This is a genomic window from Sphingomonas naphthae, from assembly GCF_028607085.1.
In the GTDB taxonomy this organism is placed as follows: Bacteria; Pseudomonadota; Alphaproteobacteria; order Sphingomonadales; family Sphingomonadaceae; genus Sphingomonas_Q; species Sphingomonas_Q naphthae.
In genome coordinates, this window is sequence record NZ_CP117411.1 from 1,481,038 (window position 1) to 1,536,331 (window position 55,294).

At 68.5% G+C, this 55,294-nt stretch carries 56 protein-coding genes and 1 tRNA gene (1 of these 57 cut by a window edge); 39 read left to right on the forward strand and 18 right to left on the reverse strand.

Features of this window, described 5'->3' with window-relative positions:
- Together PQ455_RS06900 and PQ455_RS06905 are read left to right on the forward strand one after the other, a co-directional pair.
- Positions 1–46: the end of a glycosyltransferase family A protein gene (locus PQ455_RS06900; protein ID WP_273690387.1), read on the forward strand. 650 nt of this gene lie to the left of the window's left edge; only the last 46 of its 696 coding nucleotides appear in the window; the start codon falls outside the window, past its left edge; the stop codon is at positions 44–46.
- A complete protein-coding gene (locus PQ455_RS06905) occupies positions 43–1,845 on the forward strand; it encodes a glycosyltransferase (RefSeq protein ID WP_273690389.1) in 1,803 nt (600 codons plus the stop codon). The genes PQ455_RS06900 and PQ455_RS06905 overlap by 4 nt, the downstream gene beginning before the upstream one ends.
- Here PQ455_RS06905 and PQ455_RS06910 read toward each other — a convergent pair.
- Positions 1,842–3,014 (reverse strand): glycosyltransferase, encoded by a 1,173-nt coding sequence (locus PQ455_RS06910; protein WP_273690391.1) that lies wholly within the window; start codon positions 3,012–3,014, stop codon positions 1,842–1,844. The genes PQ455_RS06905 and PQ455_RS06910 overlap by 4 nt on opposite strands.
- A gap of 104 nt (positions 3,015–3,118) precedes the next feature.
- On the opposite strand from PQ455_RS06910, the gene PQ455_RS06915 reads away from it, so the two are divergent.
- On the forward strand, positions 3,119–3,250 hold the full coding sequence (locus tag PQ455_RS06915) for a hypothetical protein (protein WP_273690393.1): 132 nt from the start codon (positions 3,119–3,121) through the stop codon (positions 3,248–3,250).
- 74 nt (positions 3,251–3,324) lie between these two features.
- A complete protein-coding gene (locus tag PQ455_RS06920) occupies positions 3,325–3,762 on the forward strand; it encodes a hypothetical protein (RefSeq protein WP_273690395.1) in 438 nt (145 codons plus the stop codon).
- Between the two features lie 172 nt (positions 3,763–3,934).
- Here the strand turns inward: PQ455_RS06920 and rsmD are convergent, their stop codons facing one another.
- Entirely contained in the window at positions 3,935–4,453 is a 519-nt protein-coding gene (gene rsmD / locus PQ455_RS06925; protein ID WP_273690397.1) for a 16S rRNA (guanine(966)-N(2))-methyltransferase RsmD, read from the reverse strand.
- 1 nt (position 4,454) lies between these two features.
- Positions 4,455–5,372 (reverse strand): pseudouridine synthase, encoded by a 918-nt coding sequence (locus tag PQ455_RS06930; RefSeq protein WP_273690399.1) that lies wholly within the window; start codon positions 5,370–5,372, stop codon positions 4,455–4,457.
- A gap of 129 nt (positions 5,373–5,501) precedes the next feature.
- On the opposite strand from PQ455_RS06930, the gene PQ455_RS06935 reads away from it, so the two are divergent.
- The 6 genes from PQ455_RS06935 (at position 5,502) to PQ455_RS06960 (ending at position 12,062) form a co-directional block, all read left to right on the forward strand.
- Positions 5,502–6,656, forward strand: a complete 1,155-nt coding sequence (locus PQ455_RS06935) for a phosphoserine transaminase (protein WP_273690400.1) — start codon at positions 5,502–5,504, stop codon at positions 6,654–6,656.
- Positions 6,657–6,791: 135 nt separating this feature from the next.
- Positions 6,792–8,369 carry a phosphoglycerate dehydrogenase gene (gene serA, locus PQ455_RS06940; RefSeq protein ID WP_273690401.1) on the forward strand — a complete coding sequence of 526 codons (1,578 nt, stop codon included), beginning with the start codon at positions 6,792–6,794 and terminating at the stop codon, positions 8,367–8,369.
- Positions 8,370–8,416: 47 nt separating this feature from the next.
- Entirely contained in the window at positions 8,417–8,809 is a 393-nt protein-coding gene (locus tag PQ455_RS06945) for an endonuclease domain-containing protein (protein ID WP_273690403.1), read from the forward strand.
- The gene (locus PQ455_RS06950) at positions 8,806–9,915 is read left to right on the forward strand and encodes an ATP phosphoribosyltransferase regulatory subunit (protein WP_273690405.1); all 1,110 of its coding nucleotides are present in this window, start codon (positions 8,806–8,808) and stop codon (positions 9,913–9,915) included. Before PQ455_RS06945 ends, PQ455_RS06950 begins: the two co-directional genes overlap by 4 nt.
- 18 nt (positions 9,916–9,933) lie before the next feature.
- Positions 9,934–11,223, forward strand: coding sequence for an adenylosuccinate synthase (locus PQ455_RS06955; protein ID WP_273690406.1), 1,290 nt, complete (start codon positions 9,934–9,936; stop codon positions 11,221–11,223).
- Between the two features lie 14 nt (positions 11,224–11,237).
- Positions 11,238–12,062: an arylamine N-acetyltransferase family protein gene (locus tag PQ455_RS06960; protein ID WP_273690408.1), complete on the forward strand. Its 825-nt coding sequence runs from the start codon at positions 11,238–11,240 to the stop codon at positions 12,060–12,062.
- Positions 12,063–12,085: 23 nt separating this feature from the next.
- Here the strand turns inward: PQ455_RS06960 and PQ455_RS06965 are convergent, their stop codons facing one another.
- A complete protein-coding gene (locus PQ455_RS06965; protein WP_273690409.1) occupies positions 12,086–12,871 on the reverse strand; it encodes a PhzF family phenazine biosynthesis protein in 786 nt (261 codons plus the stop codon).
- Positions 12,868–13,449, reverse strand: coding sequence for a pyridoxamine 5'-phosphate oxidase (gene pdxH / locus PQ455_RS06970; protein WP_273690411.1), 582 nt, complete (start codon positions 13,447–13,449; stop codon positions 12,868–12,870). The genes PQ455_RS06965 and pdxH overlap by 4 nt, the downstream gene beginning before the upstream one ends.
- Positions 13,450–13,555: 106 nt before the next feature.
- Between pdxH and PQ455_RS06975 the strand changes: the two genes are divergently transcribed.
- The 7 genes from PQ455_RS06975 to PQ455_RS07005 all read left to right on the forward strand — a co-directional run bounded on the left by PQ455_RS06975 (position 13,556) and on the right by PQ455_RS07005 (position 21,890).
- Positions 13,556–14,089 carry a J domain-containing protein gene (locus tag PQ455_RS06975; RefSeq protein ID WP_273690413.1) on the forward strand — a complete coding sequence of 178 codons (534 nt, stop codon included), beginning with the start codon at positions 13,556–13,558 and terminating at the stop codon, positions 14,087–14,089.
- An 81-nt stretch (positions 14,090–14,170) separates the two neighbouring features.
- The gene (locus tag PQ455_RS06980) at positions 14,171–15,496 is read left to right on the forward strand and encodes a M20/M25/M40 family metallo-hydrolase (RefSeq protein WP_273690415.1); all 1,326 of its coding nucleotides are present in this window, start codon (positions 14,171–14,173) and stop codon (positions 15,494–15,496) included.
- Positions 15,493–15,786 carry a (2Fe-2S) ferredoxin domain-containing protein gene (locus PQ455_RS06985; protein WP_273690417.1) on the forward strand — a complete coding sequence of 98 codons (294 nt, stop codon included), beginning with the start codon at positions 15,493–15,495 and terminating at the stop codon, positions 15,784–15,786. The genes PQ455_RS06980 and PQ455_RS06985 overlap by 4 nt, the downstream gene beginning before the upstream one ends.
- A complete protein-coding gene (locus PQ455_RS06990; RefSeq protein WP_273690419.1) occupies positions 15,783–19,322 on the forward strand; it encodes a hydantoinase B/oxoprolinase family protein in 3,540 nt (1,179 codons plus the stop codon). The genes PQ455_RS06985 and PQ455_RS06990 overlap by 4 nt, the downstream gene beginning before the upstream one ends.
- On the forward strand, positions 19,319–19,984 hold the full coding sequence (locus tag PQ455_RS06995; RefSeq protein WP_273690420.1) for a DUF969 domain-containing protein: 666 nt from the start codon (positions 19,319–19,321) through the stop codon (positions 19,982–19,984). Before PQ455_RS06990 ends, PQ455_RS06995 begins: the two co-directional genes overlap by 4 nt.
- Positions 19,981–20,919, forward strand: coding sequence for a DUF979 domain-containing protein (locus tag PQ455_RS07000; protein ID WP_273690421.1), 939 nt, complete (start codon positions 19,981–19,983; stop codon positions 20,917–20,919). The genes PQ455_RS06995 and PQ455_RS07000 overlap by 4 nt, the downstream gene beginning before the upstream one ends.
- Positions 20,916–21,890, forward strand: coding sequence for a DUF2891 domain-containing protein (locus PQ455_RS07005; RefSeq protein WP_273690422.1), 975 nt, complete (start codon positions 20,916–20,918; stop codon positions 21,888–21,890). Before PQ455_RS07000 ends, PQ455_RS07005 begins: the two co-directional genes overlap by 4 nt.
- Positions 21,891–21,973: 83 nt before the next feature.
- On the opposite strand, the gene groL is transcribed toward PQ455_RS07005, so the two are convergent.
- Positions 21,974–23,623 (reverse strand): chaperonin GroEL, encoded by a 1,650-nt coding sequence (gene groL, locus PQ455_RS07010; protein WP_273690423.1) that lies wholly within the window; start codon positions 23,621–23,623, stop codon positions 21,974–21,976.
- 98 nt (positions 23,624–23,721) lie between these two features.
- Positions 23,722–24,009 (reverse strand): co-chaperone GroES, encoded by a 288-nt coding sequence (gene groES / locus PQ455_RS07015; RefSeq protein WP_273690425.1) that lies wholly within the window; start codon positions 24,007–24,009, stop codon positions 23,722–23,724.
- Between the two features lie 334 nt (positions 24,010–24,343).
- Between groES and sppA the strand changes: the two genes are divergently transcribed.
- A complete protein-coding gene (gene sppA / locus PQ455_RS07020) occupies positions 24,344–26,218 on the forward strand; it encodes a signal peptide peptidase SppA (protein WP_273690427.1) in 1,875 nt (624 codons plus the stop codon).
- A gap of 45 nt (positions 26,219–26,263) precedes the next feature.
- On the opposite strand, the gene PQ455_RS07025 is transcribed toward sppA, so the two are convergent.
- Positions 26,264–27,418, reverse strand: a complete 1,155-nt coding sequence (locus tag PQ455_RS07025) for a glycosyltransferase family 4 protein (protein WP_273690428.1) — start codon at positions 27,416–27,418, stop codon at positions 26,264–26,266.
- A 63-nt stretch (positions 27,419–27,481) separates the two neighbouring features.
- Between PQ455_RS07025 and PQ455_RS07030 the strand changes: the two genes are divergently transcribed.
- Positions 27,482–28,372, forward strand: a complete 891-nt coding sequence (locus tag PQ455_RS07030) for an ROK family protein (RefSeq protein ID WP_273690430.1) — start codon at positions 27,482–27,484, stop codon at positions 28,370–28,372.
- A gap of 155 nt (positions 28,373–28,527) precedes the next feature.
- On the opposite strand, the gene PQ455_RS07035 is transcribed toward PQ455_RS07030, so the two are convergent.
- Together PQ455_RS07035 and PQ455_RS07040 are read right to left on the reverse strand one after the other, a co-directional pair.
- Entirely contained in the window at positions 28,528–28,800 is a 273-nt protein-coding gene (locus PQ455_RS07035) for a DUF1467 family protein (protein ID WP_273690432.1), read from the reverse strand.
- A gap of 6 nt (positions 28,801–28,806) precedes the next feature.
- Positions 28,807–30,387, reverse strand: a complete 1,581-nt coding sequence (locus PQ455_RS07040; protein ID WP_273691289.1) for a ribonuclease J — start codon at positions 30,385–30,387, stop codon at positions 28,807–28,809.
- 440 nt (positions 30,388–30,827) lie between these two features.
- On the opposite strand from PQ455_RS07040, the gene PQ455_RS07045 reads away from it, so the two are divergent.
- The 11 genes from PQ455_RS07045 (at position 30,828) to PQ455_RS07095 (ending at position 36,259) form a co-directional block, all read left to right on the forward strand.
- Positions 30,828–31,388, forward strand: coding sequence for a DedA family protein (locus PQ455_RS07045; protein WP_273690434.1), 561 nt, complete (start codon positions 30,828–30,830; stop codon positions 31,386–31,388).
- Between the two features lie 73 nt (positions 31,389–31,461).
- Entirely contained in the window at positions 31,462–31,872 is a 411-nt protein-coding gene (locus PQ455_RS07050) for a response regulator (RefSeq protein ID WP_273690436.1), read from the forward strand.
- Between the two features lie 54 nt (positions 31,873–31,926).
- Complete coding sequence (pgsA, locus tag PQ455_RS07055) at positions 31,927–32,496, forward strand: CDP-diacylglycerol--glycerol-3-phosphate 3-phosphatidyltransferase (protein ID WP_273690438.1); 570 nt, start codon at positions 31,927–31,929, stop codon at positions 32,494–32,496.
- Between the two features lie 7 nt (positions 32,497–32,503).
- Positions 32,504–32,761, forward strand: coding sequence for a MoaD/ThiS family protein (locus tag PQ455_RS07060; protein ID WP_273690440.1), 258 nt, complete (start codon positions 32,504–32,506; stop codon positions 32,759–32,761).
- Positions 32,758–33,201, forward strand: a complete 444-nt coding sequence (locus PQ455_RS07065; RefSeq protein WP_273690442.1) for a molybdenum cofactor biosynthesis protein MoaE — start codon at positions 32,758–32,760, stop codon at positions 33,199–33,201. Before PQ455_RS07060 ends, PQ455_RS07065 begins: the two co-directional genes overlap by 4 nt.
- Positions 33,202–33,285: 84 nt before the next feature.
- The gene (locus tag PQ455_RS07070; RefSeq protein ID WP_273690444.1) at positions 33,286–33,480 is read left to right on the forward strand and encodes a hypothetical protein; all 195 of its coding nucleotides are present in this window, start codon (positions 33,286–33,288) and stop codon (positions 33,478–33,480) included.
- A 91-nt stretch (positions 33,481–33,571) separates the two neighbouring features.
- Positions 33,572–33,730: a hypothetical protein gene (locus tag PQ455_RS07075; protein ID WP_273690446.1), complete on the forward strand. Its 159-nt coding sequence runs from the start codon at positions 33,572–33,574 to the stop codon at positions 33,728–33,730.
- On the forward strand, positions 33,727–34,680 hold the full coding sequence (locus tag PQ455_RS07080; protein WP_273690447.1) for a HEAT repeat domain-containing protein: 954 nt from the start codon (positions 33,727–33,729) through the stop codon (positions 34,678–34,680). The genes PQ455_RS07075 and PQ455_RS07080 overlap by 4 nt, the downstream gene beginning before the upstream one ends.
- Complete coding sequence (locus tag PQ455_RS07085) at positions 34,668–35,597, forward strand: transposase (RefSeq protein ID WP_273690448.1); 930 nt, start codon at positions 34,668–34,670, stop codon at positions 35,595–35,597. Before PQ455_RS07080 ends, PQ455_RS07085 begins: the two co-directional genes overlap by 13 nt.
- Before the next feature lie 51 nt (positions 35,598–35,648).
- Positions 35,649–36,080, forward strand: a complete 432-nt coding sequence (locus PQ455_RS07090; RefSeq protein ID WP_273690450.1) for a winged helix-turn-helix domain-containing protein — start codon at positions 35,649–35,651, stop codon at positions 36,078–36,080.
- A 26-nt stretch (positions 36,081–36,106) separates the two neighbouring features.
- Positions 36,107–36,259: a hypothetical protein gene (locus tag PQ455_RS07095; RefSeq protein ID WP_273690452.1), complete on the forward strand. Its 153-nt coding sequence runs from the start codon at positions 36,107–36,109 to the stop codon at positions 36,257–36,259.
- A gap of 124 nt (positions 36,260–36,383) precedes the next feature.
- Here PQ455_RS07095 and PQ455_RS07100 read toward each other — a convergent pair whose 3' ends face one another.
- On the reverse strand, positions 36,384–37,664 hold the full coding sequence (locus PQ455_RS07100; RefSeq protein ID WP_273690453.1) for an MFS transporter: 1,281 nt from the start codon (positions 37,662–37,664) through the stop codon (positions 36,384–36,386).
- A gap of 108 nt (positions 37,665–37,772) precedes the next feature.
- Positions 37,773–37,849: transfer RNA gene (locus PQ455_RS07105), tRNA-Pro, on the reverse strand.
- A gap of 245 nt (positions 37,850–38,094) precedes the next feature.
- Here PQ455_RS07105 and yajC point away from each other — a divergent pair.
- The 8 genes from yajC (at position 38,095) to PQ455_RS07145 (ending at position 45,641) form a co-directional block, all read left to right on the forward strand.
- The gene (gene yajC, locus PQ455_RS07110; protein WP_273690455.1) at positions 38,095–38,436 is read left to right on the forward strand and encodes a preprotein translocase subunit YajC; all 342 of its coding nucleotides are present in this window, start codon (positions 38,095–38,097) and stop codon (positions 38,434–38,436) included.
- 21 nt (positions 38,437–38,457) lie between these two features.
- The gene (gene secD, locus PQ455_RS07115; RefSeq protein WP_273690457.1) at positions 38,458–40,053 is read left to right on the forward strand and encodes a protein translocase subunit SecD; all 1,596 of its coding nucleotides are present in this window, start codon (positions 38,458–38,460) and stop codon (positions 40,051–40,053) included.
- 14 nt (positions 40,054–40,067) lie between these two features.
- Positions 40,068–41,042 (forward strand): protein translocase subunit SecF, encoded by a 975-nt coding sequence (gene secF / locus PQ455_RS07120; RefSeq protein WP_273690459.1) that lies wholly within the window; start codon positions 40,068–40,070, stop codon positions 41,040–41,042.
- Positions 41,042–41,425, forward strand: a complete 384-nt coding sequence (locus PQ455_RS07125) for an MTH938/NDUFAF3 family protein (RefSeq protein ID WP_273690461.1) — start codon at positions 41,042–41,044, stop codon at positions 41,423–41,425. Before secF ends, PQ455_RS07125 begins: the two co-directional genes overlap by 1 nt.
- Positions 41,426–41,555: 130 nt before the next feature.
- Positions 41,556–43,133, forward strand: a complete 1,578-nt coding sequence (locus PQ455_RS07130) for a tetratricopeptide repeat protein (RefSeq protein WP_273690462.1) — start codon at positions 41,556–41,558, stop codon at positions 43,131–43,133.
- A gap of 86 nt (positions 43,134–43,219) precedes the next feature.
- Positions 43,220–44,020 carry an outer membrane protein assembly factor BamD gene (locus PQ455_RS07135; protein ID WP_273690463.1) on the forward strand — a complete coding sequence of 267 codons (801 nt, stop codon included), beginning with the start codon at positions 43,220–43,222 and terminating at the stop codon, positions 44,018–44,020.
- A gap of 73 nt (positions 44,021–44,093) precedes the next feature.
- Entirely contained in the window at positions 44,094–44,423 is a 330-nt protein-coding gene (locus PQ455_RS07140) for a YnfA family protein (RefSeq protein WP_273690465.1), read from the forward strand.
- 36 nt (positions 44,424–44,459) lie between these two features.
- The gene (locus tag PQ455_RS07145; protein ID WP_273690467.1) at positions 44,460–45,641 is read left to right on the forward strand and encodes a BaiN/RdsA family NAD(P)/FAD-dependent oxidoreductase; all 1,182 of its coding nucleotides are present in this window, start codon (positions 44,460–44,462) and stop codon (positions 45,639–45,641) included.
- Positions 45,642–45,645: 4 nt separating this feature from the next.
- Here PQ455_RS07145 and PQ455_RS07150 read toward each other — a convergent pair whose 3' ends face one another.
- From PQ455_RS07150 to PQ455_RS07165, 4 genes are all read right to left on the reverse strand, one after another.
- The gene (locus tag PQ455_RS07150) at positions 45,646–46,116 is read right to left on the reverse strand and encodes a GNAT family N-acetyltransferase (RefSeq protein WP_273690468.1); all 471 of its coding nucleotides are present in this window, start codon (positions 46,114–46,116) and stop codon (positions 45,646–45,648) included.
- Positions 46,117–46,136: 20 nt separating this feature from the next.
- Positions 46,137–46,982 (reverse strand): N-carbamoylputrescine amidase, encoded by an 846-nt coding sequence (aguB, locus tag PQ455_RS07155; RefSeq protein ID WP_273690470.1) that lies wholly within the window; start codon positions 46,980–46,982, stop codon positions 46,137–46,139.
- Between the two features lie 185 nt (positions 46,983–47,167).
- Positions 47,168–48,157: an agmatine deiminase family protein gene (locus PQ455_RS07160; protein WP_273690471.1), complete on the reverse strand. Its 990-nt coding sequence runs from the start codon at positions 48,155–48,157 to the stop codon at positions 47,168–47,170.
- Positions 48,154–49,782 (reverse strand): M28 family metallopeptidase, encoded by a 1,629-nt coding sequence (locus PQ455_RS07165; protein ID WP_273690473.1) that lies wholly within the window; start codon positions 49,780–49,782, stop codon positions 48,154–48,156. The genes PQ455_RS07160 and PQ455_RS07165 overlap by 4 nt, the downstream gene beginning before the upstream one ends.
- A gap of 306 nt (positions 49,783–50,088) precedes the next feature.
- On the opposite strand from PQ455_RS07165, the gene PQ455_RS07170 reads away from it, so the two are divergent.
- Entirely contained in the window at positions 50,089–51,951 is a 1,863-nt protein-coding gene (locus PQ455_RS07170; protein ID WP_273690474.1) for an alpha/beta hydrolase family protein, read from the forward strand.
- A gap of 62 nt (positions 51,952–52,013) precedes the next feature.
- Here the strand turns inward: PQ455_RS07170 and PQ455_RS07175 are convergent, their stop codons facing one another.
- Both PQ455_RS07175 and rpsD read right to left on the reverse strand, forming a co-directional pair.
- Positions 52,014–54,485 (reverse strand): PhoX family protein, encoded by a 2,472-nt coding sequence (locus PQ455_RS07175; protein WP_273690475.1) that lies wholly within the window; start codon positions 54,483–54,485, stop codon positions 52,014–52,016.
- A gap of 185 nt (positions 54,486–54,670) precedes the next feature.
- Positions 54,671–55,285 carry a 30S ribosomal protein S4 gene (gene rpsD / locus PQ455_RS07180; RefSeq protein WP_273690477.1) on the reverse strand — a complete coding sequence of 205 codons (615 nt, stop codon included), beginning with the start codon at positions 55,283–55,285 and terminating at the stop codon, positions 54,671–54,673.
- Positions 55,286–55,294: the final 9 nt, after the last annotated feature.

Consider the following 55,294-nt stretch of genomic DNA (forward strand, 5'->3'; position numbering starts at 1 on the left):
CCTCCGTGCCCTCAAGGCCGCCGTCCGGCGCCGGGCACAGGCGTGACCGAGAAGGTCGGCATCCAGAGCGTCGATCTGCCCGCGCGGAGCGAGGCCGAGCAAGCCGACTTCCATGCCGCCGCCATGGCGGCCGGGCAGGCGGCGCTGGAACGCGCCGGGGCGATCGACCACGATATCGCGATCGCCGGCGTCCGTATCCGCCTGCGCTTCGCGGGCGCGCGGATGGTGCGTGAATATCTGCCGGCGCTTGCGCATCTCCTCGTCGCGGATGCGGGCGAGCCCGATGCGACCTTCCTCGTCTGGGATGGCGAATCGACCGGTATCGCCATGCCGCCGCCGCCCGTCACCCGCGCCGCCTTCACCGATCGCGGCGACATCTGGGGCATGGAGAGCCGCCACTTCCGCAGCGCCTTTCACTGGAGCGATTATTCGGTCTGCGTGCTCGATATGGAAACCGGCATCGGTGCGAGCTGGATCGCGAAGCCGGAGGCTCTGCCCTATTGGGCGCGCTCCTCGCCGATGCGGACGATGTTTCACTGGTTGCTGGAACCGCGGGGGCTGCATCTGCTCCATGCCGCCGTGGTGGGCGATGCGAACGGCGGCGTCCTCATCACCGGCCGCGGCGGGGTCGGCAAATCGACCACGTCGCTGGTCGCGCTCGCCGAGGGCATGGCCTTTGCCGGCGACGATTATGTCGTGGTCGGGTTCGATCCCGAACCGGTGGCCTATACGCTCTACTCCACCGCGAAGCTGGTGCCGAAGCAACTCGATCTCCTGCCTGAGCTGGTCCCGCTGGTCGATCGCAGCCAGCCCGATACCGACGAGAAAGCGGTGATCCGCTTATATCCCGCAAGCAGTTGTCAGATCGCCCAAGGCCTGCCGCTGCGCTGGCTGCTGACGCCGCGCTTCGGCGAAACGGCGGAGACCCTTTTCGAGCCGATCGCCCCGGCCGAACTCCATCAGGCCGCCGCCTTCACCACCATGTCGCAACTGCCTCATGCCGGCCGAGCCACCCACGATTTCGTCGGGGCGCTGGCCGCGCGGCTGGAGACGGCGCGGATCGTGTTGGGGCATGACGTTCGCGCCGTGCCGGGCGCTCTCGGCCGGTTGCTCGCGGGTGAAGTGATTGTGCCGGCCGCCGCGTCGCACGATGTACGGCCGCCGCTCTCCGTCATCATCCCCGTGTTCAACGGCGCGCATTTCCTGCCGCAAGCCGTGCAATCGATCCTCGCGCAGCAATATCCGACGGCCGAGATCATCGTCGTCGACGATGGATCGACCGACGATATCGAGAGGGTGGTGGCGGCATTGCCGGTCGAGGTGCGCTTCCTCCGCCAGACCAACGCCGGCCCGGCCTCCGCGCGCAATCGTGGTATCCGCAACGCCAGCGGCGATCTGATCGCCTTCCTCGACGTGGACGATCTCTGGCCCGTCGACCGTCTCGCCTCGCTCATTGCGGCGCTGGGCGAGGATCGCGATGTGGCGATCGGTCGGGGGCAACTCGCACGGATCGACCCGGACGATCCGGCCGCCTACAGTTTCGTCGGCAATCCGGGTGAGGCCTTTCCTTATTATATCGGCGCCGCGCTCTACCGTCGCGAAGCCTTCACCCGCGTGGGACTCTTCGACGAGGACATGATCTTCGGCGAGGATCAGGATTGGTATCGCCGTGCCGAGGAAGTCGGTCTGGGGGTGACGCGGGTCGAGCAGATCAGTCTGATCGTCCGCCGCCATGGTGCCAACATGACGCATGGCAAGTCTGCGGTCGAGATGAACGAGCTACGGGCGATCAAGAAGGCGCTGGAACGCCGCCGGGCGGCGGGCCTGTTGGCGAAGGCGCGCTAGGCCAGAACCTCGCCGCAGATGCGCTCGATCCGGCGCAGCACCGGGCCGAGATCATAATCCAGTACGCGATCATGCGGCAGCAACCGATCCGGCCCGATCTGCGCCAGCATCGCCGCCGCAATCTCGTCGGCCGAACGGGGATCGACGAGCCGACCGTGGCGCCCGTTCTCCAACACCGCGCCCGCATTGCCGGCGCTGCTGGACGCGACTACCGGCTTGCCGCACGCCATCGCCTCCAGCAGCACATTGGGCGCGCCCTCCCATAGCGAAGGCAGCACGAACAGGTCGGCGGCGGCGAGCAGCGGGAACGGGTTGGCGGTGCTGGCGCGAATCTCGACCCGATCGGCGACACCGCATCGCGCCGCCCAGTTCATCAGCCTGGCACGGCGTCCCGCCTTGTCGCCCAGGATCAGCAGGTCGATCGGCCGGGTGCGATTGGCGATGGCGAGTGCCTCGATCAGCGTGGTGTAATTCTTCTGTGCCGAGAGCCGGCCGATCGCGATGGCGAGCGGTACGTCGCGAGGGCGCCAGTCGTCCGGCAGCGGGATGGCGGCGGCGGCACGGACTGCAGAGATGTTCACGCCGTTGTCGATCGCTATGCCCTTGCGACGTAGCGGCGCCGGCAGTCCGCGCCCGCGTGCCAGCATCGACGAGACGAACAGCACCCGCGTCGCCGAAAGCCCGATCAGCGACAGGCTCAACCGGCGGCTTGCCCATATGAAAGGCCGCAGCAGCAATGGCCCGCCGCGGTCGGGATCGAGTTCATTGCTGATGCGGTAGATGCGATGCAGTCCACCGATCCCGGCACTCGCCAGCAGTGCGAACAGGTGAAGGTGGTTGCCTGGCGACAGCAGAACGTCTGGACGAGAGCGCCGCAGGTGAGTCGCCAGATCGGGAATAGCGCGCAACAGCAATAGCCACCGGGACGCGATACCCTGTGCGGATCCCAAATCCACCAGACGCACGGCGGGAGACACGAAACCACGCAAGGGCCCGCGCATCGCGCAAACCACCAGGTCGATCTTGTACCCCCGCTCGGCGAGATGGTTGGCAATGGCGATGGCATTGCGAACCACGCCCGTCGCGGACAGATCGAAAAGGATAATGGCGATGCGCCCGCCCTGCGGGGCATCGGAAATGGCGAAGGCCGATTCGGGCTGATTGAGCATCGCCCGAGTGGCTTAAGCGATTTTCGTTACATTCGCGTGCCAGTTTGCGAAATGCTTCGCCGTGCGGGCAGGGAGCGTTTGCAGCATTGCGGCGTTCATGCGGGATGAACTTCGATATCGTCAGCACCGTGCCCGAGCCGCTCAAATATCTGATCGGCGCGACCATCTTCGTGTTCGCCTTCGGGTTTCTCTATGCGTGGGCACGGGGGCGGAATTCGGATTCCACCGGCGAATGAGCGCGATCGTTTCGGAACCGTCAGCGCGCTTGGCGGTTGACGCTTCCGACACATGTTTTTCGCAGGAGATGGCCATGGTCGACGAGACCAGCACTGACGCACCCGCCGCCGCGCCGAAGCGCCGCACCCGCGCGGCCAAGGCCACCGGAACGACCAAGACGACCACCGCCGCCAAGGCCGCGAAGCCGGCCGCGCGCACCCGCACCGCCAAGGCCGCGACGGCCAAGCCCGCAGCCCGCCGCAAGGCACCGGCCGACAGCGCGCCCGTCGCCGCCGTGAAGAAGGCCGCCACCAAGACCAAGGCCGCCGCCAAGAGCGCGGTCGCCAAGGCGCCGCCGGTGACCGCCAAGAGTATCGCCGTGGCCGCCGGTGTCGCCGCCGTCGGCGCCATCGCGGGGCTCGCCGCGACCGTCGGCCGCGAGCGAATCGTGAAGGCCAAGGACGATCTGGTCGAGAAAGTGAAATCGCGCACGAAAAAGGCCGAGCCGGAAGTCGAGCCGGCGGTCGCCTGAGCGGACAAGCTACCCGTTGAAGGGGTGGGAGAGGAGAGGGGCGGCCCACGCAGGCCGCCCCTCGTTTCTTATGTGCTTCGTCATCGCGAGCGAAGCGAAGCAATCCAGCCTCTCGATCGAACACTGCCGCCGGAACGGGATTGCCTCGCCGCGCTCGCAATGACGGGTGGGGTCAATCCTTCCGCAGCAGCGTGATCTTCGCCTTGCCGAAAACCCGCTCGGCATCGACGGTCCAGCCCTCTACCGCGACCGTCTCGGCCTTGGCGGTTTCCACGCTCGCCCAGGTGCCGGGCGCGGTCGAGAGGTTGGCGAAGACCTTGGCTGTCAGGTTGGTGCCATAGGGCGCGTCCATCAGGATCAGGTCGAACGGGCCGCCGCGATAATTCTCCGCCGCGCGCGGCTCCAATGTGCTGGCGGCGTCGAGTTTGGCGATGTTCGCCTTGAGCGTCTCCTGCGCCGCGCGGTCGCGCTCGACGAAGGTGCAGTGGGCGGCGCCGCGCGACAGCGCCTCCAGCCCCAGCGCACCGGTGCCCGCGCAGATATCGACGACCTTCAGCCCCTCGAAGCTGCCCAGCCGGCTCGCCAGCATCGAGAACAGGCCCTCGCGGGTGCGATCGGCGGTGGGGCGGGTGGCGTCGCCCGGCGGGGAGACGAGGGTGCGCCCGCGCCATTGTCCGGCAATGATCCGCACCTCAGCTCTCCCGTGGCGCCGGGCGGCGGCGGCGAATCGGGGCGGGCGCCCGTTCGCGCGCGGCATCGGCCGGGCGGCCGCGATTGGAGGGCAGGCCATCCTCGCGTTTCGCCGTGCCCTGCGCCGGGCCGGCGGGTGCCTCCTTCAAGGTCTTGCGGAAGGCGACGAGGTCGTGCTGCTTGATCTCGTCCACCGCGCCCACCGGCAGATCGGCGAGCGGGAAGGGGCCGTAGGCGGTGCGGATCAGGCGGTTCACCTGAAGCCCGAGAAATTCGAGGACGCGGCGCACTTCGCGATTCTTGCCCTCGGTCAGCTTCATCTCGATCCAGGTGTTGGCGCCGGTCCGCCGCTCGAGATTGGCGTCGATCGATCCGTAGCGGACGCCCTCGATCTCGACGCCCTCGATCAGATCCTCCAACTGTTCCTGGCTGACGTTGCCGAAGGCGCGCGCGCGGTAGCTGCGCGGCACGCCGGTCGAGGGCAGTTCCAGCTGGCGCTTGAGCCCGCCGTCGGTGGTGAGCAGCAACAGCCCCTCGGTGTTCATGTCGAGTCGGCCGACCGGCACCAGCCGGGGCAGGCCGGGGGGCAGCTTGTCGTAGATCGTCGGCCGGCCGCGCGGATCGCGCTCGGCGGTGAGCACGCCCGCCGGCTTGTGATAGCGGAACAGGCGGGCAGGGGCGGGGGCGGCGACGGGCTGGCCGTCCACCGTCACCTTGTGGAGCGAGGTCAGCACCGTGGCGGGGGTATCGATGACGACACCGTCGATCGCAACGCGCCCGGCCTCGATCATGCGCTCAATCTCCCGGCGGGAGGCGATGCCGGCGCGGGCGAGCAATTTGGCGATGCGCTGTTCGTCGCCCTTGCCGCTCTTGAGCGGGCGATCGGGTTCGCGTTTCAGCTTCTTGGGAGGTTGGGACATTGTGGTCCCTTAGTCGCAAAGTGCGCGCAGCGTAACCATCCGTGGTTGACAGGCCCCGGCACGTCTCTAAACGCGGCGCCGGGCCACGCCGTCCCAACGCGGCGCGTGCTCTCTGTGAGGAGAGACTATATGACTGAGTACCCCCGCCCGGCGGCAAAGCCGGTGCGTCCGCATTTTTCGTCCGGTCCCTGCGCCAAGCCGCCGGGCTGGCACGCCGAAGGCCTCGCCACCGCGTCGCTCGGCCGCTCCCACCGCTCCAAGCTCGGCAAGAGCCGCATCACTTATGCGATGGACCTCACCCGCCGCATCCTGCGCCTGCCCGAAGGCTATCGCCTGGGCATCGTCCCCGGTTCGGACACCGGCGCGGTCGAGATGGCGCTCTGGTCGATGCTGGGCGCCCGCCCGGCGACGATGGTCGCCTGGGAGAGCTTCGGCGAGGGCTGGGTCACCGATGTCGTCAAGCAGCTGAAGATCGACGCCAAGGTGGTGAAGGCCGGCTACGGCGAACTGCCCGATCTGGCGGCGCTCGACCAGTCGACCGATATCGTCCTCACCTGGAACGGCACGACCTCGGGCGTGCGCGTGCCGAACGGCGACTGGATCAAGGGCGACCGCGAAGGCCTCCTCATCGCCGACGCCACCTCGGCCTGCTTCGCGCAGGACATTCCGTGGGAGAAGCTCGATGTCGTCACCTTCTCCTGGCAGAAGGTGCTGGGCGGAGAGGGCGCGCATGGCGTCCTGATCCTCGGCCCGCGCGCGGTCGAGCGGCTGGAGAGCTACACCCCCGCCTGGCCGCTGCCGAAGATCTTCCGCATGACCAAAGGCGGCAAGCTGATCGAGGGCATCTTCAAGGGCGACACGATCAACACGCCGTCGCTGCTGGCGATCGAGGATTATATCTGGTCGCTGGAATGGGCGCTGGGCCTCGGCGGCCTGACCGGCCTCATCGATCGCGCCGACGCCAATGCCGCAGCACTCGATGCGTGGGTGCAGGCGACGCCGTGGATCGAGCATCTCGCGGTCGATCCGGCCTCGCGCTCGAACACGTCGGTCTGCCTGAAGTTCGCGGCCGATGCGGTGGCGGGTCTCGACGAGGAAGCGCAGCTCGCGCTCGTCAAGAAGATGGCCTCGCTGCTGGAGGCCGAGGATGCGGCCTATGACGTGGCGGGCTATCGCGATGCCCCGCCCGGCCTGCGCATCTGGTGCGGTGCCACCGTCGATACGACGGACATCGAGGCGCTCGGCCCCTGGCTCGACTGGGCCTGGCAGACCGCGCGCGGCTGACCTTCAAAGCCCTCTCCCCGCTGGGGAGAGGGTTGGGAGAGGGGCAGTCCCTCATATCCTGCAACATTCAGGGCCGGCTTCGAGAGACTGCCCCTCTCCCCGGCCCTCTCCCCAAAGGGGAGAGGGAGAATTTTCATGCCCAAAGTACTGATTTCCGACAAGATGGACCCCCAGGCCGCCAAGATCTTCCGCGAGCGCGGGGTCGAGGTGGATGAGATCACCGGCAAGACCAAGGACGAGCTGATCGCGATGATCGGCGAGTATGACGGCCTCGCCATCCGTTCCTCGACCAAGGTGACCAAGGAGGTTCTGGCTGCCGCCACGAACCTGAAGGTCGTCGGCCGCGCCGGCATCGGCGTCGATAACGTCGATATCCCGTCGGCCTCGGCGGCGGGCGTGGTCGTGATGAACACGCCGTTCGGCAATTCGATCACCACCGCCGAACATGCCATCGCGCTGATGTTCGCGCTCGCCCGTGATCTTCCCGAGGCCGATCGCTCGACCCAGGCCGGCAAGTGGGAGAAGAACCGTTTCATGGGCGTGGAGGTCACCTCCAAGACGCTCGGCCTGATCGGCGCCGGCAACATCGGGTCGATCGTCGCCGATCGTGCGCTGGGCCTGAAGATGAAGGTCGTCGCCTACGATCCCTTCCTCACCCCGGAGCGCGCGACCGATCTGGGTATCGAGAAGGTTACGCTGGACGAGCTGCTGGCGCGCGCCGATTTCATCACGCTCCACACGCCGCTGACCGAGCAGACCCGCAACATCCTCTCGGCCGAGGCGCTGGCCAAGACCAAGAAGGGCGTTCGCATCGTCAATTGCGCGCGCGGCGGCCTGATCGACGAGGCGGCGCTGAAGGAGGGGCTCGACAGCGGCCATATCGGCGGCGCCGCGCTCGACGTGTTCGTGGAGGAGCCCGCCAAGGCGAGCCCGCTGTTTGGCACGCCCAACTTCATCTCGACCCCGCACCTCGGTGCCTCGACCAACGAGGCGCAGGTCAACGTGGCGATCCAGGTGGCCGAGCAGATGGCCGATTTCCTGATGTCGGGCGGCGTCACCAACGCGCTCAACATGCCGAGCCTGTCGGCCGAGGAGGCGCCCAAGCTGAAGCCCTATATGGCGCTGGCCGAACGTCTCGGCAGCCTCGTCGGCCAGCTCGAGGGCGATGCGATCAAGGCCGTGTCGATCGAGGTCGAGGGGGCGGCCGCCGAACTCAACCAGAAGCCGATCACCGGCGCGGTGCTGGCCGGCCTGATGCGGGTCCATTCGGATACCGTGAACATGGTCAACGCGCCGTTCCTCGCCAAGGAGCGCGGGCTCGACGTGCGAGAGGTGCGGCACGATCGCGAGGGCGATTACCACACGCTGGTGCGCGTCGCGGTGAAGACCGAGGAGGGCTCCAAGTCGGTCGCCGGCACGCTCTTCGCCAATGCCGAGCCGCGTCTGGTCGAGATCTTCGGGATCAAGGTCGAGGCCGATCTGGGCGGCCAGATGCTCTACATCGTCAACGAGGACGCCCCCGGCTTCATCGGCCGTCTCGGCACCACGCTCGGCGAAGCCGGCGTCAACATCGGCACCTTCCACCTCGGCCGCCGCGCGGCCAAGGGCGAGGCGGTGCTGCTTCTCTCGGTCGACAGCCCGGTCGAGGGCGAGGTCATGGCCCAGCTCAAGACGATGCCGGGCGTGAAGGCGGTGAAGGCACTGCGGTTCTGATGTGAAAGCCCTCTCCCCACCGGGGAGAGGGTTGGGAGAGGGGCAGGATGCCGAAGCTGGATGAAACGCTGAAGGCGCGGGCGCGCCGGATGCGGACCGAGGCGACGCCGGCCGAGGCGAAGCTCTGGTCGATCCTGCGGGCGCATCGCCTCTCCCACATCAAATTCACGCGGCAGGTGGTCGTCGCGCCCTACATCCTCGACTTCGCGGCGCGGCAACATCGTATCGCGATCGAGATCGACGGGGATACACATGCGCTGCAATATCGCTATGACCCCGCGCGAACCGACTTTCTGCAACAGCAAGGCTATCGCGTGCTGCGCTTCTCCAACGCCGAAGTGATGGGAAATGCCGAGGGAATGGCCGACGCCATCCTCGCGGCGTTCGCGGCCACGTCTGCCCCTCTCCCAACCCTCTCCCCGGAGGGGAGAGGGCTTTGACCATCTCCCCCGGCCTCCTCCCCGAAGGGCTTCGCGATCGGCTGCCGCCGCAGGCGGAGGCGGCGTCGCGGCTGTTGCATCGGGTGATCGTCGCGATCGGCCGCAACGGCTATGATCGCGTCTCCCCGCCGCTGGTGGAATATGAGGAGAGCCTCGTTGGCCGGCTGAAATCGGCGCGCGCGCAGGATCTGCTGCGGCTGGTCGATCCGCTGTCGCAGCGCACGCTCGCCTTCCGGCCGGACATGACCGCGCAGGTCGGCCGCATCGCCGCGACCCGCATGGCGCATCTGCCGCGCCCGCTGCGCCTGGCCTATGGCGGCCCCGTGCTGAAACTGCGCGCCACCCAGCTTCGCCCCGAGCGCGAGCTGACGCAGGCGGGGGCCGAGCTGATCGGCCTCGACAGCGTCGCGGGCGTCGTCGAACTGCTCACCGTCGCGATCGAGGCGCTGGAGGCGGCGAGGATCACCGCCATCACGATCGATCTCACGCTTCCCGATCTGGTCGAGACGCTCGCCGCCGGCCCGCTGCCGCTCCCCTCGTGGCGGGTGGATGAGGTGCGCGAGATGCTCGACGGCAAGGACGCCGGCGGCCTCGCCGCGCTGGGCGCCGAAGCCTATCTGCCGTTCGTCGCCGCCGCCGGCCCGCTGGAGGGCGCGCTCGCCCGATTGCGCGCGCTCGATGGGGCCGCCGCGCTCCAGAGCCGGCTTGACGGGATCGAGGCGATCGGCCGCGCGCTGGCGGGGCGGGTGACGCTCACGCTCGACCCGACCGAGCGCCACGGCTTCGAATATCAAAGCTGGATCGGCTTCTCCTTCTTCGCCGAGGGGCTTTCGGGCGAGATCGGGCGCGGCGGCAGCTACACGATCGTCCACCCCTCGGGCGCGGAGGAGCCGGCGGTCGGCTTCTCGCTCTATATCGATCCGCTGGTGGATGCGGGCCTCGGCACCGAACCGCGCCGCCGCCTGTTCCTGCCGCTCGGCCACGACGCCCGCGTCGCGCGCGAGATGCGCCGCGCCGGCTGGATCACCATCGCCGCGCTGTCGCCGGAAGACCGGCCCGACGGCTGCACCCATCGACTCGACGGCCCGGTCGCCGTCGCGCTCTAACATTTCAAGGACTGAACGATGGCCAACGTCACGGTGATCGGCGCGCAATGGGGCGACGAGGGCAAGGGCAAGATCGTCGATTGGCTGTCGGCCCGCGCCGACGTCGTCGTCCGCTTCCAGGGCGGGCATAACGCCGGCCATACGCTCGTCGTCGGCGATCAGGTCTACAAGCTCAGCCTGCTGCCTTCGGGCATCGTGCGCGGCACGCCGAGCATGATCGGCAACGGCGTGGTGCTCGATCCCTGGCACTTCCGCGATGAGGTGGCCAAGCTGAAGGGGCAGGGGGTGACGATCACCCCCGAAATCCTCCAGATCGCCGAGACCTGCCCGCTGATCCTGCCCTTCCACCGCGACCTCGATGGCTTGCGCGAGGATGCGAGCGGCGCGGGCAAGATCGGCACCACCCGGCGCGGCATCGGCCCCGCCTATGAGGACAAGGTCGGCCGCCGCGCGATCCGCGTGTGCGATCTGGCGCATCTCGACGATCTCGGGCCGCAGCTCGATCGGCTGATGGCGCATCACGACGCGCTGCGGGCGGGCTTCGGCGTGGCGCCGATCGATCGCGACGCGCTGATGGCCGAACTGCGCGATATCGCCGGCGATATCCTGCCCTATGCCGGCCCGGTGTGGCGCACGCTCGATGCCGCCCGCCAGCGCGGCCGCCGCATCCTGTTCGAAGGCGCGCAGGGCGTGCTGCTCGATGTCGATCACGGCACCTATCCGTTCGTCACCTCGTCGAACACGATCGCGGGCACGGCGGCGGGCGGATCGGGCCTCGGCCCGTCGGCGGCGGGCTTCGTGCTGGGGATCGTCAAGGCCTATACCACGCGCGTCGGCTCCGGCCCGTTCCCGACCGAGCTGGCCGACGAGACCGGCGAGCGGCTGGGCGTCGCGGGGCATGAGTTCGGCACCGTCACCGGCCGCAAGCGCCGTTGTGGCTGGTTCGATGCGGTGCTGGTGCGCCAGTCGGCCGCCGTGTCCGGCATCACCGGCATCGCGCTGACCAAGGTGGACGTGCTCGACGGGTTCGACGAGATCCGCATCTGCACCGGCTACAAATTGGGCGACAAGACCTACGATTATCTCCCGCCGCACCCGCGCGACCAGGCCGCCGTGGAGCCGATCTACGAGACGATGGAGGGCTGGTCGGGCTCGACCGCCGGCGCGCGCAGCTGGGCCGATCTGCCGGCGCAGGCGGTGAAATATATCCGCCGCGTGGAAGAGCTGATCCGCTGCCCGGTGGCGCTCGTCTCGACCAGCCCGGAGCGCGAGGACACGATCCTCGTGCGCGATCCCTTCCTCGACTGACCGGAGCGGCGCTGATGGCCTTCGATCTCGCCGCCTACCTCGAGCGGATCGCGCTCAAGGATTATGTCGCGATCCCCGATGTCGAGGCATTGCAGGTGATCCAGCGCGCCCACCGGCTGGCGATCCCGTTCGAGAATCTCGACGTGATCCTCGGCCGGCCGATCCGGGTGGACGGCGAGAGCGTGTTCGAGAAGCTCGTGACCGGCCGGCGCGGCGGCTTCTGCTTCGAGCATAACCGCCTGTTCCACGACGCGCTGGTGGCGATCGGCTTCGACGTGCGGCCGGTGCTGGCGCGGGTGCGGCTGGGCCAGCCCGGCGTGACGGCGCGGACGCATGTGCTGAGCCTCGTCACGGTCGACGGGCAGGACTGGATCGCCGACGCGGGCTTCGGCGGCAGTTATTCCCCGCCGATGCCGCTGGTCGATGGCGAGGAAGTGGAAGCCCCCGACGGCGCCCGCTTCCGCCTCGCCCGCGATCCGGTGTTCGAATGGGTGGTCAGCCGCCACGGCCCGGCCGGCTCGACCGACGGGCGCGGCGAGGGCGATGTCTGGCAGGACCAGTTCAGCTTCTCGCTGGCGCCGGTGTTCGATGCCGATCTGGAGATGGGCGCGCATTTCGCCGCGACCCACCCGGCCTCGCGCTTCACCCAGCTCCGCATCGTCAGCCTGCCGCTGCCGACCGGCTTCGCGGCGCTGACGGGGCGGGAGTATAAGCGTTTCACCAAGGGCGAGACGGTGGCGAGCGAGATCACCGATCCGAGGGTCTATCGCATCCGGTTGGGGATGCTGTTCGGCATCCAGCTGAGCGCGGACGAGGTGGCGGCGCTGGGGTTGTTCTAGGGCAAGATAGTCACCTCGCCCGTTCAGAGCCGGAACACGCCCTCGATCACCGTCACGCACGTCCCGCCCAGCACGACGCGATCGCCCTCGATCCGGCAGGTCAGGTGGCCGCCGCGCGCCGAGGCCTGGAACGCCGTGAAGCTGTCCCGCCCGAGCCGCCTGGCCCAATAAGGCGAGATGACGCCATGGGCGGAGCCCGTCACCGGATCCTCGTCGATCCCCGCGCCCGGCGCGAACACGCGGCTCACCACGTCCGCCACTTCGCCGGGGGCGGTGGCGATGTAGAGCGTGTCGCCCAGCGGCTTCATCGCCGCGAAATCGGGCGCCAACGCGCGGATCGCGGCCTCATTCTCATACACCAGCACCGCATAGCCGCCGGGGTGGCGCAGCGTCTCGACCGGCGCGCCGCCCATCAGGCGGGTGGCGTCGGGCAGGGGGGCGGGCTCCGGCCCCCACGCCGGCAGCGACAGGGCATAGCCGTCGCCATCGCGCGCGACCGTCAGGATGCCGGCCTTGCGCGTGCGGAAGCGGACGACATCGCGGTCGCCGATCAGCACATGGCCGCTGGCGAGCGTCGCATGGCCGCACAGCACCACCTCCACGGCCGGCGTGAACCAGCGCAATTCGTAATCCGCCTCGCCATCGGCGCAGGGGATGGTGAAGGCGGTTTCGGCGAGGTTGTTCTCCTCGCCGATCGCCTGGAGCGTGGCATCGTCGAGCCATGCCTCCAGCGGCATCACCGCCGCCGGGTTGCCGGTGAACGGCCGGTCGGCAAAGGCGTCGACCTGGACGAAGCGATAGTCGGTCATGGGAACAGCAGCCCTTCGGTCCATGCGGTATCGGATGTGCGGGTGAACAGGCGTCGTTCGTGCAGTCGATGCGCGCGATCCTGCCAGAATTCGATGCGTTCGGGCGCAACACGATAGCCCGACCAGTGCGGCGGGCGCGGCACCTCGCCCCCCTCGAACCGCGCTTTGGCGGCCTCGAACCTCTCCTCGAACGCCTCCCGGCTGGCGAGCGGGCGCGACTGGTCCGACGCCCACGCGCCCAGCTGCGAATCGCGCGCGCGGCTGGCGAAATAGGCGTCGGCCTCGGCGTCGGTCACCGGCCCGATCGGCCCCTCGACCCGCACCTGCCGCCGCTGCGACTTCCAGTGAAAAAGCAGCGCGACATGGCCATTCGCGGCGATCTCGCCCGCCTTGCGGCTTTCCTGATTGGTATAGAAGACGAACCCGCGCGCATCATGCCCCTTCAGCAGCACCATCCGCACCGAGGGCCGGCCGACGGCATCGGCGGTGGCGAGCGCCATCGCATTGGGGTCGTTGGGCTCACTGGCGACCGCCTCGGCGAGCCAGGCGTCGAACAGAGCGTGCGGATCGTCGGTCATGCGGCGCCTCCTATAAGGTTTTGGCCGGGCGCGAAACGATGACGGGGACAAAGCTTTTCTCCCCACCCCCGTAGCGGGTGCCGCCCCCAGTCGCTATCTGGGGGCGATGGCGCGCTTCACCCGATCCAACGACTGGGGCTTCCCCCGCTGGCGCGGCTACGGCAGCGATCGCGGGGCGACGCAGGTGCGCATGTGCGACCGCCACGGCTGCGACAAGCCGGGTGACCGGCCCGCGCCCAAATCCCCCAACAGCCCCGAACGCTGGTATTTCTGCGAGGACCATGCCGGCGAATACAATCGCAACTGGAATTATTTCGAGGGGCTGACCGCCGAGGAGGCCGCCCAACGCGAGGCGGGCGAGAGGCGCGACGCCTCGGGCTTCGCCAATGCTTCCCACTATGGCTGGTCCGGCCCCGGCGACGGCACCCGATCGCGTGACGAGATGCGCGCGCTGGAGGCGCTGGAGTTGGAGACCGACGCCGATTTCGAGGATATCAAGCTGGCGTGGCGGCGCATGGCCAAGGCCAACCACCCGGACGTGAACCCCAACGATCCGGGCGCCGCCGAACGCTTCCGCAAGGCGCAGGCCGCGTTCGACGTGCTGCGGGTGGCGGAGGAACGGCGGACGTACAAGCCGTAGCCTGTCTATCCTCCCCCTGGCGGGGGAGGATCAGGAAGCAGCCCCTTGCCACCTTGACCCCATCCCCCCACGATACGCGCCATGAAGATCGCCCTCCTCGCCGCCTCCGCCCTCGCGCTCACCGCCGCCGCGCCCGCGCCGAAGCCCGACCCCGCCGAACTCAAGGCCACCGTCGCCGGGCTCGTTGCGTTCGGCACGCGCCACACCTTGTCCACCACCACCGATCCGAAGCGCGGCATCGGCGCCGCGAGGCGGTGGGTGGCGAAAAGGTTCGAGGCTTATGGCAACGCGTGCGGCGGCTGCCTGACGGTCGAGACGATCGGCGAGACGGTCTCCGGCCCGCGCGCGCCCGATGGCGTGCGGGTCGAGGATGTCATCGCCATCCAGAAGGGCGCGGGCGATCCCAATCGGGTGGTGATCGTGCAGGGGCATATCGACAGCCGCGTCAACGACGTGATGGATTTCACCTCCGACGCGGCCGGCGCCAACGACGATGCCTCGGGCGTGGCGCTGGTGGTCGAGGCGGCGCGCATCCTGTCGCGCGAGAAGCTCGCCGGCACGATCGTCTATGCCGCGCTCTCGGGCGAGGAGCAGGGGCTGTGGGGAGGCAGGATCCTCGCCGACACCGCCCGGGCACGCGGCTGGAAGGTGGCCGCCGTGCTCAACAATGATATCGTCGGCAACACCCATGGCATCGGCGGCCAGCATGTCGACAGCCTCGTCCGCGTGTTCAGCGAAGGCATCGGCTCCACCCCGGAGATCGCCGCGACGGCCAAAGCGCAGCGCGCGATCGGCGGCGAGGATGACGGGCCATCGCGCGCGCTGGCCAAGGCGATCGTCGGCATCGCGGGCGCGCAGAAGGGGATGGGGCTGGAGGCGCGCGCGATCCGCCGGCCCGATCGCTTCCAGCGCGGCGGCGATCATCTGCCCTTCCTCGAGGCCGGCTTCCCGGCGGTGCGCTTCACCGAGGCGACCGAGAATTACGATCGCCAGCACCAGAGCATCCGCACCGAGGGCGATCGCCATTATGGCGACACGATCGAGTTCGTCGACTTCCCCTATCTGGCCAGGGTGACCGCGCTCAACATCGCCGCGATCCGCCAGTTCGCCGCCGCGCCGTCCGCACCGACGGGGGTGACGATCGCTGGTGCGCTCAGCGACGATACCAAGGTGGCGTGGGGCGCGGTGCCGGGCGCGGCCGGCTATCGCGTGCGCTGGCGCTGGGCCGACAAGGCCGACTGGACCGACAGCCGCGACCTGCCCGCCGGCGCCACCACGATCGATCTGCCGCACGTCAACATCGACGATCATTTCTTCGGCGTGTCGGCCCTGTCGGCGGACGGCGCGGAAAGCCTCGTCACCTTCGCCGGCGTCGTCCCCCGGCCGGCGCCCGGCGCGGTGAAATGAAGGCGGCCAAGGCGAACTGGAGCCGTGTGCTGCTGGTCTGCGCCAAGTGCGAGAAGAAATTGGGCAACGCCGGCTTCGGCGCGGACGGCGACGAGCGGCTGTCGCGCGTCCTGAAGCGGCAGGCCGGTGGCAAGGGCCGCAAGGCGCGCTTCGGCGTGGTGCCGGTCAAATGCCTGAAGCTGTGCCCCAGGCGGGCGGTGACGGTGGTGGACAGCGCCCAGCCCGGCCGCTGGCTGGTGGTGGCGCCGGGCGAGGCGATCGACGGGCTGATCGGGGAAGCCTCCGCGTGACGTCTTCCGGCTGGTCCTTCTTTATCGATCGTGGCGGCACCTTCACCGATGTGGTCGGGCGGAGCCCTGGGGGCGCGATCGTCACCGCCAAACTGCTGTCCGAAGATCCTGACCGCTACGCCGATGCGGCGGTGGAGGGCATTCGCCGACTGGCGGGCGACGCGCCGGTCGCGGTGGTCAAGATGGGCACCACCGTCGCCACCAACGCCTTGCTGGAGCGCGACGGCGAACCGCTGGCGCTGGCGATCACGCGCGGCCACGGCGATGCGCTGCGGATCGGCTATCAGGCGCGGCCCGACATCTTCGCGCGCGATATCCGCCTGCCCGAGCCCTTGTATGCGCGCGTGATCGAGATCGACGAGCGGATGACCGCCGAGGGCACGGTGCTGCGCCCGCTCGACGAGGCGGCGGCGCGGGCCGGGTTGCAGGCGGCCTATGACGCGGGGCTGCGTGCGCTGGCGATCGTGCTGCTGCACGGCTGGCGCTGGACCGATCATGAGGCGCGGGTGGCGGCGATCGCGCGGGAGATCGGCTTCACGCAGGTCTCGATCAGCCATGAGGTGGCGCCGCTGGTGCGCCTCGTCGGGCGGGGCGACACGACGGTGGTGGACGCTTATCTGTCGCCGGTGCTGCGCCGCTATGTCGATCGCGTGGCGGGGGCGCTGGGCGCGGGGACGCGGCTGTTGTTCATGCAATCTAGCGGCGGGCTGACCGAGGCGTCGGCGTTTCGCGGCAAGGATGCGATCCTGTCCGGCCCGGCGGGCGGCATCGTCGGCATGGCGCGCACCGCCGCCGAGTCCGGCGAGGAGAGGCTGATCGGCTTCGACATGGGCGGCACCTCGACCGACGTGTCGCATCATGCCGGCGCCTATGAGCGGACCGGCGACACGATGGTGGCGGGCGTGCGGGTGCGGGCGCCGATGTTGCAGATCCATACCGTCGCGGCGGGCGGCGGATCGATCTGCCGCTTCGATGGCGCGCGGCTGAGGGTCGGGCCGGAGAGCGCCGGGGCGGTGCCGGGGCCGGCCTGCTACCGGCGCGGCGGGCCGCTGACGGTGACCGACTGCAACGTCGCGCTCGGCCGCATCCTGCCGGATCATTTCCCTACACTGTTCGGGCCGATGGGCGACCAGCCGATCGACGTGGGCGCGGCCCGTGCGCGGCTCGCCGAGATCGTCGAGGCCATGGGCGGCACTATGGCGATCGAGGCGCTGGCCGAGGGCTTCCTCGCCATCGCGGTCGACAATATGGCGCGCGCCATTCGCCGGATCTCGGTCGAGCGCGGGCATGACGTGACCCGCTACACGCTCGTCTGCTTCGGCGGGGCGGGCGGGCAGCATGCCTGCAAGGTGGCCGACGCGCTCGGGATGGGCAGGGTGATGATCCACCCGCTGGCCGGCATCCTCTCGGCCTATGGCATGGGCCTCGCCGACATGACCGCGCTGAGGGAGCGGACGCTGGGCGTGGCGCCGGACGACCGCCAGGTGGCGGAAACGCTCGACCTGCTGGCAGCCGAGGCGTCGGCGGCACTGGCGGCGCAGGGCGTGGCCGCGCCCGAGACGGTACGCCGCGTGGCGCTGCGCTATGCCGGCAGCGACAGCGCGATCGAGGTGGCGGCCGACAGCCCGGCGGCCATGCAGGCGGCCTTCGAGGAGGCCCACCGCCGCCGCTTCGGCTATGTTTCGCCGGATGCGGCGTTGATCGCCGAGACGGCGGTGGTCGAGGCGATCGGCCGGGCGGAAGCGCTCAGCCTGCCGCCGCCGCGCGCTGGTGGCGCGGCGGAACTGTCGCCGGGCGTGTTCGATCGGGCGGGATTGCCGGTCGGCTGGTCGGCCGAGGGGCCGGCGATGATCGTCGATCCCTCCGCCACCACGCTCGTCGATCCGGGCTGGCGGGCGACAGTGGACGCCCATGGCAATCTGATGCTCGATCGCATCGCCCCGCGCGCGGCCGTGGCGGCGGGGGCATCGGTCGATCCGGTGCGGCTGGAGCTGTTCGCCAATCTTTTCATGAGCATCGCCGAGGAGATGGGTACGGCGTTGCAGGCGACCGCCTCGTCGGTGAACATCCGCGAGCGGCTCGATTTCTCTTGCGCGCTGTTCGACCGGACGGGCGCCCTCATCGCCAACGCGCCGCATATCCCGGTGCATCTGGGATCGATGGGAGAGAGTATCCGCACCATCATCGCCGATCGCGGGCCGGGCGAGGACGGTCGGTTGAACGACGGGCGGGGGATGCGGCCGGGCGACGCCTATATGCTCAACGACCCTTATCATGGCGGCACGCATCTGCCCGACATCACCGTCATCATGCCGGTGTTCGCGGAGGGCGATGATGCCGAGCCGGCGTGGTTCGTGGCGGCGCGCGGGCATCATGCCGATGTCGGCGGGATTGCGCCCGGATCGATGCCGCCCGGCAGCAGCCGGATCGAGGAGGAGGGCGTGCTGATCGCCGACCACCTGCTCGTCGACACGGGGCGGCTGTGCGAGGCGGAGACGCGCGCGCTGTTCGCCTCCGGCCCATGGCCGGCGCGCGATCCGGATCGCAACATGGCCGATCTTGCCGCGCAGATCGCCGCCTGCCGGCGCGGCGCCGACGCGCTGGCGGCGGTGGCGAGCGAGCAGGGCCGCGACACGGTCGATGCCTATATGGGCCATGTCCTCGATCATGCCGACCGCGCCGTCCGGCAATTGCTGGCGGGGCTGGAGGATGGGCATTTCCTTTATGGCATGGACGATGGCGCCGCGATCGAGGTGGCGATCAGCGTCGATCGCGCGGCGGGCACGGCCGAGATCGACTTCACCGGCACGTCCGGCCAGCATCCTGGCAATTTCAACGCGCCTTATTCGATCTGCCGCGCCGCGACGCTCTATGTGTTGCGCACCCTGATCGATGACACGATCCCGATGAACGATGGGTGCCTGCGGCCTGTCACCCTGATCGTGCCGGAGGGATCGATGCTCCGCCCTGGCCCCGGCGCGGCGGTGGTGGCGGGCAATGTCGAGACCAGCCAGGTGGTGACCGATGCCTTGTTCGCCGCAACCGGGCGGCTGGCGCCCTCGCAGGGCACGATGAACAATTTCACCTTCGGCGATGCGACCCGCCAATATTATGAGACGATCGCGGGCGGCGCGGGGGCGGGGCCGGGGCATGACGGGGCGAGCGCGGTGCAGACGCACATGACCAACAGCCGCCTGACCGACCCCGAGATATTGGAGACGCGCTTCCCGGTGCTGCTGGAGCGCTTCGCGATCCGCGCCGGTTCGGGCGGGGCGGGGCGCTGGCACGGCGGCGACGGGGTCGAGCGCCACATCCGCTTTCGTGAGCCGATGGAGGCCGGCATCCTCGCCAACCGCCGGATCGTGCCGCCCGCCGGCATCGCGGGTGGCGGCGACGCGGCGCCGGGCGTCAACCGCGTGGTCCGCGCTGACGGGCGGGAGGAGGCGCTGGCCTCCTGCGCGTCCGTCGCGATGGCGCCGGGAGACCTGTTCGTGATCGAGACGCCGGGCGGCGGCGGCTTCGGGGTGGCGGAATGAGCGGCGCACTCGTCCTGATCGGCATCGTCGTGCTCGTCGGCGGGCTGATGCTGCGGCTCAACACGCTGCTGGTGGTGATGGCGGCCGCGCTGGCGACGGGGCTGGCCGGCGGGCTGGGGCTGGAGGGCACGATCCGCGCCTTCGGCAAGGCGTTCAACGACAATCGCTACGTGACGATCATCTGGATCGTGCTGCCGGTGATCGGCCTGCTCGAGCGCTTCGGGCTGCAACAGCGGGCGAAGATGCTGATCGCCGGGCTGCGTGGGGCGACGACGGCACGCATCCTGATCGCCTATCTCGCGCTCCGCCAGATCCTCGCCGCGCTGGGGCTTACTTCGGTCGCGGGCCATCCGCAGACGGTGCGTCCGCTGGTGGCACCGATGGCCGAGGCGGCGGCGGAGCGCGACGGCGGCCCGCTCGACGACGCCAAGCGCGACACGGTGCGGGCCTATGCGGCGGCGACCGACAATGTCGGGCTGTTCTTCGGCGAGGATATCTTCCTCGCCATCGCCTCGATCCTGCTCATCAAGGGCTTCCTCGAGCAGAACGGCATCGTGCTTCAGCCGTTCGAGCTGTCGGTATGGGCGATCCCGACGGCGATCTGCGCCTTCGTCATCCACGCGGGGCGCTTGTGGTGGCTCGGGCGGAGGCTGAAGCGTTGATTACGCTCGCCTGGCTCTATGCGCTGGGGGGCGCGATGTTCGCGGCCTATGCGCTGTTCACGCTGGCCGATGCGCGCCATCCGAAGCGCTGGGGCACGGCCGCCTTCTGGGGGCTGCTGGCGGCGAGCTTCCTGAGCGGCGACCGGTTCGGCGATCTCGGCAACGGCATCCTCGTGCTGGCGCTGGTGGCGCTGGCCGGGCTGGGCCTAACCGGCCGCTCCGATCCGCCGACGACGAGCACCACCGAACGGGAGGCCAGCGCCGCGCGGCGCGGCAACCGCCTGTTCCTGCCCGCGCTGGTGATCCCCGCGACGGCGCTGCTCGGCACCCTGCTGCTCAAGCGCCTGCCCTTGTTCGAGGCCAAGAACATCACCCTGATCTCGCTCGGGCTCGGCGTATTGCTGGCGCTGGGGGCGATCCTGCTGTGGCTGCGCCCGCCCGCCCGCGCACCGCTCGACGAAGGGCGCAGGCTCACCGACGCGGTCGGCTGGGCGGTGGTGATGCCCCAGATGCTGGCGGCGCTGGGCGCGGTGTTCGCGCTGGCGGGCGTCGGCGATGTCGTCGGGCAAGCGGCGGCCTACGCGATCCCCGCCGAGGGGACGTTCGTCGCGACCGCCATATTCGCGCTCGGCATGGCGGGCTTCACGATCGTGATGGGCAATGCCTTCGCCGCCTTCCCGGTGATGATGGCGGCGGTCGGCCTGCCGGTCCTGGTGCGGCTGCATGGCGGCGATCCGGCGGTGGTGGCGGCGGTGGGGATGCTCGCCGGCTTCTGCGGCACGCTCCTGTCGCCGATGGCGGCCAATTTCAACATCGTGCCGGCGGTGCTGCTCGACCTGAAGGACCGCCACGGCGTGATCCGCGCGCAGGCGGGCACCGCGCTGCCGCTGCTGCTGGCCAATATCCTCATCATCTGGTGGTGCGCCTTTCCATGACCCCCGACATCGCCGCCCGCTTCGCGCGCATCGCGCTCGGCCACCTCACCCGCGAATATCCGCACAAGCTGGATCATGTGCTGACCGGCGACGCCGATGCCGAGACGCCGCGCGCGCTCCACCCGATCTTCTTCGGCAGCTTCGACTGGCATAGCTGCGTCCATGGCTATTGGATGATCCTGACGCTGCTGCACCGCTTCCCCGACATGGCGGGCGGAGAGGCGGTGGCGGCGCTGGCCGACACGATGCTGACGCCCGACAAGGTCGCGGCGGAGGTCGCCTATGTCGCCCGGCCCTCCTCGGCCGGGTTCGAGCGGCCCTATGGCTGGGCCTGGGCGCTGGCGCTGCATGGCGCGGCGGCGCGGCATGAGGGGCGCGGCTGGGGAGCGGCGCTGGAACCGCTGGCGCGTGCCTTCGCCGATCGCTTCACCGCCTTCCTGCCGAAACAGACCTATCCGATCCGCACCGGCACCCATTTCAACACCGCCTTCGCCCTGATCCTCGCGCTCGACTGGGCCGAGACGCACGATGCGGCGCTGGCCGCGCTGATCCGGTCGCGGGCGACCGATTACTACGCCACCGACCGCGATTGCCCGGCGTGGGAGCCGGGCGGCGACGAATTCCTGTCGGGCGCCTTGTGCGAGGCGCTACTGATGCGCCGCGTGCTGGGCGCGGCCGAGGGGCGGGCCTGGTTCGCCGCCTTCCTCCCGCGCCTCGGCGAAGGCCAGCCCGCGACCCTGCTGACCCCGGCCTTCGTCAGCGACCGCACCGACGGCAAGATCGCGCATCTCGACGGGCTCAACCTCAGCCGGGCGTGGTGCTGGCGGGGGCTGGCGGACTGGCTGCCGGAGGGGATGGCGGGGGAGGTGGCGGAGCGCCATCTGGCGGCCGCGCTGCCCCATGTCGCGGGCGATTATATGGGCGAACATTGGCTCGCCACCTTCGCGACGCTGGCGCTGTCGTCATACTGACGAGGTCATTTGCGCCGGGGCACAAAAAAGGGCCGGAGGATTGCTCCCCCGGCCCCGTTCCGTCGTTCGGTGGTCGGTCGGACTTAGAAGTCCATGCCGCCCATACCGCCCATGCCACCCGGCATGCCGCCGCCCATGGCGGGGGCCTTGTCGTCCGGGGCCTCTGAAATGGCGGCCTCGGTGGTGATGAGCAGGCTGGCGACCGAGGCCGCGTCCTGCAGCGCGGTGCGGACGACCTTGGTCGGGTCGATCACGCCGGCGGCGACGAGGTTCTCGTACACGTCGGTCGAGGCGTTGAAGCCGAGCGTCGGATCGTTGCCGTCGATCAGCTTGCCCGCGACGACCGCGCCGTCGTGGCCGGCGTTCTGCGCGATCTGCTTCACCGGGGCGGTGATCGCCTTGCGGATGATGTCGATGCCGCGGGTCTGATCGTCGTTGACGCCCTTCAGGCCCTCGAGCGCCTTCGTCGCGTACAGCAGCGCGGTGCCGCCGCCGGGAACGATGCCCTCTTCCACGGCCGCGCGGGTCGCGTGGAGAGCGTCGTCGACGCGATCCTTGCGCTCCTTGACCTCGACCTCGGTGGCACCACCGACCTTGATGACCGCAACGCCGCCGGCGAGCTTGGCGAGACGCTCCTGGAGCTTCTCACGGTCGTAATCGCTGGTGGTGTTCTCGATCTGGCGACGGACCGCCTCGACGCGGCCCTTGATCGACTCGCCGTCACCCGCACCGTCGACGATGGTGGTGTTGTCCTTGTCGATGGTGACGCGCTTGGCGGTGCCGAGCATGCCGATCGTGACGTTCTCGAGCTTGATGCCGAGATCCTCGGAGATCATCTCGCCCTTGGTCAGGATCGCGATATCCTCGAGCATCGCCTTGCGGCGATCGCCGAAGCCCGGCGCCTTGACGGCGGCGACCTTCAGGCCGCCACGCAGCTTGTTGACGACGAGCGTGGCGAGCGCCTCACCCTCGATATCCTCGGCGATGATGAGCAGCGGGCGACCCGACTGCACGACCGCTTCCAGAATCGGCAGGATCGACTGGAGGTTCGACAGCTTCTTCTCGTGGATCAGGATATAGGGGTCGGCGAGCTCGACGACCATCTTCTCCGGATTGGTGATGAAGTAGGGCGACAGATAGCCGCGATCGAACTGCATACCCTCGACGACGTCCAGCTCGAAATCGAGGCCCTTGGCTTCCTCGACGGTGATGACGCCTTCCTTGCCCACCTTCTCCATCGCTTCCGCGATCTTCTGGCCGACTTCGATGTCGCCATTGGCCGAGATGATGCCGACCTGGGCGACTTCGGCGGTGCCGGCGACCGGCTTGGAACGCGCCTTGATGTCCTCGACGACCTTGAGGACGGCGAGATCGATGCCGCGCTTCAGGTCCATCGGGTTCATGCCGGCCGCGACCGACTTCATGCCCTCGCGGACGATCGCCTGCGCCAGAACGGTGGCGGTGGTGGTGCCGTCGCCGGCCGTGTCGTTCGCCTTGCTGGCGACTTCACGGATCATCTGCGCGCCCATGTTCTCGAACCGATCCTTCAGTTCGATCTCCTTGGCGACGGTGACGCCGTCCTTGGTGATGCGCGGCGCGCCGAAGCTCTTCTCGATCACGACGTTGCGGCCCTTGGGGCCGAGCGTCACCTTCACCGCGTCGGCGAGGATGTCGACGCCGCGCAGGATGCGCTCGCGCGCGTCACGGCTGAATTTCACGTCCTTGGCTGCCATGGTGGCTACCCTTTCAGAATTTGTGCGTCACCCCGGCGAACGCCGGGGCCTTGCTGTTACGAGAGACCCCGGCATCGGCCGGGGTGACGATCAGTGGATCAGCCGACGATCCCCAGGATGTCGCTTTCCTTCATGATCAGCAGATCCTCGCCACCGATCTTCACCTCGGTGCCGGACCATTTGCCGAACAGGATCTTGTCGCCGGCCTTCACGTCCAGCGGGGTGACCTTGCCGTCCTCGGCCTTCGTGCCGGAGCCCACGGCGACGACTTCGCCTTCCTGCGGCTTTTCCTTGGCGGAATCGGGGATGATGATCCCACCGGCCGTCTTGGTATCGGCCTCGATGCGCTTGACGAGCACGCGATCGTGCAGCGGTCGGAAACCCATGTGATGTCCCTTCTGCTTGACGAACAAGGGCATCGGCCGGATTTTCCCGCCTCCCCCATCCATCCTGTGATCTGTTGGCACTCCCGGTTTGCGAGTGCCAGCGGTCATATGTGCCCGGTGCGCATGCCTGTCAAGGCGATGCCGGGGCAGGGCGGGCGCGCTTTGCGGTGCGACGATCCCAGCCTGTCGCACGCCCGTGACGCCGCCGTGTCGCCCGCGTGACGCCCCCGTGAAAATCCTGTGACGCCGCGCGGATATGGCCTGTTCTTTCGCGCCGAGAAAGCCGCTAGACGTGCCTCAAGCCGCTTTCCGCGGTGGTTGGGGATCGACGGACATGAAGGTCGTGCGCGGCATCTGGAAGCTGCTGGTGGGCATCAAGGACGCGCTCGTCCTGCTCGCGATGCTGCTGTTCTTCGGGCTGCTCTACGCGCTGCTGTCGGTGCGGCCGACCCCGCAGGTGCCCACCGCCGGCGCGCTGACGATCGCGCTGGATGGCGCGCTGGTCGAGCAGCCGGGCGATGTCGATCCGCTCGAACTGGTCAGCGGCGGCGCGCCGGGCCTGCGCGAGTACAAGCTGCGCGATCTGGTGCGCGGGCTGCGCGCGGCGGCAACCGATACGCGGGTGAAGGCGGTGGTCCTCGATCTCGATCGCTTCTCCGGCGGCGGGCAGGCGACGATCGGCGAGGCAACCGACGCGCTCGATGCGGTGCGCCGCGCTGGCAAGCCGGTACTGGCCTATGCCACCGGCTATGTCGACGACGGCTATCAGCTCGCGTCGCACGCCAGCGAAATCTGGCTCAATCCCTATGGCGCGGTGTTCATCGCCGGGCCGGGCGGGCAGCGCCTTTATTACAAGGGCCTGCTCGACAAGATCGGCGTGACGACCCATGTCTATCGCGTCGGCACCTTCAAGTCGGCGGTCGAGCCCTATATCCGCACCGATCAGTCGCCCGAGGCGCGCGCCGCCAATCAGGCGCTGGCCGATGCCCTGTGGGCGACGTGGCTCGATGGCGTGAAGCAGGCGCGGCCCAAGGCCAATGTCGCGGCCTATGCCGCCGCCCCCGGCGCCGCGATCGACGCGGCGGGCGGGCGCATCGCCGATGCCGCGCTGAAGGCGGGTCTGGTGGACAAGCTGGGCGACCGCACCGCCTTCAACCGCCGCGTCGTGCAACTGGCGGGCGCGGACGAGACCGACAAGACTCCCGGCGCCTATCGCTCGATCAAATACGACAGCTGGCTTTCGGCCAACCCGGAGAAATCGACCGGCGACCAGATCGGCGTGCTCACCATCGCCGGCGAGATCAGCGACGGCCGCGCCCCCGCCGGCAGCGCGGGCGGCGAGACCATCTCGCGCCTGCTGCTGGAGGAACTCGGCAAGAAGCGCATCAAGGCGCTGGTCGTCCGCGTGGACAGCCCCGGCGGCGCCGTGACGGGCGGCGAGAAGATCCGCCAGGCCATCTTGGAGGCCAAGGCGCAGAAGCTGCCTGTGGTGGTCTCGATGGGGTCGGTCGCGGCCTCGGGCGGCTATTGGGTGTCGACGCCCGCCGACCGCATCTTCGCCTCGCCCTCCACCATCACCGGATCGATCGGCGTGTTCGGGCTGCTGCCCACCTTCCAGGGCTCGCTCGAAAAGCTCGGCCTCTCGGCGGACGGCGTGAAGACCACGCCGCTGTCGGGCCAGCCCGACGTCTATCACGGCACCAGCCCCGAATTCGACGCGCTGATGCAGCGCGGCGTGGAGGATATCTACCGCCGCTTCACCGCCCTCGTCGCCGCCTCGCGCAAACTGCCCGTGGAGAAGGTGGACGAAATCGGCCAGGGCCGCGTCTGGGCCGGCGGCACCGCGCGCCAGATCGGTCTGGTCGATCAGTTCGGCACGCTCGACGACGCCATCGGCGACGCCGCCCGCCGCGCGAAGCTCGATCCCGCCAAGGTCCGCCCGCGCTTCATCGAGCGCGAGCCTAACGCCTACAAGAAGCTCGTCCGCGACCTGCTGGCCCCCTCGCGCGACGGCGGATCGTCGGATGCCTTCACCCGCATGGCCGGCCGCCCGGATGCGCTGCTGGCGCAGGCCATCGGCGAGGCCCGCCAGATCGCGGCAGGCCCGGCGATCCAGGCGCGTTGTCTGGAATGCGGCGGGGCACGGGTGGCGGCCTCACCGCGCGACGCGGGCTGGGCGGCGCTGCTGATGGCGAAGCTGGGGCTGTAATGTGCCGTGCTCCTGCTCCTGCTTCCGCAGGAGCACGGCGGCGCCTTACCCCCGCCCGCGCTGCCGCGCGACGCGCAGGTAGCTATCGACCAGCTCCTGATTCACCCGATCCCAGCCGTAGCGCTCGCTCGCCTTGCGCCCGGCCTCGCCCGCCGCGCGGCGCGAATCGGGGTGGCGGCAGTAAAAGGCCAGCGCGTCTGCGAAGGCGGTGATGGCGCCCGGCGTCAGCAGGCGGCCGTTGACGCCCTCGCGCACCAGATTGGAACTGCCCGTCGCCCGTGCGGCCACCACCGGCAGGCCGCACGCCATCGCCTCCAGGGTGACGTTGCCGAACGTCTCGGTGACCGAGGGGTTGAACAGCATGTCGCACGAGGCGACCGCGCGGGCGAGATCCTCGCCCTTCTGGAAGCCGGTGAAGATCGCCTGCGGCAGCCGCTTCTCGAACCATTCGCGCGCCGGCCCGTCGCCGATCACGACCACGCGGTGGCCCACCTTGCGGCGCTGAAGCTGGTCGATCGCGTCCGAAAACACGTCGAGCCCCTTTTCCATCACCAGCCGGCCGATGAAGGCGATCACCGGCTCCTCGTCCTCGATCCCGTGGATGCGCCGCCAGTCGAGGTCGCGCCGCTCGGGCGTGAAGATGTCGTCGCGATCCACCCCGCGTGACCAGATGCCGACATCGAAATTCATCCGCTGATCGCGCAGCAATTGCGCCATCGATTCCGACGGCGCGAAGATCGCGTCGCAGCGGCGATAGAAACGGCGCAGCACCGCCTCGACCAGAGGCTCCATGAAGGCGAAGCCGTAATAGCGCGGATAGGTCTCGAAGCGGGTGTGGACCGACGCCACCACCGGCACGCCGCGCTTGCGCGCGAGCGAGACGGCGCGGTGGCCGAGCAGTTCGGGGCTGGCGACGTGGAAGATCGTCGGGTCGAATTCCGCGATATCGCGAATCACGCGGCGCGGGATGCCGATCGGCGCGCGATATTCGGCGCGGCCCGGCAGCGGGATCGCCGGCACGCCCACCACCTTGCCCGCCGACACGAACGCCGGCGTATCCGTCTTGGGCGAATAGATGCGCACTTTCGCGCCATTGTTCAGCAGGTAGCGCACCAGCCGGTTGAGCGCCTGATTGGCGCCGTCACGCACATAATTATAGTTGCCCGAAAAGAGAGCCAGGCGCAGGTCCGAAACGTCCATGGCGCGCGCCTAATCCAGCGCGCCTGAAAACGCCATGTATGGTTTTGCGGTGCGGAGAGAGCGATGCGGATTGCGGCGATCGAGGCGGGCGGCACCAAATTCGTCTGCGGGCTGGGCTCCGCCGAGGGCGGATCGCTGGAAACCGCGCGGATCGACACGCGCGATCCGGATAAGACGCTGGCCGAAGCGACCGGCTTTTTCCGCGATGCGGCGGCACGGCATGGGGCCATCGACGCGCTCGGCATCGCCAGCTTCGGCCCGGTCGATCTCGATCCGGCCTCGCCCGCCTACGGCCACATCACCACCACGCCCAAGCCCGGCTGGCAGAATGTCGATCTGCTCGGCCGGCTGCGGAGCGCGCTGGGCGTGCCGGCGGCGATCGATACCGATGTGAACGCGGCGGCGCTGGCCGAGGCGCGGATGGGGGCGGGGCAGGGTGCGCGGACGCTGGCCTATGTCACCGTCGGCACCGGCATCGGCGTGGGCGTCGCGCTGGACGGCGCGATCCGTCACGCCGGCGGCCATGCCGAGGCGGGGCACCTCTCGCTCCGTCGCCATCCCGATCATCCCTATGCGGGCGGCTGCCCCTACCATGGCGATTGTCTGGAGGGGCTGGCCAACGGCCCCGCGATCAAGGCGGCGTGGGGCGCATCGCTGGACGAACTGCCCGCCGATCATCCCGCCTGGGCCGTGCAGGCCGACTATCTCGGCCAGCTCTGCGCGGTGCTCGTGCTGACGGTGGCGCCCGACCGGATCGTGCTGGGCGGTGGCGTGATGACCCAGACCCGCCTGTTCCCCGCGATCCGCGAGCGGACGGGCCATTGGCTCGGCGGCTACGTGGCGCGCTACGCCGGGGCGGACGCGCGCGCGGCGCTGATCGTGCCGCCGGGCTGCGCCGAGGCGCCGGGGCTGGTGGGGGCCTATCTGATCGGGGCGGCGGGCATCAGCCGATGACGATCAGGAAGAAAACGAACCCCGCTGCCCAGGCGCTCGCAAACAGACGCAGCCCCTCGCGGAGCGTCAGCCGTTCGGCTGCCTGATCGGGCGTCATATCCATATTGGATGCGACGCTAACCGCTCGTTACCGCGCCGGAAAGACTAATAGAGGGTTAACGCGCCGGCTGGCCGCCGTGCAGGTCGAAAATGGCCGGGTCGATCCAGCCGTTGACGTAATTGGCGTAGTAGAGCGCGAAGAGCACCGCCGCCACGATCGTGGTCCACAGGCACGTCCGCGCGAAGCTGAACGCCGGGGGGGCGCCGTCGGCCTGGCCGGGGACGTGGACGTCGACGACGCCCTTCCGCTTCAGGCGGAACGGCAGCACCACGAAGAAGCTGATCGACCAGAACAACGCGTAGATCGCGATGATCGAGCTGAAGCGCATCGCCCGTCAGACCCGGATGAAGGAGACGTCCACCACCGGCTTCTTGCCGGTCCACTCCACCGCGCGGCGGCGCACGGCGAGGCGGATGGTCTCGCGCAGCTTGTTCTCGTCACGCGCGCCGTCGCGGGTGGCTTCGGCGGCGGCGTCGCGGGCGTCGTCGAGGAAGTCGTCGCGATCCTCTTCCACGGGGATGCCCTGGATCGAGATGGCGGGCTCACCCACCAGCCGCTTGCGTCCGTCGATCGCCACGGTGACCGTGATGACACCGTAATTGGAGATGCGCCGCCGCTCGTTGAGGGTCGAGCCGTCCGCCGGCAGGATCACATCGCCATCCAGCACCAGCCGGCCGACCCGCTCGTTGCCGATCTTCTTGGGGCCGTCGGGCGCGAGGCGCAGCAGGTCGCCGTTCTGCTGGACGATGCCCTTGGGCACGCCACATTCGGCGGCGAAGCGCGCCTGTTCGGCCATGTGGCGCATCTCGCCATGGACGGGCAGGATGATCTCCGGCCGGATCCACTTGTACATCAGTTCCAGCTCCGGGCGGCCGGGGTGGCCCGAGACATGGACATGGGCCTGCCGGTCCGTGACCATGTTGATGCCCTTTTCGGCCAGCTTGTTCTGGATGCGGCCGATGGCGATCTCGTTGCCGGGGATCTGCTTGGATGAGAAGACGACCGTGTCGCCCTTCGACAGCTTGATCTGGTGGCTGTCGAACGCGACGCGGGCGAGCGCGGCGCGGGCCTCGCCCTGGCCGCCGGTGGCGATAATCATCACGTCGCGCGGGGGCAGGCGCATCGCCGCGTCGAAATCGATCGTGGGCGGGAAGTCCTGGAGATAGCCGGCGGCCTTGGCCACCTTGATGATGCGGTCGAGCGAGCGGCCCGCGACGCACAGCTGGCGGTTGGTGTCGCGCGCGACCCCGCCCAGCGTCTGCACCCGCGCCGCGTTGGAGGCGAAGGTGGTGACCAGCACGCGGCCGGTCGCCTCGCGGATCACCGCGTCCAGGCCCTCGCGCACGGCCGCTTCGGAGCCCGAGGCGCTGTCGTTGAACACGTTGGTCGAATCGCACACCAGCGCCAGCACGCCATCGTCGCCGACCGCGCTCAGTTCCTCGGCGGTGGAGGGCGTGCCGAGCAGGGGCTCGTCGTCCAGCTTCCAGTCGCCGGTGTGGAAGATCTTGCCGTAGGGCGTCTCGATCAGCAGGGCGTTGCCCTCGGGGATCGAGTGGGCCAGCGGCATATAGGTGAAGCCGAACGGCCCGAGCTGGAAGCTGCTGTCGTTGGGGATGATGTTGAGCTTCACCTGCTTGGTGATGCCCTCCTCCTCCAGCTTGCCGCGGATGAGGCCGGCGGTGAAGGGCGTGGCGTACAGCGGCACGCCCAGATCTGCGGCGAGATAGGGGATCGCGCCGATATGATCCTCATGCCCGTGGGTCAGCACGATGCCGAGCAGATCCTTCTTGTTCTTCTCGATGAAGGTCAGGTCCGGCAGGATCAGGTCGACGCCGGGATAGGTCGGGTCGGCGAAGGTGAGGCCGAGATCGACCATCACCCATTTGCCCTGGCAGCCGTAGAGATTGACGTTCATCCCGATCTCGCCCGATCCGCCGAGCGCGAGGAAAAGCAGTTCATTGCCGGGTTTGGTCACAGAAATTCCGATTATGTGGGCAGGTGAGGACGGCCACGGGGCCGCGTGCGCCGCTCTGGCGCGTTTGGGGTCTCATGTAGCCCTTTGCGGCGTCGCCGCAAGGGTGTGGGTGGGGCAGGGGGTGCGGGTATCGCGGGGACGGGGGGCTGTCCCTTGCCCATATCCACACCCTCACCCTTACCCTTACTCCGTTCATCCCGAGCGTAGTCGAGGGATCATAGGCATCGAGCGAAGCCGAGATGCCGTGAAGCGGGGGACGGCCCTCGACTGCGCTCGGTCCTGCGATCCCTCGACTACGGTCGGGATGAGCGGACTTCTTTGGATTGCCCCGACCCAATCACCGATTGTCCCCCGCCCCGATATCCGCCATCGCACCCACCATGGCCGTCGAACAATTCCTCTCCCACTACGGCCTCGCCGCCGTCGCTTTGGGGGCCGCGTTCGAGGGGGAGACGGCGGTGATCGCGGGCGGGCTGCTCGCGCATCGCGGGCTTTGGCCGCTGGGCGGGGCAATGCTGGCCGCGTTTCTGGGCTCGTTCGCCGCCGACCAGATGTTCTTCGCGGTCGGCCGCACCTGCCGGGGGATGGCGTGGGTCCAGCGGCTCCAGCGCCGCGCCGCCTTCGCCAAGGCGCTCGACGTGTTCCATCGCCACCCGACCGGCTTCATCCTCGCCTTCCGCTTCCTCTATGGCCTGCGCATCGTCAGCCCCGTGGCGATCGGGACGACACGGATCCCGGCGCGGCGCTTCCTCGCGCTCAATCTGATCGCGGCGGCGATCTGGGCGCCCCTGTTCACCATCCTCGGCTACAGTTTCGGCAAGGGGCTGGAGCGATGGTTCGGCGGGCGGCATGTGCCGCTGTGGGCGGTCGGCGTCGGCGTGCTGGCGCTTGTCGGGGGCGGCTTTGCGATCCATCTTCTGATACAGCGAAGGCGGCGGTAAGGTTTCGTAAGCCTTTGTCGTTAAGGATGTTCGTATCGGAAGGCATGGGGCCTCCAGAGGAGAGCGCGACGGCGTGCGCAAGGTTCGGGTCTGTATCGTCGATGATTCGGTGACCATGCGCGCCATGCTCGGCCACATGCTCGGCGACGAGCGTGGGCTGGAGGTGGTCGGCGTGGTCGATGACACCGCCGAGACCTATGCCTTCATCCGCCGCGTCCGCCCCGATGTCGTCACGATCGACGGCACGCGCGAGGAGGGTTTCGCCCTGCTCGATCGGCTGATGGCCGAATGGCCCGTGCCCGTCATCGCCATCACCCCCTCGGCCGAGCCCGAGGACGAGGCCGTCAGGCAGGCCGCCACGCGCGGCGCCATCGCCTGCTTCGCCAAGCGCGAGGTGGGGCTGAACGCCGCCGGCCTCGTCAAGCTGGTGAAGAAGGCGGCGGCCATGAAGCCACGCCTGCGCAAGGATGCGATTTTCGCCTGATCGCGGCCGGATCGCCCTTGCCGCCGCGCGGCGCGGCTGTATCACGATCCCACCGTGCTGACCCTGCCCAACATCCTGACATTGTCGCGCATTTTCGCGGTGCCGATTCTCGTCTTCCTGCTGTGGCACCCCGGCTGGTTCGATTACGCGCTCGCCTTCGGTCTGTATGTGCTGATGGGCGTGACCGATTATTTCGACGGCTATCTGGCGCGCGCGCAGGGGGCGGTGTCGCGGCTCGGCATCTTCCTCGATCCCATCGCCGACAAGATCATGGTCGCCGCCGTCATCGTGATGCTGGTCGCGTTCGACAGCGCCATAACTCGTGAGCCGCTGATTTCCGGGTGGAACGTGGTCGCGGCGCTCGTGATCCTGCTGCGCGAGATCGCGGTGTCGGGCCTGCGCGAGTTTCTCGCCGGCCTCAGCGTCTCGATCCCGGTCAGCCAGCTCGCCAAGTGGAAGACCACCTTCCAGCTCATCTCGCTGGGCGGCATCATATTGGGTGGCGCGGTGCCGCAATTCCCGTGGGTCGGCTTCATCGGCATCTTCTCGCTGTGGGCGGCGGCGGTGCTGACCTTGCTGACCGGCTGGGATTATCTGCGGGTCGGCCTGAAGCATATGGATTGAGCGGCCGGTGGCGCTCGACCTCCTCTATTTCGCCTGGGTGCGCGAGAGTATCGGCCGCGACGGCGAGCGCGCCGATCCGCCCGCCGACGTGCTGACGGTCGCCGATCTGGTCGGCTGGCTGGCGGCGCGCGGCGGCGGCTATGCCGAGGCGTTCGCCAACCCGGGCCGGTTGCGCGCGGCGGTGGACGGCCTGTTCGCCCCGCTCGACGCGCCGATCGCGGGCGCGCGGGAAGTCGCGATCTTCCCGCCGGTGACGGGCGGATGAGCCTCGACGTCCGCGTCCAGCCCGAGACCTTCGATCCCGGCGCCGAACTGGCCCGGCTCGAGGCGCTGGGCGGCGGCGGCGTGGCGAGCTTTACCGGCATCGTGCGCGGCGATGGTGGCCTCACCGAATTGCTGCTGGAACATCACCCCGGCATGACCGCGCGCACCATGAAGGCCATCGCCGACGACGCGCTGGCCCGCTGGCCGCTGCTGGGGCTGACGGTGATCCACCGTCACGGCCCCTTGGTGCCCGGCGATCGCATCGTCTTCGTCGCCACCACCGCCCGCCACCGCGCCGCCGCGCTCGACGCCTGCGCCTTCCTGATCGACTGGCTCAAGACCCGCGCGCCCTTCTGGAAACGCGAGACCTTCGCCGACGGCACGGTGCGCTGGGTGGAGCCGAGGGCCGAGGATGCGGCGGCGGAAAGCCGCTGGGGCTGAAATTAATCCTCCCCCTGGCGGGGGAGGATTAATTACCGTTCCCCTTTAGCGATTTGCTAACCCCCCGGCGCTACACCGCCGCGCATGGAAACGCCCCCGCACGATCTCCCCATCACCAACCTCCAGGACGCCATTTCGTGCGAATGGCGGCGCGGCGTGATCGTCAGCGTGTTTGGCGATGGCAGCCGCAAGGTGATCCGCCCGGTCGGCGCCCCGCGCCACCGCCGCCGCTCCTTTCTCCGCGCGCTCCTTGGCCTGGAGCGCCGCAAGCGCGGCTGACAGCCAGAACGCCGTCCAGTTACATTAACGTAATTTCCCCCGCCGACCCCCGCTTCCTAAGCCTGCCCTGTCTCAAGCAAGGGGTGGGCACATGGACGCAAATACCAATCGCATCGCACTGGAATCACTGCCCGATCTCGCCACGCCGGTCGGTGTCGCGGGCCAGATGCGGCATGTCGAGGTCGGCGGGGATGCCTGCTTCGGGATCATCATCGCCATCGCCGTCTTCCAGGCCGACAACGGCGAATGATCGCGACCGAGGGGCTTGCGCGGTGGCTGGCCGACGATGCGGCGCAGGCCGCCAGCCGGGATGCCGCGCAAGCCCTTCGGCGGGACTGGGCGACGCATCCGGCGGTAGCGGGGTTGCGCGCGCGCCTCGCCGCCGCCGATGGCCCCGCCGCGCGCATGGCGGCGGTCGAGCCGTTGCTGGCGGACCTGCAATGGGCGCGCGACGCGGTGGCGATGCTGGCGCGGGCGATGGCGGCCGATCCCTTTTTCGAGCCGCCCTTCCGCCCGATCGAAGGGCGTGCGCATAACGGCCTGTTTCTGATCGAGGAACCCGGCGTCGCGCTGGCGCTGACGGCGATCCCGCTGGTCCGCCTCGCCGCGCTCAAGACCGCCGATCTCGGGCGGCGGGCGATCGGCTTTTCGGGCGATACGACGATGCTGCGCGTGATCGAGCCGGGTGGGGCGACGATCTCCTTGTGGTCGGCCGATCCCGCCGGGCCGGATTTCGATCCGGCCACCGCGCAACCCTGTCGCCGCGACGGTGAGGTGGCGCTCAGCGCTGGCCAGCGCCTCACGATCGATGGCACCTGCCGCAGCTATGTGATTGAAAGCGCATCCTCCGATATCCTGCTGTTGCAGGCGACGGTTCGCGGCGCGGGCGGGCCGTTGCTGGTCGAATATGATGCGGTGACCCACCGTTTCCTTTCGATGAACGCGACCGACAACGCGGCCTCGCGGACGTTGCTGATCCAGTCGTTGCTGGTGGCGCAGGGGCGGCGCGACGCGGTGCCGGTGCTGGCGGCGCAGGCGGAGGACGATCGTTTCTTCGTGCGGTGGCAGGCGGTGCGGGCATTGGCCGCGCTCGATCCGGCCGCCGCCGCCCCGCTGATCGATCGGATGGCGGAACGCGATCCGCAGCCCGACGTGCGCCGCGCCGCCGCCGCCACGCGGGAGCATCTATGCCGCGCGTGATCGCCCCGGCCGAGGCGTCGCCGGCGATCGACCTCGATACGTTTCTGGGCGAGGTGGAGCGCGCCGGTTTCGATCCGCGCTGCGAGGACAGTTTCGCGAGCCTCGGGCCGGCGCTCGGCCAGTTGGGCGCCGACCGCGCCTTCCTCGGTGACAGGCTGGTCGATCTTCTGACCCGCGACGGGGCGGGGCAGGGGGCGAGCAATCCTTATGGCGCGCAGGTCGTCATGCTCCATCGCGGCGACGGCTGGTTCGTCCGCGCCAACATCTGGCCCGCCGCGCACGAGGCGGCGATGCGCGCCAGCGGCCCGCGCCCGTTCTTCTACGGCGTGCCGCACGACCACAATTTCTCCTTCCTGACCGTCGGGTATTTCGGGCCGGGTTATTGGAGCGACTATTGGGATTATGACCATGGCGCGGTGGCGGGCTTCACCGGTGAACCGGCGGGGCTGCGCTTCGTCGAGCGGTCGAGGCTCTCGCCGGGGCGCATCCTGCTCTACCGCGCGCATCGGGACGTCCATTCGCAGCATCCGCCGGATAGCGTGTCGGTGTCGCTCAACCTGATGCAGCAGGCGCCGGGGCAGGGCTGGCGCGATCAATATCGCTTCGATGTTGAGACGGGCACGGTGGACGGCATCGTCAGCGCGCAGGCGGCAGAGGGACTGGTGGCGCTGTTGCCGGCGCTGGGCGGCGCGGAGGGAATGGATCTGCTCGACCGCTTCGCGAAGGGGCACCCCAGCCAACGTATCCGTTTTGGATGTATCGAGGCTTTGGCGGGCGCTGCGGCGGATTTCGACGCGACCGTCGATATTTACGCGCGGGCTACGCGGGCCAGTGATCCGTTCGTGTCCGGTATGGCGCGGCATCGGCTGGGGCAGATCGAGCAAGGCGCGGCGTGGCGGCGAAAGGCTGCTCCGTAACGGGCAGGGCTGGGCCGGCCTTGATCGGGATCAAGCGGCATCAGGCGCGCCATGCGCGTGGCGGTGCAGGGTGACGGGCCGCTGGCCGGGCGGATCGCGGATGCGCTTAGGCGTGCCGGGCTCGTCGTCGTGGCGCCCGAGGATGCCGAGGCGCTGGTCGAGGTGCGCGCGATCGGTCGGTTGCGGTTGGGCGACGCCGTCGTCGATCTCTCGACCGGTCTGGCCTTCGTCGGCGGGAAGCGGCTGCGGCTGACGCGGCTGGAATGGGCGTTGCTCGCCGAACTGCACCGGGCGGGGGAGGCCGGGCGCGACCGGATGGAGCTGATCCGCGCCGTGTGGGGGCTGGGGTTCGATCCGGGCACCAATATCGTCGCGGTGCATGTGGCGCGGCTGCGCGCGCGGATCGGGCGGGGCGCGATCGAGTGCGTCGAGGGGCGCTATCGGCTGATGCGGGGGAACGGTGGCGGCGCCGATGCGCTGTAGGCCCTGAACCCCATCAGGAGCCCGACATGGCCAAACCGCCCGAAACCCCGCCCCATTCCGACATCGACGGCGTCAACATGGATGCCCGCACGGGGGAGCCGTCGAAAAATCCGAGGCCCGATCCGGGCGCGGCGTTGAAGCAGGAAAAGGACGAGTCGAAGGGCAAGCCCGCGCGCTGAGCCGCTCCGTAGTCGCCTGTAACTGCCGAGCTCCTGCGAAAGCAGGAGCCTAGGGGCGCAATCGGTGCGCTCCGACACCCTGGGCTCCTGCCTGCGCAGGAGCACGTTGCGTAATTGGCGGGGCTCACCCCGTGATCGGTTTCCGCCGCAGCGTGAACAGCAGCACGACCAGGCTGATCGCGCTCGCGCAGGCGAGGTAGATCCCCACCGGCATCAGGCCGCCGCCCTCGTCGGCCAGCATCTTGGCGATCACCGGGGTCAAGCCACCGCCGAGGATGCCACCGACGTTGAAGGTGAGCGACGCGCCCGTATACCGCACCCGCGCCGGGAACAGGCTCGGCAGATAGGCGCCGAGCGGGCCGTAGCAGAAGCCCATGCACAGCAGCGCCAGCGACAGGAAGACGAAGACGCCCGCGATGCTGCCGCTCTCCATCAGCGGCGCCATGCCGAGCGCCACGATCACGGCGCCAAGGCAGCCGCCGGTCAGCACCTTGGCGGTGCTGGTCTTGTCCGATGCCCAGCCGGCGACGCAGATGCCGACGGCCATGAACAGGATCGCGACCAGCTGGACGCCAAGGAACGTCTCGCGATCGATGCCGAGCGTCGTGGTGCCGTAGCCGAGCGCGAAGGCGGTCGCGACGTAATAGATGGCGAAGCAGGCGATGGCGACGAGCGTGCCGATCAAAGTGGGCACCAGATGCGACGTGAGCAACGTGCCGAGCGGCACCGACGGCGGCGCTTCCTTCTCCATCGCGGCGGCGAAGGCGGGGGTTTCGGTGAGCTTCAGCCGCACCCACAGGCCGAGGCCGACGAGCAGCGCGCTGGCGAGGAAGGGCAGGCGCCAGCCCCAGTCGCGGAACTGATCGGGGGTGAGCGCCAGGCCGAGGATCAGGAACAGGCCGTTGGCGGCGATGAAGCCGACCGGCGCGCCCAATTGCGGCACCATGCCGAAGCGCCCTTCCCAGCCCGGCGGGGCATTCTCCACCGCCAGCAGCGCCGCGCCGCCCCATTCGCCGCCCAGGCCAAAGCCCTGGCCGAAGCGCAGGATGCACAGCAGCAAGGTCGCCACCCAGCCGACCATCGCATAGGTCGGCAGGAAGGCGATCAGGAAGGTGGAGGCGCCCATCAGCATCAGCGAGGCGACCAGCGTGGACTTGCGCCCGATGCGGTCGCCGAAATGGCCGAAGAAGGCCGCGCCCACCGGCCGCGCGACGAAGGCCAGGCCGATCGAGGCGAAGGACGACAGCAACTGCGCCGAGGGGGAAGTCGCCGGGAAGAAGAGCGGGCCGAACACCAGGCTGGCGGCGGTGGCGTAGATATAGAAGTCGTAGAATTCGACCGCCGTACCTACCAGGCTCGCGATCAGCACGCGCGCGGTGTCGCGCCGCGGAGTGGCCGTTGCCACGCTCATATCCTCATCCCCCCATCCCCGGAGCCGGTCTGGCCCCGAATCGACAACGACGCCACCCCTGCCGGGATCGCGGCCGTCTCGTCCGACGATAGGAGGGGAAATTGGTCGGGGCGACAGGATTCGAACCTGCGACCCCCAGACCCCCAGTCTGATGCGCTACCAGGCTGCGCTACGCCCCGACCAAGGCCCGGCCCTCTAGGGGGAAGTTTCGGCGGATGCAAGCGGGGGATTTGATGGCCCGGTTGTGCTCCGGCGACGGCCGGAGCCCGGAGCCCCAAACGCCGCGCTTCGATAACCCTGGGCTCCGGCCTTCGCCGGAGCACGGGGGTGGTGGACCGTTGCCCACCCCTCGCACATCTGATAGGCGCACGCGCCATCCGGCAGCGCCTTTGCGCGCGCCCTCTTTCGGAAGCGTCTGACCCCAATGTTCGCAACCCCTGCATATGCCCAGGCCGCCGGTGGCGCAGCCTCCGGTGGCGGCGCCGCCATGTTCCTCCAGTTCCTGCCGCTCGTCGCGATCTTCGCGATCATGTACCTCCTGCTCTTTCGCCCGCAGCAGCAGCGGATGAAGCAGCATCGCGCCGCGATCGACGCCGTGCGCAAGGGCGATACCGTCGTTACCGGGGGCGGCCTGATCGGCAAGGTCGTGAAGGTCGACGAGACCGAGGCCGAGGTCGAGATCGCCAATGGCGTGAAGGTCCGCGTCGTGAAGGCGACGATCAGCGAGGTGCGTCCGCTCGCCTCGTCCAAGCCCGCCAACGACTGACAGACGGGCGGTTAGGTCACGATGCTCGATTTCCCCCGCTGGAAGATCTGGACGATCTGCCTGTCGCTCGCGCTCGGCGTGCTGCTGGCGATCCCCAGCCTGATGCCCGAATCCACCGCCGCCCGGATCGGGCTGGGCGGGATGCCGCGGATCAACCTCGGCCTCGATCTGTCGGGCGGTAGCCATCTGCTGCTCGAGGCGGACACCGCCGACGTCGCCCGCCAGCGCATCGCGCTGATGGAAGAGCAGGTCCGTACCGAGCTTAACCGGGGCAACCCGCGCATCGCCATCGGCGACATCTCGACCCAGAACGGCCGTCTCAGCTTCTTCGTCCGCCAGCCCGCGCAGGTCGACGGCGCGGTCGAGCGGCTGCGCACGCTCACCCAGCCGGTCGGCGTGACAGGCGATCGCGACTGGAACGTCGCGGTCGTGGACAGCACCCGCATCGTCGTGACCCCGACGGAATCCGGCCTCGCCAACGCGGTCAATTCGGCGATGGAAGTCGCCACCGAAGTCGTTCGCAAGCGCATCGACGAACTCGGCACGCGCGAGCCGACGATCATCCGCCAGGGTGCCGAGCGCATCGTGGTGCAGGTGCCGGGTCTTCAGGATCCCGCCGCGCTCAAGGCCTTGCTCGGCAAGACCGCCAAGCTCGAATTCAAGCTGGTCGACGTCACCGCCGATCCCGCCGAGGTCGCGCAGGGCCGCGCGCCCGCCGGCAGCCAGGTGCTGCCCTATCCGACGGGTACGGGCGGCGTCATCGCCGTTCAGCGGCGCGCGATCATCAACGGCGATCAACTGACCGACGCCAAGCAGGGCTACGACCAGCAGACCAACGAGCCGGTCGTCATCATCACCTTCAATTCCGAAGGCGGCCGCCGCTTCGCGCGCGTGACGCAGGAGAATGCGGGCAAGCCGTTCGCGATCATCCTCGACAACAGCGTGATCTCGGCGCCGAACATCAACGAGCCGATCCTCGGCGGCAGCGCGCGCATCTCGGGCAGCTTCACCGTCGCCAGCGCCAACGAACTGGCCATCGCGCTGCGTTCGGGCAAGCTGCCGGTCGCGCTGAAGGTGATCGAGGAGCGCACCGTCGGGCCGCAGCTGGGCGCCGATTCGATCCGCGCGGGCGCGATCGCCTCGATCATCGCCGCCGTCGCCGTCATGGTGTTCATGCTGCTCACCTACGGCCGCTTCGGCTTCTATTCGGACCTCGCCGTCACCATCAACATCTTCGTGATCCTGGGGGTGATGGCGCTGCTCAACGCGACGCTGACCCTGCCGGGCATCGCCGGCTTCGTGCTGACGATCGGTACGGCGGTCGACGCCAACGTGCTCATCAACGAACGCATCCGCGAGGAGCGGCGGCGGGGCAGGGGCGTCGCGCAGGCGGTGGAGCTGGGCTACAAGGAAGCCAGCCGCACCATCTTCGAGGCAAACGTCACCCACGCCATCGCCGGCCTCATCATGCTGGTGCTGGGCTCCGGCCCGGTGAAGGGCTTCGCGGTCGTGCTGCTGCTCGGCATCGCGACATCGGTGTTCACCGCCGTCGTGTTCACCCGCATGATGGTCGCGATCTGGCTGCGCCGTAACCGGCCCAGCGAAATCCATATCTGATCGGACGCACGCATATGCGCCTCCTGAAACTCGTCCCCGACAACACCAACATCGGCTTCGTGCGGCTGCGCCACTGGGCGTTCGGGCTGACGGCGCTGCTCACCGTCCTCGCCTGCGCGGCGGTGGGGGTGAAGGGCCTCAACATGGGCGTCGATTTCGTCGGCGGCCTGATGATCGAGGCCAAGTTCCCGAAGCCGGCCGAGCTGGACAAGGTGCGCGGAACGGTCGATCGGCTGGGCGTGGGCGAAGGTTCGCTCCAGCAGTTCGGCGACCCCAACACCGTCTCGATCCGCCTGCCGCTGCCCGCCAGCAACGACGAGGGCGCCACCAATGCGGTGGTGAAGAAGGTGCAGACCGCCATCGCCGCCGAAAACCCCGGCGTCACCTTCCCGCGCTACGACACCGTCTCGGGCAAGGTCTCGGGCGAGCTGATCCAGACCGGCGTGCTGGCGGTGATGCTGGCGGTGATCGGCATCGCGATTTTCTCGTGGCTGCGCTACGAATGGCAATTCGGCGTCTCCACCTTCGTCGCGATCATGCACGACGTGCTGATGACGCTCGGTTTCTTCGCGATCACCCAGCTCGAGTTCGACCTCAACATCGTCGCCGCCGTGCTGACGATCGTGGGCTATTCGATCAACGACAAGATGGTGATCGACGATCGCATCCGCGAGAATATGCGCAAATATCGCCAGATGGACATGCGCGGCCTGATCGATCTCTCGGTCAACGAGACGCTGCCGCGCACCGTCATGACGTCGGTCACGGTGATGCTGGCGCTGGCGGCGCTGCTGATCTGGGGCGGTCACGTGCTGCGCGGCTTCACTTCCGCCATGATGTTGGGCATCGTCGTCGGCACCTATTCGTCGATCTACGTCTCGTCCTCGCTCTTGATCTCGCTCGGCCTGAAGCCTCAGGCGATGGACAAGACCGCCAAGAAGGCGCCGGGCAAGATGTCGGGCGCCGAACGGGTCGGCCCCAAGAACTGATGCCGCGCTACGAGCGCGACGAGGCGCCCAACGGCCCGGTCGTCACCGGCTTCACCGCCGGCGGCGGCTTCAAGGTGCGCGATACGGTGTATGAGGCCGGTCTATTGCTGACGCCGGATACGGCGATCGGCTGGGCGCCCGGTGCGCTCGACACGCTGGCGCCGGGCGATCTCGGCCCGCTGCTGGCGCTCGATCCGCTGCCGGAGTTCATCCTGCTCGGCACGGGCAGCGCCCTGCGCCGCCCGTCGCCCGCCTTCACCGCCGCGATCGAGGCGCAGGGCATCGGCCTGGAAATCATGGACAGCCGCGCCGCCGCCCGCGCGTGGGGCCTGCTGCGCGGCGAGGGGCGCTGGATCGGCGCGGCGTTGCTGCCGCTGGTTTGAACTCTGCCGGCGCCTGGACCTGAAGGACGATAGGAGCCACCGGCGAGTCCCTGAACGAACCGAACCGGCATCCGCTTGCAATCCGCCCAACCTTGTCGCAGCATCACGACATCAATCCGGGGGGATTTGCGTGAAAACAAGAGGTTGGCGGCTTGTCGCGATCGCGTCGGCGCTGTTGTGCGCGACTTCTGCGCGAGCCGAATGGTTCGAGGCGAAGTCCGATCATTTTGTGATCTACTCGGAGGGTAAGGAGGAGTCGGTCCGCGCCTTCGCGACCCGGCTGGAGCGGTTTGACAAGGCCATGCGTTACCTGCGCGGCCTGCCGGACGATCCGGTTACGAGGGCCAATCGCGTCACCATTTATGTCGTGGCGGATCGGTTAGCTGTGCAGCGCCTGTGCGCGGGCGGCAGAAAAGGTCCGATAAGCCGCTGCGCCGACGTTGCCGGTTTTTACGGTAACCATGTTGAGGGATCGACCGCATTCACGTCTCGCCAGTCGGCCGATGGCATGTTCGATCTAGACGCCCAGACCGTGCTGTTCCACGAATATACCCATCACTTCATGTTCAGCAATTTTCAGGGCGTGTTTCCCGAATGGCTGGTCGAGGGCTATGCCGAGTTCAATGGCGCGGCCGACTATGACAAGAATGGCGCGATCGGGCTCGGGCGCGTGGCGACCCATCGGCTGTATTCGCTCAAGTCGGGGCAGGCGTCGCTGCCGATCCGCACGTTGCTGTCCCCGGGCAAGAAGCGCCTTAGCCCGGAGCAGCGCGACCTCATCTACGGTCGCGGATGGCTGCTGACCCATTATCTGTCCTTCGAGCCAGGACGATCCGGTCAACTAAACCACTACATTTCCGAGATGCAGAAGGGCAAATCGAGCCTCGATGCCGCGCAGACGGCGTTCGGCGATCTCGACGCGCTCGAACGCGAACTGAACCGCTATATCAGCCGCCGGACGCTCACCTATGTGCGAATCGACGCCAAGGCGTTGCCGATCGGCGACATTCACGTCCGCCCGCTCACGTCCGGCGAGGCGGCGATGATGCCCGTCCGCATGCGATCCGACCGCGGCGTGGACGCTGTGATGGCGCAGGAGGTGGTGGCGCTTGCCCGCAAGGCGGCGGCGCCGTTCCCGGCGGACATAGGAGCGCAGGTGGCGCTGGCCGAGGCGGAATATGACGCGGGCGATGCGGCAGCCACGGAGGCGGCGGCGGATCGAGCGCTGGCCGTCGATCCCGCCAATCGGGATGCCATGCTCTATAAGGGGCGAGCGATGCTCCGCGGCGCGACCATCGATGCCAGTACCGATGAAGCCCGCTGGTCGGCGGCGCGCAAATGGCTGATCAAGGCCAATCGGCTCAACCCGGATGACGCCGTGCCGCTGCTGTTCTTCTACAATAGCTATATTCTTCAGCGGAAAGCGCCGCCGCCGAGCGCGCTCGACGGGCTCGAGCATGTCGTGGCGACTGCACCGCAGATCAGCGAGGCGCGCGCCTTGCTCGCGCGCCATTATCTCACCGCCGGCCGGCTAGCCGATGCGCGGGTTGTGCTGGAGCCGTTGGCGTTCGATCCGCATGCTTCGGCCGAAAGCATCCCGTCCAAACTCATTGCCTTGATCGACGCGGGCGATGAGGCCGGCGTCCGCAAGCTGGTGGAGGGCAGCCCTTATGGTCTGGATCAACCTGCCACGCCGAAGTCGGAATGAGCGGCCGCACCGCGATCGCCAACCCGATGACACGTCCGTTCTTCCCGCTTCTCCCGCGCCATTTCCTCCGCTAAGACCGCTCTCCTATGCGTAGCCTGTTCCGCCCCGCCGCCCTTCTCGTCGCCGTCGCCCTGCTTGCTCCCCTTGCCGGTTGTGCCGGTGGGTCGGGCAAGAAGAAGGGGGACACGCGCTATGTCGCGCGCGATGTGAACACGCTCTACAATGCCGCGCGCGATCGGCTCGATCGGCGGCAGTATCGCGACGCGGGCGCGCTGTTCGAGGAAGTCGAGCGGCAGCATCCCTATTCGGAATGGGCGCGGCGCGCGCAACTGATGGCGGCTTTCTCCTTCTACATGGGCCGGCAGTATCCCGAATCGATCTCGTCGGCGCAGCGCTTCCTGTCGATCCACCCCGGCAACCGTGACGCGCCTTATGCGCTCTATCTGATCGCGGTCGATTATTACGAGCAGATCGTCGACGTCACGCGCGACCAGAAGATCACCCAGCAGGCGATGGACGCCATGGGCGAACTGATCCGCCGCTATCCGCAGAGCCGCTATGCCGCCGACGCGCGGGTGAAGATCGATCTGATTCGCGATCATCTGGCCGGCAAGGAGATGGAGATCGGCCGCTTCTACGAGCGGCGGCGCGACTGGATCGCGGCGGTGATCCGCTTCCGCAAGGTGACCGAGGATTACGACACCACCACGCACGTGCCCGAGGCGCTGATGCGCCTGACCGAAAGCTATCTGGCGCTCGGCATGCCCGAGGAAGCGCAGAAATCGGCGGCGGTGCTGGGCAGCAACTATCCGGGTTCGGACTGGTATCAGAAGGCGTTCGCCCTGATGCAGAAGAAGACGCCGCGCCTGCCCGACGCCAAGGTGTGATGCGGATGGCGACGGGGCCTGATCCTGTCGCCGCCGCGCCGCCCTCTTCCGTTCCGCCGCACGGGGTGCTCGCATGGCGCTGACCCCCATCCTCTATATCGTCGCGGCGCTCGCGGAGATCGGCGGGTGCTTCGCTTTCTGGGCATGGGCGCGGATGGGGCGGTCGATCGGGTGGCTGGCGCCCGGCCTGCTGTCGCTCGCCTGCTTCGCCTATCTCCTCACCTTCGTGGAAAGCGACGCGGCGGGGCGCGCTTATGCGGCTTATGGTGGCCTCTACATCGCCTGCGCGCTGGCGTGGCTGTGGGCGGTGGAGGGGATCGCACCCGATCGATGGGACGTGATCGGCGCGCTCGTCTGCCTGGTGGGCGCAGCGATCATCCTGTGGGGGCCACGCGGCGGATAGGTTGTCGTTTGGCGGGCAGCCGCTAAGGCCGGCGCGATGAGCGAAGCCCCTTCCTATGACGCGATCATCCTCGGCGCGGGGGCGGCCGGGCTGATGTGCGCGGCAGTCGCCGGGCAGGGCGGGCGGCGGGTGCTGCTGGTCGATCATACCGATCAGGCGGGGAAGAAGATCCTCATTTCCGGCGGTGGGCGATGCAACTTCACCAACATCCACACCGCGCCCGACCGCTATCTTTCGGCCAATCCGCATTTCGCCAAGTCGGCGCTGGGGCGATACCGGCCACAGGATTTCCTCGATCTGGTCGAGGCTTATGGCATCGCCTGGCACGAAAAGACGCTGGGGCAATTGTTCTGCGACGGATCGGCGAAGCAGATCGTGGCGATGCTGCTGGAGGAATGCGCGAAGGGCGGGGTGGAGCTGGCGCTGGGCCGCCCGGTCGGCGCGGTGGAGCATGGCGACGGCCTGTATCGGGTGGCGGTCGGCGATCAGGTGGTGCGGGCGGCGGCGCTGGTGATCGCGACGGGCGGGCCTTCAATCCCCAAGATGGGCGCGACGGGCTTCGCCTACGATCTGGCGCGGCGCTTCGGGCTGAAGGTGGTCGAGCCGCGCCCGGCGCTGGTGCCGTTGACGCTGGGCGGCAACGAGATCCTGTTCCGGGAGCTTTCGGGTGTGTCGGCCGAAGTGGTGGCCAAGGCGAGCAAGACCGGCTTTCGCGAGGCGGCGCTGTTCACCCATCGCGGGCTTTCCGGGCCGGCGATCCTCCAAATCAGTTCCTACTGGCGGCACGGCGAGCCGGTCGCGATCGATTTCCTGCCGGATCGTGCGGCGGGGTGGCTGCGCGAGGCCAAGCGAGCCAAGCCCCGCGGGACGGTGCGGCGGGTGCTGGGCGAGGCGCTGCCCGAGCGGCTGGCAGAGACGCTGGCGGAGCGGCTGGGGCTGGAAGGCGAACTGGCCGCGCAGACCGACCGCAAGCTGGAGGAGGCCGAGCGAACGCTGGCCGGCTGGCGCTTCCACCCCAACGGCACCGAGGGTTTCGCCAAGGCGGAGGTGACGATCGGCGGGATTTCGACGGCCGATCTGTCGTCGCAGACGATGGAGGCGCGGCGGGTGCCGGGGCTGTATGCGATCGGCGAGGCGGTGGACGTGACGGGGTGGCTGGGGGGCTATAATTTCCAGTGGGCCTGGGCGAGCGGCTGGGCGGCCGGGCAGGCGCTGTAAGGGTCTACAGCTGACGGACCATGTATCGGGCGTCAGGGCCGTAGCTTCGGAGCTTGGTGGTCAGGTCCGGGCTTTCGACCACCGCGAAGCCGTGGCGCTGCCAGAAGGGCACCGAACCGTTGACCGAGACCAGCGCGATCCGCGCATGGCCGGTCGCGCGGGCCATCAGGGTATCGATCGCCGGCCGGGTCAGGCCGTGGCCGATGGCTTCGGGCGCCAGCGCGAGGTCGTGGAGGTAGAGGGTGTCGCAGCCGGCCGGGAGGGCGCCGATCAGCGTATCGAGCGGCGGGATTTCGCCGAACGGCCAAGGGTAGGCGATCAGATACCCCCGCGCAGGTTTCTCATCATCCGCCAGCGCCAGGCAGGTCGTGGGGCTCAGCGCCAGCCGCTCGGCGAAGCAGGCGCGGCTTTCGGGATGATCGGGGAAGGCGGTGGCGGCGACGGCGACGACCGCGTCGAGGTCGCCGTCCGTCATCGGCCGCCAGTGGCGCCCGCTCAAATGTCCTGCGCCAGCCGCCCGTAGAGATCGGGGCGGCGATCGCGGAAGAAGCCGAAGGCGGCGCGGTGGCGCTTGACCACGTCGATATCGAGCGTGGCGACCAGCACGCCGGTCTCCTCCGCGCCGAATTCCGCCAGCAGGTCGCCGCGCTCGTCGCAGATGAAGCTGTGGCCATAGAAACGCTGGCCATGTTCGGTGCCGATGCGGTTGGCGGCGACGACGGGCACGACGTTGGACACGGCATGGCCGATCATCGCCCGGCGCCACAGCCGCGACGTATCGAGCGTCGGGTCGTGCGGCTCGGTGCCGATGGCGGTGGGGTAGAACAGCACCTCAGCGCCCATCAGCATCATCGCGCGGGCCGTTTCGGGATACCATTGATCCCAGCATACGCCAACGCCGAGCGGCACGGGGCCGTCCCACACCTTGAAGCCGGTGTTGCCGGGGCGGAAGTAGAATTTCTCCTCATAGCCGGGGCCGTCGGGGATGTGGCTCTTGCGATAGACACCGGCGACCTTGCCGTCCGGCCCGATCATGGCGAGGCTGTTGTAATGGTGCGGCCCGTCCGCCTCGAAGAAGCTGGTCGGGATATGCACTTGAAGCTCGGCGGCGAGCTTCCGCATCGCCAGCACCGCCTTGTGGCTGCCGACCGGCCGGGCGGTGGCGAACAGGCCCTCGTCCTCGACCCGGCAGAAATAGGGGCCTTCGAACAGCTCGGGCGGCAGGATCACCTGCGCGCCCTTGCCCGCCGCCTCGCGCACCAGATCGGTGACGGCGGCGATATTGGTGTCGATATCGTCGGTGAAGGCCAGCTGGAGCGCGGCGACGGTGATCTCGGTCATGGTCCTCGGTTCCTTACGTCCGTCCGTTCATTCCACAAGCCGTCCATCCCGAGCGAAGCCGAGGGACGCGCAGGGCCGAGCGAAGCCGAGGTCCGTGTTGCGGGGCACCGCGTCTTGGCTGCACTCGATGCTTCGGGTCCCTCGACTGCGCTCGGGATGGACGGATATCTTGGGTCGGAAGCTAATTATGCAATGATCGGCATCTGCTGGCTGATGCAGTGGAAGCTGCCCCCGCCGGTCAGGATATGGTCGGCGCGCAGGCCCACCGCCTTGCGATCGGGGAAGAGCGCCTGGATCGCCGCGACCGCCGCCTCGTCGTTGGCGGCGCCATAGACGGGCACGACCACGGCGGCGTTGCCGATGTAGAAGTTCATGTAGCTCGCCGGGATCGCCTCCGGCCCTTCGCCCTGATCGTCCTCGATCAGGCCGGGGGAGGGGATGGGGACGACCTCGATCCCCGCCGCCCGCGCGCGTTCGGCGGCTTCGGCATAGATGGCGGAATTGGGATCGTCGTCGCCCGCCGGCACGGGGATGGCGAGGCGGTTGGGGCCGACGAAGCGGGCGAGATTGTCGACATGGCCGTCGGTGTGATCGTTGGCGAGGCCCTCGCCCAGCCACAGCACGCGCGGCAGGCCGAGGTCGTTCGCCAGATGCGCCTCAATGTCGGCATGGCTGAGGTCGGGGTTGCGATTGGGGTTGAGCAGGCATTGCTCGGTCGTGACAACCAGCCCCGTGCCGTCGCCGTCGATCGCGCCGCCTTCCAGCACCCAATCGTGGCGCACCGCATTATAGCCCGCCGAATGGGCGAGGCGGCCGGCCAAGGTCTCGTCGCCCGCCAGCCGATATTTGTCGCCCCACCAGTTGAAGCGGAAGCAGGCGGTGCCGCCGTCGCCGGTGACGATCGGCCCGGTGTCGCGCAGCCAGATGTCGCCGAAGGGCTCGACGATCACCTCGATGCCGCCGTCCGTCAGCCCCAGCGCCGCATCGCGCGAAGCATCGTCGGCGGCGACGAGGATCACCCGCTCGCCGGCGCCATCCTGCCGCACCGCCTTGGCGAAGGCGACGACCTCGGCGCGGGCGGGCGCCAGATCCTCCTCCCACAATTCGGGGTGGCTCGGGAAGCCGATCCAGACCGCGTCGTGCGGCGCCCATTCGGGGGGAGGGGTAAGCGTCACTTGGTCATCCTGCTCTTGTCGCGGATCGCGCGGAATTCGTCCTTAGGGAACCAGTTGGGCCAGGCCTTGCCGTCCGCCAGTTCGTGGCCGACCGCGTAATACAGCTCCAGATCCTGCACCGCGCCGGACCAGTCCCACCTGGGATCATATTCATCCTTGGGGCCATGATAACGCTTGGCGGTGTAATCGGCTGCGAGCGCCTTGCCGCGCTCCGGCCCGCCTTCGACCAGATCGACGCCCGCCTTGGCATCGAGCATCGGCACGCCGAGCTTGGCGAAGCTGAAGTGATCGGAGCGGTAATAGCTGCCCTTCTCGGGCGTGCTCTCGCGGCTGATGGTGCGGCCCTGCGCCTTGGCGGCGCGGGCGACCATGTCGTCCAGCTCGGACTTGCCGAGGCCCACGACGGTCACGTCGCGCGACACGCCGTTGACGTTGAGCCCGTCCATATTCACCCCGCCGACGGTGTTCTTCAGCGGATAGAGCGGGTTCTCGGCATAATAAGCCGATCCCAGCAGCCCGGATTCCTCGGCGGTGACCGCGACGAAGACCTGGCTGCGCGCGGCCGGCCCCTCCTTGGCGGCGGCCTCCGCGATGGCGATCAGACCCGCCACGCCCGAGGCATTGTCGAGCGCGCCGTTGCAGATGCCGTCCCCCTCGACCGGCTCGCAACGGCCGAGATGGTCCCAATGCGCGGTGTAGAGGACATAGTCGCCCGGCGCGGTCTTGCCGGGCAGGATGCCGACCACATTCCTCGACGCTTGGCGCCGCACCTTCACGTCGAAGCCGGTGCTGGCCTTCAGCCCCAGCGGCACGGCCTTGAAGCCTTTCTGTGCGGCAGCGGTGACGAGCTGGTCGTAATCCTTGCCGGCGGCGGCGAACAGGCGATGGGCGGCATCGTTGGTGATCCAGCCGATCGCCTTGGATTCACCCATGTGATTGTCCTTGGCGTCGATCTCCAGCTGCGGCCCCGACCAGGAGGAGACGACCACGCCGAACGGATAGGCCGCCGGCTCGGTATCGTGGACGATCAGCACGGCGGCGGCGCCCTGCCGCGCGGCTTCCTCGTACTTGTAGGTCCAGCGGCCGTAATAGGTCATCGCCCGGCCGCCGAACGGGCCATCGAGGCTCATCGTCTTCCAGTCGGGATCGTTGATGAGGACGATCACCGTCTTGCCCTTCACATCGAGCCCGGCATAATCGTTCCAGCCCTTCTCGGGGGCGTTGATGCCGTAGCCGACGAACACGACGTCCGAACCGGCGATGTCGATGCGCGGCGTCACCTGGCGGGTGCTGAGCACCATGTCGGTCTTGTAGGCGAATTCCAGCGGGGTCGCGCCGCCCGCGATCTTCATCGTCACCTTGGGGTCCACGGTGGTCTCGACCAGCGGCACCGGCTGGAACCAGCCGCCCCTGGCGCCCGGCTTGAGCCCCGCCTTGGCGAAGCGATCGGCGATATAGGCCACCGTCTTCTCCTCGCCCGGCGTGGTCGGTGCGCGGCCCTCATAGGCATCGGACGATAACGTCTGTGTGACGGTCCTGAGCGTCTCGACCGAAATGGCGGGCGCCGCCAGCGTGGTTCCGGCGAGGAGCGAGGCGGCGGCAGCGGCGAGGAGGGCGCGCGTCATGGGCTGATATCCCTTCAAGGAAGAAGCTGACGCCTCTTGGCCCAGTGCGGGGCGGGGAGCAATGGCGGGGCAGGCGCGCGAGGAGCTCTCCGGCAGATTGCACCGTTTCGGTGTTATCCCGCGCTATCCGGTTGATCCGATCGGTTCCGTGGGCTTGAAACGGCACGAGGCATAAAATCCGGGGGGATCATGCGTTCCGTAATTTCTGTTGTTTTGACGTGCCTTGCATCGACCGGCGCACTGGCTGCGGATGGCGACGCGGCGAAGATTGCGGCGTTGTTCGGTGCGCGGCCAAGCGTCAGCGCCATGAAGATTTCGGCGGATGGGACACGCATCGCCTATATCGCGCCGGGTGCCGGGCCGAGCACGGCTTTGGTGATCGGCAACCTTGCCGACGGCAGCGAGAAGCCGGTCATGCGGATGGACGGCAATCCGTTCGTGCTGCGGAGCTGCGGCTGGTCGGGCATCAACCGGCTGGTGTGCCGCAGTGACGCGGTCGATCGCGTAGCCGGAATGCTCGTTCCACTCAGCCGTCTTGTGGCGCTCGACGCCGATGGCGCCAACGTGAAATCGCTCAGCCAGCGGACGATGGCCGGCGAGACGCTGGGGCTCAACCAGTTCGATGGCAATGTGATCGACTGGCTGCGCGGCGATGACGATACCGTGCTGACGACCCGCAACGTGGTGGCGCAGCAGCAGACCGGCTATCTGATCGATCGCGGCCGCGAAGGGATGGGCGTCGTGCGGCAGGATACGCGCACGCTCAAGATCACGCAGGTCGAGGCGCCGCTGGCGAGCGTCGCCGGCTATATCAGCGACGGGCTGGGCAAGGTGCGGATCCGCTGGATCGAGCGGCGCAATTCGGGCGGCAAGCTGGATGGCATCACCGTCGTCCAATATCGCACCGCCGCCTCCGACACCTGGAAGGCGTTCAGTGAGATCAGCGACGGTAAGCCGGGCATGGTGCCGCTCGCCGTCGATCCCAGTCTCGACGTCGCCTATGCGCTCCAGAAGCTGGACGGTCGCGATGCGCTCTATCGGGTCAAGCTGGACGGATCGCTGGCGGCGGAACTGGTCCATGCCGATCCGGCGGTCGATGTCGACAATATCGTCACCATCGGGCGCGGCGGGCGTGTGATCGGCGTGACCTTCGTAACCGACAAGCGCGAGGTCATTTATTTCGATCCCGATTACAAACGGCTTCAGGCCGGGCTCGCCAAGGCAATCCCTAACCTGCCGCTGATCGATTTCGTGAGCGCCAGCGCCGACGAGAAGAAACTGATCCTCCATGCCGGCAGCGACATCGATCCGGGCCGCTACTATCTCTACGACCGAACCACGCGCCAACTGGCCGAGTTGATGCCTGTCCGGCCCGAACTGCGTGGTCTCTCCCTGGCGCCAATGCAGTCGGTCAGCTTCAAGGCGGCCGACGGCACGAGTATCCCGGCCTACCTCACCCTGCCGCCGGGCAAGACCAGCATGAAGGGCCTGCCCGCGATCGTCATGCCACACGGTGGGCCGGGCTCGCGTGATGAATGGGGCTTTGGCGACGTGGGCTGGTTCTCGCAGTTTTTCGCCCAGCGCGGTTTCGCGGTGTTGCAGCCGCAGTTCCGAGGATCGACCGGTTATGGCGACAATTGGATGGTCGGCAATGGCTTCCGGGGCTGGCGCAAGGCGATCGGTGACGTGAACGACGGTGGGCGCTGGCTGCTGTCGCAGGGCGTCGAAGCGGGCAAGCTGGCGATCGTCGGCTGGTCCTACGGCGGCTATGCGGCGCTCCAGTCGAACGTGCTGGACCCGGATCTGTTCAAGGCTGTGGTGTCGGTGGCTCCGGTCACCGATCTCGATCTGATGAAGACCACCGCCGACCAATATACCAACAGTGCGCTGGTCGCCCGCTTCCTCGGCTCGGGCGCGCTGGCGCAGGAGGCGTCGCCGGCGCGGCACGCCGACGCCTTCAAGGCGCCGGTGCTGATGTTCCATGGCGACAAGGATCTGAATGTCGATATCAATCAGGCGAGAGCCATGAACCAGGCGCTCAAGGCGGCGGGCAAATCCACGTCGCTGATCGTCTATCGCGAACTGGACCATTATCTCGACGACAGTGCGATCCGCACCGATTTGTTGACCCGATCGGATGAGTTCCTTCGCAAGTCGCTGGGGCTTTGACCGCACAACGAGAACGGGCGGCCACCACTCGGTGACCGCCCGCCTTCAGCCCTGCACCGCGATCAGAGGGCGACCACGCCGCCGTCGTTCTTGGTGATGGCGATCGTCGCCGAGCGGGGGCGGATGCCGGTCGCGGTGCCGGTCTGGCTGTTGGGCCAGTTGCTGCTCGGCGCAGCGGGGGTGCCGTTCTCGCCGGGGTGCTGGATGTTGACGAACAGGGTGCGGCCGTCCGGCGTCGAATCCACGCCGGTGATCTCGCACTCCTTCGGCCCCACCAGGAAGCGGCGGAGCGTGGTGCCCGGCGCGCGGCCGGCGCGGGCCGTCTGCGTGCCGCTGGTCGCGCCGATCGTGTTGGTGATGGTGCGCGTGGCGCCGTCGCCCACACTGCCCGGCATCGCCGCCAGCATCATGCAGTTGGTGACGTCGGTATAGGCGCCGTCGTCGGTCTGGAGCCACATCACCGGGGTGACGAGGCCGGAGGGGTTGGTGGCGCGGCCGAACCACAGGCCGTCCGGGCTGGAGAAGTCGTTGGTGGCGTCCAGACCCGACAGGTTGATGTTGGCGGCGCTGAGATCGGCGCCCGACCCGAAGGCGTAGATATCCCAGGTGAAGCCGGTCGCTTCGGTCGTGTCGCCGGTCTCGCGCAGGCGGATGATGTGGCCGTTGGGGTTGCCGCTGGTCGAGGTGCCGTTGGTCTTGGGATCGGTATAGGCGCGCGGGTTGGCGGCGTCGGTGCCGGCCACGGTGCGCGAGCTGTTGTTGGTGAGGGTGCAATAGACCTCGCCGGTGGCGGGGTTCACCGCCGTCCACTCGGGCCGGTCCATCTTGGTCGCGCCGACGATGTCGCTGGCGATGCGGCAATGGGTCAGCACGTCCGCCTGGTCGGTGAAGGCGTAGGTGGCGTTGGTCGCGGTCAGGCCGTTCTGGCCGAACACCAGCGGCACCCAGGTGCCGGTGCCGTCCGCGTTGAAGCGGGCGACGTAGAGCGTGCCGGCATCGAGATATTTGTCGCCGATGGCGAGGCGATCGGTCGCGGTGGCGTCGGCGGCCGCCCAGGTCTGGGTCGAGACGAACTTGTAGATATATTCGTTCTGCGCGTCGTCGCCCATGTAGAAGGCGGGGCGGACCCCGGCGATGCGGCGGCCGGGCCAGCAGCCCTCGTGGTTCATGCGGCCGAGCGCGGTGCGCTTGCGCGGCGTGGCGGCGGCGTCATAGGGGTCGATCTCGACCACCCAGCCGAGCTGGTTGCACTCGTTGCGATAGTCGCCCGTGCCATCGGCCGGGGCGGCGGCGTTGGTGGTGATGTTGAACTTGGCGAAGTCCGCGCTGGAGCTGTTGACCGTCGCCCAGCCGTAATTGCCGGTGCGCACGCCCAGGCCGTAGCGCGTCATGGCGACATTCTGCTTGGCGGTGCGCAGCGCCGTATCGGCGGCGTCGCGGCGGAAGTAGCCGGCCCAATTCTCCTCGCACGTCAGATAGGTGCCCCAGGGCATGGTGCCGTTGGCGCAATTGTTGATCGTGCCGCGCCCGGCCACGCCGGTCGGCGAATAGACCGTACGGAGCAAGGCGTTGCCGCGCACCGGGCCGGAGAAGCTGGTCGGGGTGAGCGGGGTGATGCGGCGGTTGAGCGCGCCCGACTGGACGTAGCTCCACGCGCCGGCCGACGAGCGGACGACCTCGATCACGGCGACGCCATGCGCCTCGATCTCCTTGCGGGCTTCGCCCTCGGGGCGGGCGCCGCCCACCGTCGTCGGGCCGTTCGGGTGGAGGTACTGCTGGTTGATATTCTCGTGGTTCATCACGAGCACGCCGCGCGTCGAGCTGTTGTCGTCGCGGGTGGTGCCGGTCGCGGCCAGGCCGAAGAAGGACATGCCGTCATGATGATCGCCGCCGCGCGCGCCGAAATTGGTGTCGCTGCCGTCGTTGGCATAGGCCGGGGTGGCGGCATTGATCGGGTCGCCGGTGCGGTACAGCACGGAGATGCTGTAGCCCTCGGGCACGATCACCGTGTCGCCGAGGCTCTTGGCGACGGCGGTGAAGCCGAGCGCGGCCGGGGTGATCGAGGTGGTGACGTCGGTGGTGGTGACGCGGGCGCCGTCGTCGGTCGCGGTGAAGCGGAAGCCGAGCGTGGTGGCGGCGGTGACGCTGGGCGCCACGAAGCGCGCGACGAGGCCGCTGGCATTCTCGAGCGTGACGGTGGGGCCGGACGTCTGCGTCCAGCTCTGCGAGGTGATCGTGCCGTCGGCGTCGGTCGCGGTGCCGGTCAAGGTCACGATATTACCCGAGCGCGCCGTGGTGGTGGCGTTGCCGGTGACGGTGGGCGATGTGCCGAAGGGGCCGCCGAAGCTGGCGTCGCCGCCGCACGCCGAGAGCAGCCCGCCGGCGAAGAACACGCTGGCCGCCGTCAGGCCGCCCGACAGCATCTCGCGGCGCGAACGGCCCTGCGAAATGATGTCGTGGATCGTCGGGTTGGACGAGCGGTTGGTGTCGGTGTCGCCATCGGAATAACCGATGGCGGGAATCTTGCTGGTCATGGAGATACCCCCTGTTTTGGTCTGGGGGCGGACTAGCGACGGTTCGCGACGGTTTCGTTCAACTTGCGTAACGGATTGGTGGCGTCGTGATGACGGTGATGTGACAGGATGCCCGTTCGTGATACGAAAAGGGCGGCCCCGTCGCCGGAGCCGCCCTTCATGTTCGTTGCGATTTCGCCGCAGGATCAGCGCGAGTAGAACTCGACGACCAGGTTCGGCTCCATCTTCACCGGATAGGGCACTTCGTCGAGCGTGGGCACGCGGACAAAGGTTACCTTGGCCGCGCCGTCGGGGGCGACATATTCGGGGATGTCACGCTCGGACAGGCCCTGCGCTTCCATCACCAGCGCCATTTCCTGCGCCTTGGCGCCCAGCGAGATTTCCTCGCCGACGTTGATGCGGCGCGACGCGATGTTGCACTTCACGCCGTTCACGCGGATATGGCCGTGCGACACGAGCTGGCGGGCGGCGAAGATCGTCGGCGCGAACTTGGCGCGATAGACGATGGCGTCCAGGCGGCGCTCGAGCAGGCCGATCAGGTTCTGCGACGTGTCGCCCTTCATCCGGGCGGCCTCGACGTAGGACTTCTTGAACTGCTTCTCGGTGACGTCGCCGTAATAGCCCTTCAGCTTCTGCTTCGCCTTGAGCTGGAGGCCATAGTCCGAGGTCTTGCCCTTGCGGCGCTGGCCGTGCTGGCCTGGGCCGTACTCGCGCTTGTTCACCGGGGACTTCGGACGGCCCCAGATGTTCTCGCCCATGCGGCGATCGAGCTTATACTTGGCGCTATGGCGCTTCGACATAGGTCTTCC

What these genes read in the sequence shown, in the direction of transcription:
- PQ455_RS06965 (WP_273690409.1), bottom strand. Translation starts at nt 12,871, where the DNA reads ATGACCGACTATCGCTTCGTCCAGGTCGACGCCTTTGCCGACCGGCCG.
- PQ455_RS06920 (WP_273690395.1), top strand. Translation starts at nt 3,325, where the DNA reads ATGGTCGACGAGACCAGCACTGACGCACCCGCCGCCGCGCCGAAGCGC.
- PQ455_RS07075 (WP_273690446.1), top strand. Translation starts at nt 33,572, where the DNA reads ATGGACGCAAATACCAATCGCATCGCACTGGAATCACTGCCCGATCTC.
- PQ455_RS07080 (WP_273690447.1), top strand. Translation starts at nt 33,727, where the DNA reads ATGATCGCGACCGAGGGGCTTGCGCGGTGGCTGGCCGACGATGCGGCG.
- PQ455_RS07085 (WP_273690448.1), top strand. Translation starts at nt 34,668, where the DNA reads ATGCCGCGCGTGATCGCCCCGGCCGAGGCGTCGCCGGCGATCGACCTC.
- PQ455_RS07140 (WP_273690465.1), top strand. Translation starts at nt 44,094, where the DNA reads ATGGCGCTGACCCCCATCCTCTATATCGTCGCGGCGCTCGCGGAGATC.
- PQ455_RS07165 (WP_273690473.1), bottom strand. Translation starts at nt 49,782, where the DNA reads ATGACGCGCGCCCTCCTCGCCGCTGCCGCCGCCTCGCTCCTCGCCGGA.
- groES (WP_273690425.1), bottom strand. Translation starts at nt 24,009, where the DNA reads ATGGGTTTCCGACCGCTGCACGATCGCGTGCTCGTCAAGCGCATCGAG.
- PQ455_RS06945 (WP_273690403.1), top strand. Translation starts at nt 8,417, where the DNA reads ATGCCGAAGCTGGATGAAACGCTGAAGGCGCGGGCGCGCCGGATGCGG.
- PQ455_RS07125 (WP_273690461.1), top strand. Translation starts at nt 41,042, where the DNA reads ATGCCGCGCTACGAGCGCGACGAGGCGCCCAACGGCCCGGTCGTCACC.
- PQ455_RS06935 (WP_273690400.1), top strand. Translation starts at nt 5,502, where the DNA reads ATGACTGAGTACCCCCGCCCGGCGGCAAAGCCGGTGCGTCCGCATTTT.
- PQ455_RS07150 (WP_273690468.1), bottom strand. Translation starts at nt 46,116, where the DNA reads ATGACGGACGGCGACCTCGACGCGGTCGTCGCCGTCGCCGCCACCGCC.
- PQ455_RS07040 (WP_273691289.1), bottom strand. Translation starts at nt 30,387, where the DNA reads ATGAACGTCAATCTCTACGGCTGCCAGGGCAAATGGGTGATGGTCGAT.
- secD (WP_273690457.1), top strand. Translation starts at nt 38,458, where the DNA reads ATGCTCGATTTCCCCCGCTGGAAGATCTGGACGATCTGCCTGTCGCTC.
- PQ455_RS06955 (WP_273690406.1), top strand. Translation starts at nt 9,934, where the DNA reads ATGGCCAACGTCACGGTGATCGGCGCGCAATGGGGCGACGAGGGCAAG.
- PQ455_RS07070 (WP_273690444.1), top strand. Translation starts at nt 33,286, where the DNA reads ATGGAAACGCCCCCGCACGATCTCCCCATCACCAACCTCCAGGACGCC.
- rpsD (WP_273690477.1), bottom strand. Translation starts at nt 55,285, where the DNA reads ATGTCGAAGCGCCATAGCGCCAAGTATAAGCTCGATCGCCGCATGGGC.
- PQ455_RS06995 (WP_273690420.1), top strand. Translation starts at nt 19,319, where the DNA reads ATGAGCGGCGCACTCGTCCTGATCGGCATCGTCGTGCTCGTCGGCGGG.
- groL (WP_273690423.1), bottom strand. Translation starts at nt 23,623, where the DNA reads ATGGCAGCCAAGGACGTGAAATTCAGCCGTGACGCGCGCGAGCGCATC.
- PQ455_RS07045 (WP_273690434.1), top strand. Translation starts at nt 30,828, where the DNA reads ATGGCCGTCGAACAATTCCTCTCCCACTACGGCCTCGCCGCCGTCGCT.
- PQ455_RS07175 (WP_273690475.1), bottom strand. Translation starts at nt 54,485, where the DNA reads ATGACCAGCAAGATTCCCGCCATCGGTTATTCCGATGGCGACACCGAC.
- PQ455_RS06910 (WP_273690391.1), bottom strand. Translation starts at nt 3,014, where the DNA reads ATGCTCAATCAGCCCGAATCGGCCTTCGCCATTTCCGATGCCCCGCAG.
- PQ455_RS06915 (WP_273690393.1), top strand. Translation starts at nt 3,119, where the DNA reads ATGAACTTCGATATCGTCAGCACCGTGCCCGAGCCGCTCAAATATCTG.
- PQ455_RS07065 (WP_273690442.1), top strand. Translation starts at nt 32,758, where the DNA reads ATGAGCCTCGACGTCCGCGTCCAGCCCGAGACCTTCGATCCCGGCGCC.
- PQ455_RS06960 (WP_273690408.1), top strand. Translation starts at nt 11,238, where the DNA reads ATGGCCTTCGATCTCGCCGCCTACCTCGAGCGGATCGCGCTCAAGGAT.
- yajC (WP_273690455.1), top strand. Translation starts at nt 38,095, where the DNA reads ATGTTCGCAACCCCTGCATATGCCCAGGCCGCCGGTGGCGCAGCCTCC.
- PQ455_RS07145 (WP_273690467.1), top strand. Translation starts at nt 44,460, where the DNA reads ATGAGCGAAGCCCCTTCCTATGACGCGATCATCCTCGGCGCGGGGGCG.
- sppA (WP_273690427.1), top strand. Translation starts at nt 24,344, where the DNA reads ATGAAGGTCGTGCGCGGCATCTGGAAGCTGCTGGTGGGCATCAAGGAC.
- PQ455_RS07135 (WP_273690463.1), top strand. Translation starts at nt 43,220, where the DNA reads ATGCGTAGCCTGTTCCGCCCCGCCGCCCTTCTCGTCGCCGTCGCCCTG.
- PQ455_RS07035 (WP_273690432.1), bottom strand. Translation starts at nt 28,800, where the DNA reads ATGCGCTTCAGCTCGATCATCGCGATCTACGCGTTGTTCTGGTCGATC.
- aguB (WP_273690470.1), bottom strand. Translation starts at nt 46,982, where the DNA reads ATGACCGAGATCACCGTCGCCGCGCTCCAGCTGGCCTTCACCGACGAT.
- PQ455_RS07170 (WP_273690474.1), top strand. Translation starts at nt 50,089, where the DNA reads ATGAAGATTTCGGCGGATGGGACACGCATCGCCTATATCGCGCCGGGT.
- PQ455_RS07025 (WP_273690428.1), bottom strand. Translation starts at nt 27,418, where the DNA reads ATGGACGTTTCGGACCTGCGCCTGGCTCTCTTTTCGGGCAACTATAAT.
- pdxH (WP_273690411.1), bottom strand. Translation starts at nt 13,449, where the DNA reads ATGACCGACGATCCGCACGCTCTGTTCGACGCCTGGCTCGCCGAGGCG.
- secF (WP_273690459.1), top strand. Translation starts at nt 40,068, where the DNA reads ATGCGCCTCCTGAAACTCGTCCCCGACAACACCAACATCGGCTTCGTG.
- PQ455_RS06985 (WP_273690417.1), top strand. Translation starts at nt 15,493, where the DNA reads ATGAAGGCGGCCAAGGCGAACTGGAGCCGTGTGCTGCTGGTCTGCGCC.
- PQ455_RS07090 (WP_273690450.1), top strand. Translation starts at nt 35,649, where the DNA reads ATGCGCGTGGCGGTGCAGGGTGACGGGCCGCTGGCCGGGCGGATCGCG.
- PQ455_RS07030 (WP_273690430.1), top strand. Translation starts at nt 27,482, where the DNA reads ATGCGGATTGCGGCGATCGAGGCGGGCGGCACCAAATTCGTCTGCGGG.
- PQ455_RS07005 (WP_273690422.1), top strand. Translation starts at nt 20,916, where the DNA reads ATGACCCCCGACATCGCCGCCCGCTTCGCGCGCATCGCGCTCGGCCAC.
- PQ455_RS06975 (WP_273690413.1), top strand. Translation starts at nt 13,556, where the DNA reads ATGGCGCGCTTCACCCGATCCAACGACTGGGGCTTCCCCCGCTGGCGC.
- PQ455_RS06980 (WP_273690415.1), top strand. Translation starts at nt 14,171, where the DNA reads ATGAAGATCGCCCTCCTCGCCGCCTCCGCCCTCGCGCTCACCGCCGCC.
- PQ455_RS06930 (WP_273690399.1), bottom strand. Translation starts at nt 5,372, where the DNA reads ATGTCCCAACCTCCCAAGAAGCTGAAACGCGAACCCGATCGCCCGCTC.
- serA (WP_273690401.1), top strand. Translation starts at nt 6,792, where the DNA reads ATGCCCAAAGTACTGATTTCCGACAAGATGGACCCCCAGGCCGCCAAG.
- PQ455_RS07095 (WP_273690452.1), top strand. Translation starts at nt 36,107, where the DNA reads ATGGCCAAACCGCCCGAAACCCCGCCCCATTCCGACATCGACGGCGTC.